This is a genomic window from Streptomyces sp. WI03-4A (genome assembly GCF_033792105.1).
In the GTDB taxonomy this organism is placed as follows: domain Bacteria; phylum Actinomycetota; class Actinomycetes; order Streptomycetales; family Streptomycetaceae; genus Streptomyces; species Streptomyces collinus_A.
This window is the reverse complement of the sequence record NZ_JARAUO010000005.1, coordinates 57,101-114,184: the sequence shown is the minus strand read 5'-3', so window position 1 is coordinate 114,184 and position 57,084 is coordinate 57,101. Positions and strand designations below refer to the sequence as shown.

48 protein-coding genes (2 of these 48 only partly in view) are annotated in these 57,084 nt (G+C 72.7%); 20 read left to right on the top strand and 28 right to left on the bottom strand.

Features of this window, described 5'->3' with window-relative positions; all coding sequences use genetic code 11:
- Both tal and tkt read right to left on the bottom strand, forming a co-directional pair.
- Positions 1-809, bottom strand: partial view of a transaldolase gene (gene tal, locus PV343_RS08235; RefSeq protein WP_319146133.1) — the 5' portion only. 334 nt of this gene lie to the left of the window's left edge; the window shows 809 of its 1,143 coding nt (coding positions 1-809); it begins with the start codon at positions 807-809; its stop codon lies off the left edge, out of view.
- Positions 810-828: 19 nt separating this feature from the next.
- Positions 829-2,904: a transketolase gene (tkt, locus tag PV343_RS08230; RefSeq protein ID WP_319146132.1), complete on the bottom strand. Its 2,076-nt coding sequence runs from the start codon at positions 2,902-2,904 to the stop codon at positions 829-831.
- A 147-nt stretch (positions 2,905-3,051) separates the two neighbouring features.
- Between tkt and PV343_RS08225 the strand changes: the two genes are divergently transcribed.
- The gene (locus PV343_RS08225) at positions 3,052-3,954 is read left to right on the top strand and encodes a helix-turn-helix domain-containing protein (protein WP_319146131.1); all 903 of its coding nucleotides are present in this window, start codon (positions 3,052-3,054) and stop codon (positions 3,952-3,954) included.
- A 202-nt stretch (positions 3,955-4,156) separates the two neighbouring features.
- Here the strand turns inward: PV343_RS08225 and PV343_RS08220 are convergent, their stop codons facing one another.
- Together PV343_RS08220 and PV343_RS08215 are read right to left on the bottom strand one after the other, a co-directional pair.
- Positions 4,157-5,557, bottom strand: a complete 1,401-nt coding sequence (locus PV343_RS08220) for a glycoside hydrolase family 16 protein (protein ID WP_319146130.1) — start codon at positions 5,555-5,557, stop codon at positions 4,157-4,159.
- A 346-nt stretch (positions 5,558-5,903) separates the two neighbouring features.
- Positions 5,904-6,713 (bottom strand): DUF817 domain-containing protein, encoded by an 810-nt coding sequence (locus PV343_RS08215; RefSeq protein ID WP_319146129.1) that lies wholly within the window; start codon positions 6,711-6,713, stop codon positions 5,904-5,906.
- 147 nt (positions 6,714-6,860) lie between these two features.
- Here PV343_RS08215 and PV343_RS08210 point away from each other — a divergent pair, with 147 nt between their 5' ends.
- On the top strand, positions 6,861-8,198 hold the full coding sequence (locus tag PV343_RS08210) for a 6-phospho-beta-glucosidase (RefSeq protein ID WP_319146128.1): 1,338 nt from the start codon (positions 6,861-6,863) through the stop codon (positions 8,196-8,198).
- A 350-nt stretch (positions 8,199-8,548) separates the two neighbouring features.
- On the opposite strand, the gene PV343_RS08205 is transcribed toward PV343_RS08210, so the two are convergent.
- Both PV343_RS08205 and PV343_RS08200 read right to left on the bottom strand, forming a co-directional pair.
- Entirely contained in the window at positions 8,549-10,237 is a 1,689-nt protein-coding gene (locus PV343_RS08205; RefSeq protein WP_319146127.1) for a carbohydrate binding domain-containing protein, read from the bottom strand.
- Between the two features lie 207 nt (positions 10,238-10,444).
- The gene (locus PV343_RS08200) at positions 10,445-11,572 is read right to left on the bottom strand and encodes an ATP-grasp domain-containing protein (RefSeq protein WP_319146126.1); all 1,128 of its coding nucleotides are present in this window, start codon (positions 11,570-11,572) and stop codon (positions 10,445-10,447) included.
- 335 nt (positions 11,573-11,907) lie between these two features.
- On the opposite strand from PV343_RS08200, the gene PV343_RS08195 reads away from it, so the two are divergent.
- Complete coding sequence (locus PV343_RS08195; protein WP_319146125.1) at positions 11,908-12,813, top strand: metallophosphoesterase family protein; 906 nt, start codon at positions 11,908-11,910, stop codon at positions 12,811-12,813.
- Positions 12,761-13,459 carry a 4'-phosphopantetheinyl transferase family protein gene (locus PV343_RS08190; protein ID WP_319146123.1) on the top strand — a complete coding sequence of 233 codons (699 nt, stop codon included), beginning with the start codon at positions 12,761-12,763 and terminating at the stop codon, positions 13,457-13,459. Before PV343_RS08195 ends, PV343_RS08190 begins: the two co-directional genes overlap by 53 nt.
- A 24-nt stretch (positions 13,460-13,483) precedes the next feature.
- Here the strand turns inward: PV343_RS08190 and PV343_RS08185 are convergent, their stop codons facing one another.
- From PV343_RS08185 to PV343_RS08175, 3 genes are all read right to left on the bottom strand, one after another.
- Positions 13,484-13,711: a hypothetical protein gene (locus PV343_RS08185; RefSeq protein WP_319146122.1), complete on the bottom strand. Its 228-nt coding sequence runs from the start codon at positions 13,709-13,711 to the stop codon at positions 13,484-13,486.
- A 350-nt stretch (positions 13,712-14,061) separates the two neighbouring features.
- A complete protein-coding gene (locus PV343_RS08180; protein ID WP_319146282.1) occupies positions 14,062-14,619 on the bottom strand; it encodes a toxin-antitoxin system, toxin component in 558 nt (185 codons plus the stop codon).
- 32 nt (positions 14,620-14,651) lie between these two features.
- Entirely contained in the window at positions 14,652-15,308 is a 657-nt protein-coding gene (locus PV343_RS08175; protein WP_319146121.1) for a helix-turn-helix domain-containing protein, read from the bottom strand.
- Between the two features lie 241 nt (positions 15,309-15,549).
- Between PV343_RS08175 and PV343_RS08170 the strand changes: the two genes are divergently transcribed.
- From PV343_RS08170 to PV343_RS08130, 9 genes are all read left to right on the top strand, one after another.
- Entirely contained in the window at positions 15,550-16,221 is a 672-nt protein-coding gene (locus PV343_RS08170) for a hypothetical protein (RefSeq protein WP_319146120.1), read from the top strand.
- 121 nt (positions 16,222-16,342) lie between these two features.
- Positions 16,343-17,341 (top strand): LacI family DNA-binding transcriptional regulator, encoded by a 999-nt coding sequence (locus PV343_RS08165; protein ID WP_319146119.1) that lies wholly within the window; start codon positions 16,343-16,345, stop codon positions 17,339-17,341.
- A 128-nt stretch (positions 17,342-17,469) separates the two neighbouring features.
- Complete coding sequence (locus PV343_RS08160) at positions 17,470-18,816, top strand: ABC transporter substrate-binding protein (protein ID WP_319146118.1); 1,347 nt, start codon at positions 17,470-17,472, stop codon at positions 18,814-18,816.
- Between the two features lie 5 nt (positions 18,817-18,821).
- Complete coding sequence (locus PV343_RS08155; RefSeq protein ID WP_319146116.1) at positions 18,822-19,778, top strand: sugar ABC transporter permease; 957 nt, start codon at positions 18,822-18,824, stop codon at positions 19,776-19,778.
- Positions 19,775-20,650, top strand: coding sequence for a carbohydrate ABC transporter permease (locus PV343_RS08150; protein ID WP_319146115.1), 876 nt, complete (start codon positions 19,775-19,777; stop codon positions 20,648-20,650). Before PV343_RS08155 ends, PV343_RS08150 begins: the two co-directional genes overlap by 4 nt.
- Before the next feature lie 33 nt (positions 20,651-20,683).
- Positions 20,684-22,291 (top strand): glycoside hydrolase family 13 protein, encoded by a 1,608-nt coding sequence (locus PV343_RS08145; RefSeq protein WP_319146114.1) that lies wholly within the window; start codon positions 20,684-20,686, stop codon positions 22,289-22,291.
- A 118-nt stretch (positions 22,292-22,409) separates the two neighbouring features.
- Positions 22,410-24,554, top strand: a complete 2,145-nt coding sequence (locus PV343_RS08140; protein WP_415923467.1) for a discoidin domain-containing protein — start codon at positions 22,410-22,412, stop codon at positions 24,552-24,554.
- Between the two features lie 223 nt (positions 24,555-24,777).
- Positions 24,778-26,826, top strand: a complete 2,049-nt coding sequence (locus PV343_RS08135) for a phosphocholine-specific phospholipase C (protein ID WP_319146112.1) — start codon at positions 24,778-24,780, stop codon at positions 26,824-26,826.
- Between the two features lie 66 nt (positions 26,827-26,892).
- Complete coding sequence (locus tag PV343_RS08130; protein ID WP_319146111.1) at positions 26,893-27,762, top strand: phospholipid scramblase-related protein; 870 nt, start codon at positions 26,893-26,895, stop codon at positions 27,760-27,762.
- An 84-nt stretch (positions 27,763-27,846) separates the two neighbouring features.
- Here PV343_RS08130 and PV343_RS08125 read toward each other — a convergent pair whose 3' ends face one another.
- Together PV343_RS08125 and PV343_RS08120 are read right to left on the bottom strand one after the other, a co-directional pair.
- The gene (locus tag PV343_RS08125; protein WP_319146110.1) at positions 27,847-28,914 is read right to left on the bottom strand and encodes a hypothetical protein; all 1,068 of its coding nucleotides are present in this window, start codon (positions 28,912-28,914) and stop codon (positions 27,847-27,849) included.
- Positions 28,911-29,714, bottom strand: coding sequence for a phosphatase PAP2 family protein (locus PV343_RS08120; RefSeq protein WP_319146109.1), 804 nt, complete (start codon positions 29,712-29,714; stop codon positions 28,911-28,913). The genes PV343_RS08125 and PV343_RS08120 overlap by 4 nt, the downstream gene beginning before the upstream one ends.
- A gap of 292 nt (positions 29,715-30,006) precedes the next feature.
- Here PV343_RS08120 and PV343_RS08115 point away from each other — a divergent pair, with 292 nt between their 5' ends.
- Complete coding sequence (locus PV343_RS08115; protein ID WP_319146108.1) at positions 30,007-30,621, top strand: TetR/AcrR family transcriptional regulator; 615 nt, start codon at positions 30,007-30,009, stop codon at positions 30,619-30,621.
- A 138-nt stretch (positions 30,622-30,759) separates the two neighbouring features.
- On the opposite strand, the gene PV343_RS08110 is transcribed toward PV343_RS08115, so the two are convergent.
- The 3 genes from PV343_RS08110 to PV343_RS08100 all read right to left on the bottom strand — a co-directional run bounded on the left by PV343_RS08110 (position 30,760) and on the right by PV343_RS08100 (position 34,632).
- On the bottom strand, positions 30,760-31,842 hold the full coding sequence (locus PV343_RS08110) for a DUF2510 domain-containing protein (protein ID WP_319146107.1): 1,083 nt from the start codon (positions 31,840-31,842) through the stop codon (positions 30,760-30,762).
- Positions 31,843-31,939: 97 nt separating this feature from the next.
- Positions 31,940-33,157, bottom strand: a complete 1,218-nt coding sequence (locus PV343_RS08105) for an anhydro-N-acetylmuramic acid kinase (protein ID WP_319146106.1) — start codon at positions 33,155-33,157, stop codon at positions 31,940-31,942.
- The gene (locus PV343_RS08100) at positions 33,148-34,632 is read right to left on the bottom strand and encodes an MFS transporter (protein ID WP_319146105.1); all 1,485 of its coding nucleotides are present in this window, start codon (positions 34,630-34,632) and stop codon (positions 33,148-33,150) included. The genes PV343_RS08105 and PV343_RS08100 overlap by 10 nt, the downstream gene beginning before the upstream one ends.
- 321 nt (positions 34,633-34,953) lie before the next feature.
- Here PV343_RS08100 and PV343_RS08095 point away from each other — a divergent pair, with 321 nt between their 5' ends.
- Positions 34,954-37,638, top strand: coding sequence for an ATP-binding protein (locus PV343_RS08095; protein WP_319146104.1), 2,685 nt, complete (start codon positions 34,954-34,956; stop codon positions 37,636-37,638).
- A 161-nt stretch (positions 37,639-37,799) separates the two neighbouring features.
- Here the strand turns inward: PV343_RS08095 and pcaD are convergent, their stop codons facing one another.
- The 7 genes from pcaD to PV343_RS08060 are packed head-to-tail and all read right to left on the bottom strand — an operon-like array spanning position 37,800 to position 43,196.
- On the bottom strand, positions 37,800-38,921 hold the full coding sequence (gene pcaD, locus PV343_RS08090; protein WP_319146103.1) for a 3-oxoadipate enol-lactonase: 1,122 nt from the start codon (positions 38,919-38,921) through the stop codon (positions 37,800-37,802).
- The gene (pcaB, locus tag PV343_RS08085) at positions 38,918-40,276 is read right to left on the bottom strand and encodes a 3-carboxy-cis,cis-muconate cycloisomerase (protein WP_319146102.1); all 1,359 of its coding nucleotides are present in this window, start codon (positions 40,274-40,276) and stop codon (positions 38,918-38,920) included. The genes pcaD and pcaB overlap by 4 nt, the downstream gene beginning before the upstream one ends.
- The gene (gene pcaG, locus PV343_RS08080; RefSeq protein ID WP_319146101.1) at positions 40,273-40,875 is read right to left on the bottom strand and encodes a protocatechuate 3,4-dioxygenase subunit alpha; all 603 of its coding nucleotides are present in this window, start codon (positions 40,873-40,875) and stop codon (positions 40,273-40,275) included. Before pcaG ends, pcaB begins: the two co-directional genes overlap by 4 nt.
- 8 nt (positions 40,876-40,883) lie before the next feature.
- Entirely contained in the window at positions 40,884-41,657 is a 774-nt protein-coding gene (pcaH, locus tag PV343_RS08075; RefSeq protein WP_319146100.1) for a protocatechuate 3,4-dioxygenase subunit beta, read from the bottom strand.
- Between the two features lie 17 nt (positions 41,658-41,674).
- The gene (locus tag PV343_RS08070; RefSeq protein WP_319146292.1) at positions 41,675-41,800 is read right to left on the bottom strand and encodes a hypothetical protein; all 126 of its coding nucleotides are present in this window, start codon (positions 41,798-41,800) and stop codon (positions 41,675-41,677) included.
- The gene (locus PV343_RS08065; protein ID WP_319146099.1) at positions 41,797-42,441 is read right to left on the bottom strand and encodes a CoA transferase subunit B; all 645 of its coding nucleotides are present in this window, start codon (positions 42,439-42,441) and stop codon (positions 41,797-41,799) included. Before PV343_RS08065 ends, PV343_RS08070 begins: the two co-directional genes overlap by 4 nt.
- A complete protein-coding gene (locus tag PV343_RS08060) occupies positions 42,441-43,196 on the bottom strand; it encodes a CoA transferase subunit A (RefSeq protein WP_319146098.1) in 756 nt (251 codons plus the stop codon). The genes PV343_RS08065 and PV343_RS08060 overlap by 1 nt, the downstream gene beginning before the upstream one ends.
- Positions 43,197-43,376: 180 nt before the next feature.
- Here PV343_RS08060 and PV343_RS08055 point away from each other — a divergent pair, with 180 nt between their 5' ends.
- Positions 43,377-43,847, top strand: a complete 471-nt coding sequence (locus PV343_RS08055; RefSeq protein ID WP_319146097.1) for a MarR family winged helix-turn-helix transcriptional regulator — start codon at positions 43,377-43,379, stop codon at positions 43,845-43,847.
- Between the two features lie 34 nt (positions 43,848-43,881).
- Here PV343_RS08055 and PV343_RS08050 read toward each other — a convergent pair whose 3' ends face one another.
- Positions 43,882-44,880, bottom strand: coding sequence for a DUF3048 domain-containing protein (locus PV343_RS08050; RefSeq protein ID WP_319146096.1), 999 nt, complete (start codon positions 44,878-44,880; stop codon positions 43,882-43,884).
- A 271-nt stretch (positions 44,881-45,151) separates the two neighbouring features.
- On the opposite strand from PV343_RS08050, the gene PV343_RS08045 reads away from it, so the two are divergent.
- The gene (locus PV343_RS08045; RefSeq protein WP_319146095.1) at positions 45,152-46,342 is read left to right on the top strand and encodes a zinc-dependent alcohol dehydrogenase; all 1,191 of its coding nucleotides are present in this window, start codon (positions 45,152-45,154) and stop codon (positions 46,340-46,342) included.
- A gap of 66 nt (positions 46,343-46,408) precedes the next feature.
- On the opposite strand, the gene PV343_RS08040 is transcribed toward PV343_RS08045, so the two are convergent.
- On the bottom strand, positions 46,409-47,473 hold the full coding sequence (locus tag PV343_RS08040) for an ATP-dependent DNA ligase (RefSeq protein WP_319146094.1): 1,065 nt from the start codon (positions 47,471-47,473) through the stop codon (positions 46,409-46,411).
- A gap of 74 nt (positions 47,474-47,547) precedes the next feature.
- Here PV343_RS08040 and ligD point away from each other — a divergent pair, with 74 nt between their 5' ends.
- Positions 47,548-48,567 carry a non-homologous end-joining DNA ligase gene (ligD, locus tag PV343_RS08035; protein ID WP_319146093.1) on the top strand — a complete coding sequence of 340 codons (1,020 nt, stop codon included), beginning with the start codon at positions 47,548-47,550 and terminating at the stop codon, positions 48,565-48,567.
- A gap of 3 nt (positions 48,568-48,570) precedes the next feature.
- Here ligD and PV343_RS08030 read toward each other — a convergent pair whose 3' ends face one another.
- Positions 48,571-50,688 (bottom strand): HEAT repeat domain-containing protein, encoded by a 2,118-nt coding sequence (locus tag PV343_RS08030; RefSeq protein ID WP_319146092.1) that lies wholly within the window; start codon positions 50,686-50,688, stop codon positions 48,571-48,573.
- A 212-nt stretch (positions 50,689-50,900) separates the two neighbouring features.
- On the opposite strand from PV343_RS08030, the gene PV343_RS08025 reads away from it, so the two are divergent.
- A complete protein-coding gene (locus PV343_RS08025) occupies positions 50,901-51,941 on the top strand; it encodes a LacI family DNA-binding transcriptional regulator (protein WP_319146091.1) in 1,041 nt (346 codons plus the stop codon).
- A 58-nt stretch (positions 51,942-51,999) separates the two neighbouring features.
- Here PV343_RS08025 and PV343_RS08020 read toward each other — a convergent pair whose 3' ends face one another.
- Entirely contained in the window at positions 52,000-52,791 is a 792-nt protein-coding gene (locus PV343_RS08020; RefSeq protein ID WP_319146089.1) for a VOC family protein, read from the bottom strand.
- 456 nt (positions 52,792-53,247) lie between these two features.
- Here PV343_RS08020 and PV343_RS08015 point away from each other — a divergent pair, with 456 nt between their 5' ends.
- Positions 53,248-53,493, top strand: a complete 246-nt coding sequence (locus tag PV343_RS08015; protein WP_319146088.1) for a WhiB family transcriptional regulator — start codon at positions 53,248-53,250, stop codon at positions 53,491-53,493.
- A 42-nt stretch (positions 53,494-53,535) separates the two neighbouring features.
- Here the strand turns inward: PV343_RS08015 and PV343_RS08010 are convergent, their stop codons facing one another.
- The 3 genes from PV343_RS08010 to PV343_RS08000 form a co-directional block, all read right to left on the bottom strand.
- Entirely contained in the window at positions 53,536-54,510 is a 975-nt protein-coding gene (locus tag PV343_RS08010) for an acyl-ACP desaturase (RefSeq protein ID WP_319146087.1), read from the bottom strand.
- Between the two features lie 277 nt (positions 54,511-54,787).
- Entirely contained in the window at positions 54,788-55,564 is a 777-nt protein-coding gene (ddaH, locus tag PV343_RS08005) for a dimethylargininase (RefSeq protein WP_319146086.1), read from the bottom strand.
- Between the two features lie 136 nt (positions 55,565-55,700).
- Positions 55,701-57,084, bottom strand: the 3' portion of a protein-coding gene (locus PV343_RS08000; protein WP_319146085.1) for an ABC-F family ATP-binding cassette domain-containing protein. The gene runs 242 nt beyond the window's last position; only the last 1,384 of its 1,626 coding nucleotides appear in the window; its start codon lies off the right edge, out of view; it ends in the stop codon at positions 55,701-55,703.

Here is a 57,084-nt window from a genome sequence, read left to right as displayed (position 1 = left end):
CGGTGCGCGCCCTCCTTCTCCAGCGCGTTCCAGCGGCCGGAGGAGAAGACCTCCTCGTACGCCTCGTAGGCGAGCCGCGCGTTGGCGAGGGCCGCCCGGCCCTTGAGCGCCAGGGCCTCGTCGGTGCCGAGGGCCGTCAGCCGCTTGTCGATCTCGGAGTCCACGCGGGAGACGAAGAACGACGCCACCGAGTGGATCGTGGACAGGTCGAGGCCGCGCTCGCGGGCCTTCTCCAGGCCGGCCAGGTAGGCGTCCATGACCGCGCGGTAGCGCTCCAGGGAGAAGATCAGCGTCACGTTGACGCTGATGCCGAGGCCGATGACCTCGGTGATCGCCGGCAGGCCGGCCCGGGTGGCCGGGATCTTGACCATCACGTTGGGGCGGTCGACCAGCCAGGCGAGCTGCTTGGCCTCGGCGACGGTCGCCTTCTCGTCGTGGGCGAGGCGCGGGTCGACCTCGATGGAGACCCGGCCGTCGCGGCCGTCCGAGGCGGTGTAGACGGTATGCAGTACATCGGCGGCGGCCCGCACGTCGGCGGTCGTCATCATCCGCACGGCCTCCTCGACCGTGACACCGCGCACCGCGAGGTCGGTCAGCTGCTCCTCGTAGCCCTCGCCCGAGCCGATGGCCGCCTGGAAGATCGACGGGTTGGTGGTGACGCCCACGACACCGCCGTTCGCCACCAGCTCCGCCAGGCCGCCCGAGGCGATCCGGGTGCGCGACAGGTCGTCCAGCCAGACCGACACCCCCTCATCGGCGAGGCGCTTGAGGGCTCCCGGGGTCCCGATTGCTTCGGTCACAGTGATCATCTTTCCTATCGCGTCGGTATCAGGCGTGCGCGGCGGCCAGCGAGGCGCGGGCAGCGGCGGCGACGTTCTCGGGGGTGAAGCCGAACTCGGCGAACAGTGTGGTCGCATCGGCGGAGGCACCGAAGTGTTCGAGGGAGACAATCCGACCTGCGTCCCCGACGAACCGGTGCCAGGTCAGGCCGATCCCGGCCTCGACGGCGACCCGCGCCCGCACCGCCGGCGGCAGGACGCCGTCGCGGTAGGCCCGCGGCTGCTCCTCGAACCACTCCACGGACGGCATGGACACCACCCGCGTGCCGATCCCCTCGGCCTCCAGCAGTTCCCGCGCGGCGACGGCGAGCTGCACCTCGGAACCGGTCGCGATGACGATCACCTCCGGGGTCTCGGTCGACGACTCGCGCAGGACATAGCCGCCCTTGGCCGCGTCCTCGTGGGGCGCGTACGTCGGCACGCCCTGGCGGGACAGCGCGAGTCCGTGCGGGGCCGGGTCGGTGGCGTGCCTCTTCAGGATCTCGGCCCAGGCGACCGCGGTCTCGTTGGCGTCCGCCGGGCGGACGACGTTCAGGCCCGGAATCGCACGCAGCGAGGCCAGGTGCTCGACCGGCTGGTGGGTGGGGCCGTCCTCGCCGAGACCGATGGAGTCGTGCGTCCACACGTACGTCACCGGCAGCTGCATCAGCGCCGACATCCTTACGGCGTTGCGCATGTAGTCGGAGAACACCAGGAAGGTGCCGCCGTAGATCCGGGTGTTGCCGTGCAGGGCGATGCCGTTCATCTCCGCGGCCATGGAGAACTCGCGGATGCCGAAATGGACCGTACGGCCGTACGGGTCGGCCTCGGGCAGCGGGTTGCCCGCGGGCAGGAAGGAGCTGCCCTTGTCGATGGTGGTGTTGTTGGAGCCGGCCAGGTCGGCGGAGCCGCCCCACAGCTCGGGGATCACCGGGCCGAGGGCCTGCAGCACCTTGCCGGAGGCGGCACGGGTGGCGACGGACCTGCCCTCCTCGAACACCGGCACGGCTTCCTGCCAGCCCTCGGGCAGCTCGCCCTTGCTGATCCGGTCGAAGAGCGCGGCCCGCCCGGGCTGGTCGGCACGCCACTCGGCGATCCGCTTGTCCCAGGCCGCGTGCGCCTCGGCGCCCCGGTCCAGGGCCCGGCGGGTGTGGGCGAGCACCTCCTCGGAGACCTCGAAGGCCTGCTCCGGATCGAAGCCGAGGAGCCGCTTGGTGGCCGCGATCTCGTCCTCGCCGAGCGCCGAGCCGTGGGAGGCCTCGGTGTTCCGCGCGTTCGGGGCGGGCCAGGCGATGATCGTGCGCAGGGCGATGATCGACGGCCGACCGGTCTCGGCCCGCGCCTCGCCGAGCGCCGCGTACAGCGCGGGCACGTCGATGTCGCCGTCGGCGGTGGGCTCGACGCGCTGGGTGTGCCAGCCGTAGGCCTCGTACCGCTTCAGCACGTCCTCGGAGAAGGCGGTCGCGGTGTCGCCCTCGATGGAGATGTGGTTGTCGTCGTAGAGGAAGACCAGGTTGCCGAGCTTCTGGTGGCCGGCGAGGGAGGAGGCCTCGGCGGAGACGCCCTCCTCCAGGTCGCCGTCGGAGACGATCGCCCAGACGGTGTGGTCGAAGGGGGATTCGCCCTGGGGGGCGTCCGGGTCGAACAGGCCGCGCTCGTAGCGGGCGGCCATGGCCATGCCCACCGCGTTCGCCACACCCTGGCCCAGCGGGCCCGTGGTGGTCTCCACGCCGGCGGTGTGCCCGAACTCAGGGTGACCGGGCGTCTTCGAACCGTGCGTACGGAACGCCTTCAGGTCGTCGAGGCCGAGCTCGTACCCGGACAGGAAGAGCTGGGTGTAGAGCGTCAGCGAGGTGTGGCCGGGGGACAGCACGAAGCGGTCACGGCCGGCCCACTCCGGGTCGGCCGGATCGTGCCACATCACCTTCTGAAAGATCGTGTACGCGGCAGGGGCCAGGCTCATCGCCGTGCCCGGGTGGCCGTTGCCGACCTTCTGCACGGCATCTGCCGCGAGAAGCCTGGCGGTGTCCACGGCACGCCGGTCGAGATCGGTCCACTCGAAGCGGTCGGATGTCTGCGTGCTCATCTTCAAGAAGTCCTCGTTCAATGCAGGATTGCTGGCCGGACGCGTTCAAAAGTAAAAGTCTGACTTTTAAGAAGGAAGGGCGGGGTGTGTCACCCTGTGGTGAATCTGGGACAGTGATCGCGCGACAGGAGCGGCACGAAAGCGAACATGGCGGACACACCACCCCAAGGCGGCGGCCCCACCGGCGGCGACGCGATCAGAACCTTCCCCTTCCCGGTCGAACTGGCCGTCGGCGGCGTCGGCATGCAGGTCGGCCCCATGGGAGACGACCACACCTGGCACGCCGACGCCCCGCTGCACCGTGTCCACCGCATCGACTTCCACGTCGTCATGCTCTTCACCGACGGCCCCGTACGGCACATGATCGACTTCGCCGAGTACGAGGCCACCGCCGGCGACCTGCTCTGGATCCGCCCCGGACAGGTCCACCGGTTCTCCCGGACCAGCGAGTACCGCGGAACCGTGCTCACCATGCAACCCGGCTTCCTGCCCCGCGCCACCGTCGAGGCCACCGGCCTCTACCGCTACGACCAGCCGCCCCTGCTGCGCCCCCGCCCCGAACAACTCGCCGCGCTCCGGGCCGCCCTGGACCAGCTCCGCCGCGAGTACGAGGACACCGCCACGCTCCCGGCCACCCTGCACACCGCGGTGCTCCGGCACACCCTGACCGCGTTCCTGCTGCGCCTCGCCCATCTCGCGGCTAGCTCGGCACAGGCGTCACGGCAGCAGGCGGACACCACCTTCACCCTCTTCCGGGACGCGGTCGAGCAGGACTTCGCCACCAACCACAGCGTCAGCGCCTACGCCGACGCGCTCGGTTACTCCCGCCGCACCCTCGTCCGCGCCGTCCGTGCCGCGACCGGGGAGACGCCGAAGGGATTCATCGACAAGCGGGTGATCCTGGAGGCCAAACGCCTCCTCGCCCACACGGACCTCCCGATCGGCCGCGTCGGCGCCGCCGTCGGCTTCCCCGACGCGGCGAACTTCTCCAAGTTCTTCCATCTGCACACCGGGGTCAACCCGGTGACGTTCCGGGCTGAGCTGCGGTAGCGGTGGCGGCGGCGGTGTTCCGGGCGGAGCCGCGGTGGCGGTGGCGGTGGTCGGGTGGGGCGAGCGGCGTCAGCCGGGCGTCGGCCCGAGCGAAGTCAGCCGGTGGCGGACCCGCGGCTGCCCGGAACGCACGCGCCCCGGAACGCGTCCGCCCCGGTGCGCGCCGCTGGGGCGGCGCACACCGGGGCGGGAGATCGCCTGGTCAGTGACCGAAGTCGAACCAGTTCACGTTCACGAAGTCGGCCGGCTGGCCGCTGGTGAACGTCAGATACACGTCGTGCGTGCCGGTCACCGAGCCGATGTTCGCCGGGACCGTGCGCCACGACTGCCAGCCCCCGGTGCTGGACAGCGCGAAGCTGCCGACGGGGGCGTTGGAACGGCTGTCCAGGCGTACCTCGACCAGACCGCTCACCCCGGACGCGGCCCCGCTCGCCACCCGCGCGTAGAACTGGGTGGCGGCCGAGGAGCCGAACTTGACGCCCTTGTAGAGCGCCCAGTCACCGTTGGCGAGATAGCCGATGTCCTGACCGCCGCCGGTGTCCGTGGTGGTCTCCGTGCTCACACCGGACTGGCTGTCGTAGGACTCCGCCTGGACGGGGGAGTAGGCGTCCCGGCTGCCGGAGGGCGGGGGAGTGGTGCCGCCGCCACCGCCGGACGACTGGAGCACCTGCACGTAGTCCACGACCATCGGGTGGTTCGGCTCGGTGCCGCTGTCCGGACCGCCGCCGAAGGCCCCCGGGAATCCGCCGCCCATCGCCACGTTCAGGATGACGAAGTAGCCGTGATTGGTGGCGTTCGCCCACGTCGTCGCGTCGACCTGATTGGCCTTCACCGTGTGGAAGTTGACGCCGTCGAGGTAGAAGCGGATCTCCTCGGGGCTGGTCGAGCGGTCCCACTCCATGGCGTAGGTGTGGAAGCCGGCCTGGCAGGTGGTGCCGGTACACGCGGTGGAGTTGCCGATGCCGGACGTCTCGTTGCAGGGACCGCCCGGGTTGCTGCCGCAGTGCATCGTGGCCCAGTCGGTGTTCAGGCCCTGCACGTTCTCCATGATGTCCAGCTCGCCGACGCTCGGCCAGTTCTGGTAGTTGCCGCGGAAGGGGGCGCCCAGCGTCCAGAAGGCCGGCCAGTAGCCCTTGGCGGCGGCCCCGGTCACGTTCGGCATCTGGATCCGGGATTCGACGCGCAGCTTGCCGCCGGCCGGCGGCTGGAAGTCGGTCCGGGTGGTCTCGATACGGCCCGAGGTCCAGTGCCCGGACGCGTCGCGGCGCGGGGTGATGAGCAGGTTGCCGTTGCCGTCCAGCGCGACGTTGTCGGTGCTCGAGGTCATCGACTCGACCTCCCCGGTACCCCAGTTGGCGGCACCGCCCGGATACGAAGTACCCGTGTCGTACTGCCAGTTCGAGGTGTTGACACCGGAACCGGCCGAGCCGTTGAAGTCGTCGAGGAAGAGCTGCGTCCAGCCGGAGGGAGGCGTGGGGGCGGAAGCGCTGGCGGGGAGGGTGGCGGCCGTCGCGGCCGCCGCGGCCAGACCCAGCGTGGCGACGACGGCGACGAGCGCGCGCCGGAAAGCCCGGGGTCTGGGTATTCCGGAGGATTCACTCATGGGGGAAGGACCTCTCGGGTACGGGGAGTGCGGATGGGGAGCGCTCCCACGATGCGTTGAGAGCGCTCTCAGACTGCCGCCAATGTGCTCCCCGGCCTTGCGGCCGTCAAGACTTGAAGCAAGGAAAGTCCTTACCCGGCACGGGAGTTCATGCCTCGAAGCGGCCCGTATCGGTCCAGACCAGACTGGGGTGACGAGCGAGGGGTGACGGGTGTCGGGGCTCTGAAGGAGGGAGCGGGGTCGACTGGCTGGTGTCGACCGTATGCGGGCTTCCGTATGCGGGTGATCGCATACGGGAGACCGGTCGTGGTGGACCGGGGGACCCTGCGTGCGAGCCGTCGGTCCGTCAGGGGTGGGCCGTCGGCTCGGTGGCGGTGGCGGTGCGCGTCCTGCCGAGGGCGGCCAGGACGAAGGTGACGCTGATGAGCAGGGACCAGGCGCCGAACTTGGACACGTCGACGGGCTGCCAGCCGTGGAGCTGGTACGGGTAGCGCCAGGCGCCCACTGCGGTGGCCAGGTTCTCCGCCAGCCACAGGAAGAATCCGATCAGGGTGAACGACAGCGCGAGCGGCATCCGTCGCCGCACCCCGCGCACGGTGAACCGCACGGAGGTGCCCGCGGTGACGGCCACGAGGAGGGCCGCCAGGGGCCAGCGGGCGTCGGGCAGCCAGTAATGGCTGAAGAAGTTGATGTAGATGCCGGCGGCGACCACCGCGGTCGCGCGCGGCCGGTAGCCGACCACTTCCAGGTCGAACAGGTGCCAGGCCCGGCAGACGTAGCTGCCTACGGCCGCGTAGAGGAAGCCGCCGTACAGGGGGACGCCCGCGAACTTCAGCACCGCCGGCTCCGGATAGCTCCACGAGCCCTGTGCCACCTTCACCAGTTCGAAGGCCAGGCCGATGACATGGCAGGCGGCGATGACGGCGACGTCCCGGCCGCTCTCCCAGCCGCGCCGCCAGAACAGCAGCGTCAGCAGCACACCGTAGGCGACGAGCAGGTCGTAGCGGGCCACGGGCAGGGGCGGCAGCAGCGTCGACGCCGCCACCCCCGACAGCAGCGCGATGGCGAAGGCGCAGGCGCGGGTCTGGGTCCAGGTGAAGTCGAGCAGCTGGCCCACCGGGGAGGCCGGAGGTCCGGCCGGACTTGTACTGAGCATGGTGATCAGGAGGACGGCCGGCGGGGCCGTCCGGTTGCCGGGGCGCGCAGGTCATGGGAAGGAACACGGGTCCTGCCTGGCGCGGCCAGTAGGGTTCCTGACGGTCCGGTCGGGGCAGATGGCGGTGCGTGCGGGAGAGGTGCGGGTGTGAGGCTGACGATTCTGGGCGGTGGCGGGTTCCGGGTTCCGCTCGTGTACGGGGCGCTGCTGGCGGACCGTGCTGAGGGCCGGGTCACGGAGGTCGTGCTGCACGATCTGGACGCCGGTCGACTGCATACGGTCGCCCGTGTACTGGCCGAGCAGGCTTCGGCCGTCGGCGACGCTCCCCGGGTGACCACCACGACCGACCTCGACGAGGCACTGCGCGGCGCCGACTTCGTCTTCTCCGCCATCCGTGTCGGCGGCCTCGAGGGCCGGGCGAACGACGAACGGGTGGCCCTGGCGGAGGGCGTCCTCGGCCAGGAGACGGTCGGCGCGGGCGGTGTCGCCTACGGGCTGCGGACGGTCCCGGTCGCCGTCGACATCGCCCGGCGGGTGGCCCGGCTGGCACCCGACGCGTGGGTCATCAACTTCACCAACCCGGCCGGACTGGTCACCGAGGCCATGTCCCGCCACCTCGGCGACCGCGTCATCGGCATCTGCGACTCGCCGGTCGGCCTCGGCCGCCGTATCGCCCGGGTCCTCGGCGCCGACCCGAAGGAGGCGTGGATCGACTATGTCGGCCTCAACCACCTCGGCTGGGTGCGCGGTCTGCGGGTCGCGGGCCGGGACGAGCTGCCGCGCCTGCTCGCCGACCCCGGCCTGCTGGTCTCCTTCGAGGAGGGCAGGCTCTTCGGCGCCGACTGGCTGCGGTCGCTGGGCGCCGTCCCCAACGAGTATCTGCACTACTACTACTTCAACCGGGAGACCGTACGGGCCTACCAGGAGGCCGAGAAGACCCGTGGTGCCTTTCTGCGCGACCAGCAGGCGCGGTTCTACGAGGAGGCCGGGCGCGCGGACGTGTCCGCCATCGGCGCGTGGGACCGCACCCGCAACGAGCGCGAGGCGACGTACATGGCGGAGAACCGGGAGACGTCCGGTGCCGGTGAGCGCGAGGCCGACGACCTCTCCGGCGGCTACGAGAAGGTGGCCCTCGCCCTCATGCGGGCCATCGCCCGCGACGAGCGCACGACCCTCATCCTGAACGTGCGCAACCAGGGCACCCTGTCGGTCCTCGACCCGGACGCCGTCATCGAGGTGCCCTGCCTGGTCGACGCCAACGGCGCCCACCCGGTCGCGGTGGCCCCGCTGCCCGGGCACGCCACCGGTCTGGTCTGCTCGGTCAAGGCCGTCGAACGCGAGGTGCTCGCGGCCGCAGCGTCCGGTTCGCGTACGACGGCCGTCAAGGCGTTCGCCCTGCACCCGCTGGTGGACTCGGTAGATGTGGCGCGGCGGCTGGTCGACGGGTACACGGCCGTTCATCCCGGCCTCGCGTACCTGAAGTAGCGGCGGGAGAGCGGTCCCTGGCACCTGGAGCGGGGACGGCGGCGAGCGCCGTTCTTCGGGGCGGCCGGCCGCTCCCCGTGACTGCGGCCGGCCGACCCGATCCCCCGTTCCCCGGGTGGTGCTTCCCCCGTACCCCCGGGTGTTCCCCCGTGCTTCCCCCGTGCTCCCCGTCCCCCGTGCTTCCCCCGTTCCTGACATGTAGAGCGGCCCGGTCCGGCCCTGATACACCCTGGGCGGAAAAAAATCCCCCCGGCCCGTCGGCCGGGGGGATCTTCGTCATTCCTGTGACTGTGACTGCGACTGCGACTGTGACTGTGTCTGTGCTTGTGTCTGGTGCGTCCGTGTCGTGGTCAGCCGGTGAACCCGGCGGTGATGGAGGTGAACTGCCAGTTGTTCTGGCTGATGCCGGAGCAGTTCGAGACGACCCCGCCGCCCGCGCAGGGACGGTCGCGGTTGACCGACCAGAAGGCGAGCCGGGCGATGTGGTGCGCGTTGGACCAGTCGCGGATCTGGGTCCAGATCGCCGGGGTGGTCGTCTCCTGCTGGTCGGACAGGCCGTTCATGCCGGAGATGCCGATGTGGGAGTAGGCGGTCGCGTCGTCCCAGCCGAACGTCGACTTCAGCTTGGCCTTCAGCCCCTCGGCGGCGTTGACCGTGTTGCCGTACATGTCCGAGCCGCCGCCGAAGTCGAACGGCATGATCGTGAAGACGTCGATGTCGGCGCCGAGCGACTTCGCCTGCTCGATGAGCCGGTTGCCGTAGTAGGTCGGGCCGGTGGTCGAGGTGCCGAAGGTGACGATGGTCTTCAGCCCCGGGTTGTTGGTCTTCACCGTCTTCAGCGCGGTCAGGATCTTCGCCTGCACGGCCTCGTTCTCGAACTCGTCCGTGTTCTCGATGTCCATGTCGATGGCCTTGAGCGAGTAGGCGTTGATCACCTTCTGCAGCGCTCCGGCCAGCGCGCTTGCGGAGGAGCAGTTGGCGCCCAGCTTGCTGCCCTGCCAGCCGCCGAACGACGGGACGATGTCACCGCCGGCGGACCGGATCTGGTTGACGGCGGTCTGGTCGACCCCGCCCGTCAGCGCCCGGCTGCCGTCCCAGGCGGGGTTGCAGCCGCCCGAGTCGAGCATGAACGCCATCGTGAACCACTTGACGCCGGTCGCGCTCATCACCGTGGACGGGCTCGGCGGGTCGCCCCAGCCCTCGTACAGGTAGGGCGCCGCCTGCTTGAAGGAGGTTCCGCCGCCGCTGCCCGCGTTGGTCGTGACGGTGACGGAGTTGGAGGCCGCCGAGGTGTTCCCGGCCGCGTCCCGCGCCTTCACGCTGAAGGTGTACGAGGTGCTCGGCGACAGTCCGCTGACCGTGGCGGACGTACCGGCGACGGTGAGGACCTGATTCGATCCGCTGTAGACGTCGTACGCCGTCACGCCGACGTTGTCCGAGGAGGCGTTCCACTGCAGGGACACGCTCGACGACGTCTTCCCGGTCGAGGTGAGTCCGCCGGGCGCGGTCGGCGCCTGGGTGTCCCCGCCGCCTCCGCCGCCACCCGGGCCGTCCAGGCTGATGTCGTCGGCATTGTAGGTGCCCTGCGCGTACCAGCCGTGCACGTAGATGGTGGCGCTGGTCTGCGAGGCGCCGGTGGTGAAGGAGACGCTGAGCCGGCTGTACGCCGACGGGGACGTGGTCCAGGTGGAGGCGCCGCCGTCGACGCCGAGGTAGACGTACGAGCCGCGGACCCAGCCCTGCAGCGTGTACGACGTGTTCGGCTGGACGGCGACCGTCTGGCTGCACTGCGCGTTGTCGCTGGAGGTGACGGCGCCCTGCAGGGCCTTGGAGCCGCCGTGCACGGGGGAGGAGACGACCGAGCCTAGGTTGCCGGAACAGGTCCAGGGGGACAGGCCGCCGGACTCGAAGCCGGGGTTGGTCAGGATGTTGGCCGCTTGAGCGGTGCCGGGAAGGGCGAGGGCTCCGCCGAAGGCGAGAGCGACGGTGCCGAGCACGGCGAGCAGCCGACGTCTGGTGCGTCTGAGTGGGTTGCGCACGCGATCTCCCTGTGGGGATGGGGGTGTTCGGGAGTGCAGGGGAGTGTGGGGGGTGCGCCAACCAAGTTGGTTTGGACCAATCCGGCTGTCAAGGAGCAGGACAGGATTGGTCCATACCGGTGGGGGTGGGGAGTCGGCAGCCGACGGCCAGAGGGTGACGGCATACGGCCGACGGCATGCGGCCGACGGTCGACTGTAGACAGACGCCTACAGGGGCAGCGCCTCCGGCGAGGTCTGCTGAACGGTGGGGGCGGGGGCGGGGACCGCCGGCAGCAGGATCTGGGGCTGAGTCGTCCGCTGCGGGGGAAGCGAGACCGCGCGGAGCGGCCGTGGTCCGGACACGATGGTGTAGTCCTGTCCCAGGAACGGCGGCTCGATCATGCCGGGGTCCTCGCCGAGCGCCAACTGCACCGCCGCCCACGGGGCGTTCACGCCGCACAGGGAGAGCTGGTGCAGGCCGCCGGCCGGCCTGGTGTTGACGTCGAGGAGCACCGGGCGGTCGCCGTGCATCCGGAACTGGACGTTGGACAGATAGTGCAGCCCGAAGCCCTCCGCCACCAGCCGGGCCGGCTCCAGCCACTTCTTGTGCAGCGTGAAGCCCCGGCGGCGGCCGTTCTTCGTACGGCCCAGGGCGAGCCGGACGCGGTTGTCCGGGCCGGTCAGGCAGTCGACGGACACCTCGGGCTGACCCAGCCGCGGCATCACCAGCCAGTTCACGGGTTCCGCCGCCCGCTCCAGCGCCTCGACCACCAGGTCCAGCTGGACGTGCGGACCGGGGAAGCCGCCGAGGTGCGCCAGCGAGAAGGGCTCACGCGTGATCACCCGGAAGCCGACACCGCCGGCGCCGGACGCCGGCTTGAAGCACGCGACCTCTCCCGCCGCCTCCAACTCCTCCACGGCGGAGACCAGTTCACTCGCCGTCCGCACGCGCCACCACGGCGGGACCGGCACCCCGACCGAGCGGACCGCCTCGTACGCCGTCGCCTTGTCCTCGAACACCGCGATCGCCTCGCGTGTAGGCGCCAGCAGTGCCGTGCCCACGGCCTCGAACTCGGCCCGGTGCGCCACGATCGCGGCCTGGTGCAGCCGGGGTACGAACACGTCGATGCCGCGCCGCGCGCACTGGTCCAGGGCGTACTCGACGTAGCCGGCCGGGGACAGGCCCTCCGGCTCCAGGTCGGCGGTGTCGGCGGCGGCCAGCACGGGGGAGTCGGCGTCACCGTGGGTCGCGTGGACCTCCACCGCCCGGTCGCTGGGATTCCTCCGCAGCTGATCCATGAAGAACACGTTCTCCGCGTACGTGCGGTTGAGCCAGACGCGTACGCGAGAAGGCATGCAGGCCGCCTTTCGGGGATTTCGGGCAGGGCGGAGCGGCCCGTGCCCGGGCAGGAGGGAGGAAGGGACGCCGAACGGCCCTGGGAAAAGGGGGAGGGAGGGCGCCGATGTCGGGGCGATCATACGGCTTTCAAACGCCTGCGCGTGCAACGTGAGTGTTACGGATTCACCGGGGCCCCACAGGCCCCCTCGGCCCCCCTTCGGCTCGGCCGTCCACCCCCTTCGGCTCGACCGTCCGCCACGTCCGTCCGCCCCGCCCGGCCCGGTCGCCCTTGTCCCGGGCCGGGGAATGTGTTGTCGTGGTGCTGACGGATCATCGGAATAAGGGGTGCGGGGTGGGGTCGACGGCCGGGGCCGGACAGCTGCTGGCCATCAGTGACCTGCACGTCTCCTATCCGGAGAACCGCGCGCTCGTCGAGGAGATGCGCCCGCACACGGACGACGACTGGCTGATCGTCGCCGGGGACGTGGCGGAGACCGTCGAGGACATCAGCCGGACCCTCGCCATCCTCGCGGGCCGCTTCCGCAAGGTGCTGTGGGCGCCCGGCAACCACGAGCTGTGGACCCACCCGAAGGACCCGGTCACCCTGCGCGGCGTCGCCCGCTACCAGCACCTGGTCGCCCTGTGCCAGGAACTCGGTGTCACCTCGCCGGAGGACCCGTACCCGGTGTGGGAGGGACCCGGCGGCCCGGTCGCCGTCGCTCCGCTGTTCCTGCTGTACGACTACTCGTTCCTGCCGCCCGGCTGCGCCACCAAGGAGGAGGGCCTGGCCTACGCGGAGGGCACCGGCATCGTCTGCAACGACGAGTACCTGCTCCACCCCGACCCGTACCGCACGCGCGAGGAGTGGTGCCGGGACCGCGTCGCCCGGACCGAGCGCAGGCTCGCCGCGCTGCCCGACGGCCTGCCCGTGGTCCTCGCCAACCACTACCCGCTCGACCGGCACCCGACGGACGTGCTCTGGCACCCGGAGTTCGCCATGTGGTGCGGCACGGCCCTCACCGCCGACTGGCACCGCCGGTTCCGCGTCGAGACGATGGTCTACGGCCATCTGCACATCCCGCGGACCACCTGGCACGAGGGTGTCCGCTTCGAAGAGGTGTCCGTGGGATACCCCCGCGAATGGCGCAAGCGCTCCGCACCCCCGGGGCAGCCGCGCCGCATTCTGCCGATGGAGGTCGGGCCCGGTGATCGAGGAGCTGCTCCCGGAGTCGGTGGTGGCCGTGGAGGCGTTCGGTGACGAGAAGTCGGAGAACGCCACGCTGTACCCCGAGGAGGAGCGGATCGTGGCCCGCGCGGTGGACAAGCGCCGCCGGGAGTTCACGGCGGTACGGGTCTGCGCCCGGCTCGCCATGGAGAAGCTCGGCGTGCCGGCCCAGGCCGTGCCGACCGGCGAGCGCGGCGCCCCGGCCTGGCCCCAGGGCCTGAGCGGCAGCATGACCCACTGCGAGGGCTACCGGGCCGCTGCCCTGGTCCGCGCCGGGGACCTCGCCTCCCTCGGGATCGACGCCGAAGTCCACGCGCCGCTGCCCGACCAGGTGTTCGAGAGCATCGCGCTGCCCGCCGAACAGCGGCGGCACCGCGCGCTGAGCGCGTCCCGGCCCGGCGTCCACTGGGACCGGCTGCTGTTCAGCGCCAAGGAGTCCGTGTACAAGGCGTGGTTCCCGCTGGCCCACGCCTGGCTCGACTTCTCCGAGGCGGACATCGAGCTGGTCACCCACGCCGGGTCGGGCAGCCACGCCGGGTCGGTCACCCGAGGCGGCTTCCGGGCCCGGCTCCTGGTCCCCGGGCCGCTGGTGGGCGGCGTACGGCTGAGCGCGTTCGACGGCGCCTGGCTCGTCGCCGACGGCCTGGTGCTGACGGCGGTGACCGTCCCGCACCGCTGAGCGGGACGGCCCCGTGCCGCGGGCTCACTCCCGCGGGCACCAGTGGCCGACGAGCCGGAGGAACTCCTCCTCGTTGCCCGTCAGTCCCGCCCGCGCCAGCGCCCCGTCCGCCTCGGCGAGCACGACGGGTGGCACCACCACGGGCCCGCCGCCGTCCGGTGGCCCGTCGAAGGCGGCGCGTACGGTGTGCAGCAGCCGCAGGTAGGCCTGTACGGCGGTGCGTTCACGGTCGGTCAGTACGGCGGTGGGCATCGGTCGGCTCTCCCCGGTTCGGCGTCACGGTCACGCGCCCTGCGGCGCCGTGCGCCGAGTCGTGGCGCACGTGTCCAGCTTGCCGCCCCCCACTGACAACGCCGTTGCGCACTGCCACGGTTCGCCCGCTCAGCGGAGGGAAAATCCCACCGGGGCCGCGGAATGCCCTGGCCGGGGCCTCCCCGCCGTCGGCCCTCCTGCCGGGCGCCCTGCTTCTGGTCGGTGACCGGCTCCCCGCCGACGCCTCGCCTTCCGCCGACGCCTCGCTCCTCGCCGACACCTGGCTCCGCGTCGGCGCCCGCTCCGCTTCGGCGTCCCGTTCCGTCCCTCGTCGGCGCCCGCCGGCCCGCTCAGCCCTGGGGCCCCGGGTAGCCCAGGGACGCCTCGATGCGGCCCGCCACGTCGTCCCGCCGGACCGGCCCGCGCAGGCCCGAACCGGTCATGCGGGTACGGCACTTGCTGGCGAGGAGCAGCCCGAAGGTCTCGGCCTCGCGTTCCTCGGCCTGGTCGAAGCGGGTGCGGGCGGCCACCCGGAGGACCGTGGCCTGGAGCGCGGCCTGGTCGGGGTCGTCGCCCAGCAGCCGGGTCGCCACTCCGGCACCGGCACCGGCACCGAGGCCGTCGACGTGATGGCCGCTGTGGTCGGCCTGCATGTGCCACAGCTCGTGGCCGAGGATCACCAACTGGTGGTCGGGGGCGGTGCGTTCCTCGACCACGACGAGGTCGCGGTCGGTCATGTCCAGCCACAGGCCGCTGGCCGTGCCGGGCGGGAAGGCGGCCGTACGGAAGTGCACGGGGCGGCCGCGGCGGCGGCTCATCGCCTCGCACAGCGCGCGGTACACCTCGTGCGGCGGGGCCTGCGCGGGCAGGGCGAGCCCCCCGACCAGCTCGGCGCACAGCCGGCGCATGTCCTTGCCGATGCCCACGGTCCTCCCCCCGCTCACGACTCGGGCCGCTTGACGCTCTCCAGGAGCATGTCGAGCCACTCGGCGACCTTGTCCCGGTGCTGGTCGGTGGGCAGTTGCGCGGCCCGCCAGGCGATTCCGCGCACCCCGTGGTCCTGGAGCAGCCGTTCCAGCGGGTCCTGCGCCGACTCGGCCGCGGCCCGCTCCCGGTCGGCGAGCTTCTGCAGCAGGTCCTGCTCGGTGCGCTGCAGCGCACCCGCCAGCGCCTCGGGGTCCTCGGCGGTGAGGAAGCCGGCGTGCACGCGGAAGAACCGCTGCAGGGCGTCACAGTGCTCCATGGTCGGCCGGCGGTCGCCGTTGATGAGCGCGCCGGCCTGCTGCCGGGACATGCCGGCGCCGTCGGCGATCTCCTGCTGGGTGTACTTGCGGCCGCCCGGTTTCAGCCGGGTGCGGCGCAGCAGGTCGAGGCGCTGCAGGAAGCGGGCCTGGACGTCCGGCTCGCCCGCGGGGCGGCCGGCCAGCAGGGCCTTGACCACCGGCTCCGGGACGCCGCAGGCGACGGAGAGCCGGCCGACGTCGAAGACCTCGGACTGCGGCACGCCGAGCCGGTCGGCGAGCGCGCTGACGCGGGCGACGACGGCCGGAAGCTGAGCGGTTTCCGTGGCGCCCGGATCCTCGTAGCCATCCGTCACCGACAGAACTCCTACGTCTCTCGAGGGATTCAGGGGGCGTCCGTGCATCTTCACAAGCGGTTGCGTGAACTTCCCGGAGAGTAGCGGGTGCTTCGAACTCACATCCAGGTCTCGCCACAACTGTGGCGAATTTCAGCCGTCAACCGGCATGAAATGCCACGATAGTTGACATGGCTCTCGTCGGGGCAGCAGGATCGCATCGCCACGTGAAGGGCGCAGAGGCAAGAGGGGTGACCTCCCGATGGCACATCAGGCAGGAGGGCGGTGGCCGGCACCACGGTCCGTCCCCGAGAGCCGCGAGGACCAGGCGTATCTCCAGGACTGCGCCACGCTGCTCGACGCCGTCGCCTTCCCGTCCCTGGTCGTCGACCACCGCTGGAACGTGGTGATGGGCAACGGCGCCTTCGAGGCCCTCTTCCGCGGGGTGCGCCCGCATCCGACGGCCCTGCCCGGGGACAACTTCCTGCGCTTCGTGCTGTTCCACCCGGACGCCGGTGACATCCTCGGTGAGCACGAGGCGGGCTGGTGCCTGCCGATGCTCGCCCACTTCAGGACGGCGCTCGAGCGGTACGGCCACGACCACGAACTCCAGGCCGTGCGCCGGGACATCGCCCAGGACCCGATCATGGAGGCCGCCTACCGGCAGGGGCTGCCGCACTGGATCCGTGCCGTCGGTGAGGCCGGGACGCGGCTCGACGGCGCCGTGCGCCTCCTGCTCCACCCGGACCCGCGCCGGGGCCCGACCGAGTGCCGGATCGTCGACGAGACGCCCCCGACGCTGGCCGGGATCGGGCTGACCCGGCTGACGATGGTCCTGCGCGACCCCCGCCGTTCCGCCGCCCGCACCACGCGGCCGCGGCGGCCGCATGGTGCGGGCGCGCACCTGTCGGTCGTCCCGGCCGCCGAGGACTGACCCGGCTCCGTCGGCGTTCAGGTCGCCGACGGGGCCGGGCCGGACACCCCCTTCACCGGCCCGGGTGGCCCCTGCCTCCATTACGCAAACGACTTGCATAACTTGCGATACGCTTGCGCTCATGACGCGACGACTTGCGGAAGTGGCGAAGAAGGTCGGGGTCAGCGAGGCCACGGTCAGCCGGGTGCTCAACGGCAAGCCCGGGGTCTCCGATGCCACCCGACAGGCGGTGCTGACCGCCCTCGACGTTCTCGGCTACGAGCGCCCCACCCAGCTGCGCGGCGAGCGCGCCCGGCTCGTCGGCCTGGTCCTGCCGGAGCTGCAGAACCCCATCTTCCCGGCGTTCGCCGAGGTCATCGGGGGTGCGCTCGCCCAGCTCGGGCTCACCCCGGTGCTGTGCACCCAGACCAAGGGCGGGGTCTCGGAGGCGGACTACGTCGAGCTGCTGCTCCAGCAGCAGGTCTCCGGTGTCGTCTTCGCCGGCGGTCTGTACGCCCAGGCCGACGCGCCGCACGACCACTACCGGCTGCTCGCCGACCGCAACATCCCGGTGGTGCTGGTCAACGCGGCCATCGAACACCTCGGCTTCCCGGCCGTGTCCTGCGACGACGCCGTCGCCGTCGAGCAGGCGTGGCGGCATCTCGCCTCCCTCGGTCACGAGCGCATCGGCCTGGTCCTCGGCCCCGGCGACCACATCCCCTCGGCGCGCAAGCTGGCCGCCGCGCGCGCCATCGCGGCCGACCTGCCGGACGAGTTCGTGGCGCGGGCCATCTTCTCCATCGAGGGCGGCCACGCGGCCGCCTCCCGGCTGATCGACCGGGGCGTCACCGGCATCATCTGCGCCAGCGACCCGCTCGCCCTGGGTGCCGTCCGCGCGGCCCGCCGCAAGGGTTTCGACGTCCCCGGGCGGATCTCCGTCGTCGGCTACGACGACTCGGCGTTCATGAACTGCACCGAACCCCCGCTGACCACCGTCCGCCAGCCCATCGAGGCCATGGGCCGCGCGGCGGTCGAGCTGCTGAACGTCCAGATCGGGGGCACCGCGGTGCCCGCCGAGGAGCTGCTGTTCGAGCCCGAGCTGGTGGTACGGGGTTCCACCGGGCAAGCCCCCCGCGACTGACATCAGGAAGATCCGCGTGGTTGCCAAATAATTTCAGATTCTGCGCGACATCTTGCGGCACGGTGTCGGCGGTGCTTGAGTGTGCGACGCCCACAGCTCCTGCCTTGAGTGCCATGAGGGGTCCACCGATGAGACACACCGGGTTCCGCCGTACCGTCGTCGCGATCGGCGTCTGTTCCTCGCTCGCCCTCGCCGCGTCCGCCTGCGGGTCGGGCGACGACGACACGGCCAGCGGCAAGACACGCATCACGGTCAACTGCGAGCCGCCCAAGAGCGCCAAGGTCGACCGCAGGTTCTTCGACGACGACACCGCCGCCTTCGAGAAGCAGAACCCGGACATCGACGTCGCCGCCCACGACGCGTTCCCCTGCCAGGACCCGAAGACCTTCGGCGCCAAGCTCGCCGGCGGGCAGATGGAGGACGTCTTCTACACGTACTTCACCGACGCACGGCACGTCGTCGACATCAACCAGGCGGCCGACCTCACGCCGTACCTCAAGGACCTCAAGAGCTACGACACCATCCAGAAGCAGCTGCGCGACATCTACACGGTGGACGGGAAGGTATACGGCATACCGCGGACCGGATACTCCATGGGGTTGATCTACAACCGCAAGCTGTTCCAGAAGGCCGGACTCGACCCCGACAAGCCACCGGCGACCTGGGAGGAGGTCCGCGCCGACGCCGAGAAGATCGCCGCGCTCGGCAACGGAACCGTCGGCTACGCCGACTACAGCGCCCAGAACCAGGGCGGCTGGCACTTCACCGCCGAGCTGTACTCCCAGGGCGGCGACGTCGTCGGCGCCGACGGCAAGGCCAGCGTCGACACCCCTGAGGGCCACGCCGTCCTGCAGAACCTGCACGACATGCGGTGGACCGACGACTCCATGGGCAGCAAGCAGCTCCTCATCATCAACGACGTCCAGCAGATGATGGGTTCGGGCAAACTCGGGATGTACCTCTCCGCGCCCGACAACATCCCGATCCTGGTCAAGGAGAAGGGCGGCGACTACAAGGACCTCGCCCTCGCCCCCATGCCCGGCGGCAAGGGCACCCTCATCGGCGGCGACGGCTACATGTTCAACAAGAAGGACACGCCCGCCCAGATCCGCGCCGGCCTGAAGTGGCTCGACCACATGTTCCTCACCCCCGGCAAGGGCTTCCTCGGCGACTACGCACGCGCCAAGAAGAACGACGCGCCCGTCGGCCTGCCCGAGCCGCGCCTGTTCACCGGTGCCGCCGACGCCAAGGACCAGCAGGTCAAGAAGGCCAACGCCAACGTCCCGGTGGAGAACTACCAGGCGTTCCTCGACGGCAACCAGCAGCTCCAGATGAAGATCGAGCCGCCCGACGCCCAGCAGATCTACTCCGTCCTCGACAGCGTCGTCTCCGCCGTCCTCACCAAGAAGGACGCAGACATCGACCAGCTCCTCAAGGAGGCGTCCGCCAAGATCGACAGCATTCCCCGGAGCTGACCACCATGACGAAGACGGCCGAGCGGCGTCCGATCGCGGACGCCGCCGTCCACCAGGTCCCGGCGCCGCCCCCGGTAGGGGGCCGGAGGCGGCGCCGCCTCCTCGACCAGGCCCGCGCCTACGCCTTCCTCCTCGGCGGACTGCTCTGCTTCGCCCTGTTCTCCTGGTACCCGGCGATCCGCGCGGTCGTCATCGCCTTCCAGAAGTACACGCCGGGCTCGAAGCCGCAGTGGGTCGGCACCGCCAACTTCACCCGCGTCCTGCACGACCCCGAGTTCGGCGCGGCCTGGCGCAACACGCTCACCTTCACCGTGCTCGCCCTGCTCATCGGGTTCGCGGTCCCCTTCCTGCTCGCCCTCGTCCTCAACGAACTCCGGCACGCCAAAGCCTTCTTCCGGGTGGTGGTCTACCTGCCGGTGATGATCCCGCCGGTGGTCAGCGCCCTGCTGTGGAAGTGGTTCTACGACCCCGGGGCCGGCCTCGCCAACGAGACCCTGCGCTTCCTGCACCTGCCGACGTCGAACTGGTCCAACGGCACCGACACCGCGCTGATCTCCCTGGTCGTCGTGGCCACCTGGGCGAACATGGGCGGCACCGTCCTGATCTACCTGGCCGCCCTGCAGTCCATCCCGGGCGAGCTGTACGAGGCCGCCGAACTGGACGGCGCGAACCTGCTCCAGCGGGTCCGGCACGTCACGGTCCCGCAGACCCGGTTCGTGATCCTGATGTTGATGCTCCTTCAGATCATCGCCACCATGCAGGTGTTCACCGAACCGTTCGTCATCACCGGCGGCGGACCCGAGAGCGCCACGGTGACCGTGCTCTACCTCATCTACAAGTACGCCTTCCTCTACAACGACTTCGGCGGCGCCTGCGCGCTCAGCGTGATGCTCCTCGTCCTGCTCGGCGTCTTCTCCGCCCTCTACCTGCGGCTCACCCGCACCGAGGGGGACACCGCATGAGCACCCGCACCCTGATCTCGCCGGCCACCCTCGCCCGGCCGCGCGGCAGGGCGATCTACTGGACGGTGTTCGCGGCCGTCGTCGTCCTCTTCGCGCTCGCCTTCCTCTTCCCCGTCTACTGGATGGTGACCGGGGCGATGAAGTCCCCGGACGAGGTCGCCAGGACCCCTCCGGCGCTGGTCCCGCACGACTGGCACCTGGGCGGCTACACCGACGCCTGGGACCTGATGCAGCTGCCGCGGCACCTGGGCAACACCCTGGTGCAGGCGGCCGGCGCCTGGGCGTTCCAGCTCGTGTTCTGCACGGCCGCCGCCTACGCGCTGTCCAAGCTGCGCCCCGCCTTCGGGAAGGTGATCCTCGGCGGCATCCTCGCCACCCTCATGGTCCCGGCTCAGGCCATGGTCGTACCGAAGTACCTGACCGTCGCCGACCTGCCGCTGATCCACACCAGCCTGCTGAACGACCCCCTCGCCATCTGGCTGCCGGCCGTCGCCAACGCCTTCAACCTCTACCTGCTCAAACGGTTCTTCGACCAGTTGCCGCGCGAGGTGATGGAGGCCGCCGAGATCGACGGCGCCGGCAAGCTGCGCACCCTGTGGTCGGTCGTGCTGCCCATGTCCCGGCCCGTCCTCGGCGTGGTGTCGATCTTCGCGCTGGTCGCGGTGTGGCAGGACTTCCTGTGGCCGCTGATGGTCTTCTCCGACACCGACAAGCAGCCGATCAGCGTGGCCCTGGTCCAGCTCTCGCAGAACATCCAGCTCACCGTGCTCATCGCCGCGATGGTGATCGCCAGCATCCCGATGGTGGCGCTGTTCCTCGTCTTCCAGCGGCACATCATCGCCGGGATCAGCGCGGGCAGCACCAAGGGCTGACGCCGCCGCCCCGTCTACAGAAAGGCAAGCTCAGTGGGACAGCCCACCCCTGCCCAAAAAGACCGCGACTGGTGGCGTTCCGCCGTCATCTACCAGGTCTACGTCCGCAGCTTCGCGGACGGCGACGGCGACGGCACCGGCGACCTCGCCGGCGTCCGCGCCCGGCTGCCGTACCTCGCCGAACTCGGCGTGGACGCCCTGTGGTTCAACCCCTGGTACCTGTCACCGATGAAGGACGGCGGGTACGACGTCGCCGACTACCGGGCCGTCGACCCGGCCTTCGGCACCCTCGCCGAGGCGGAGAAGCTCATCGCCGAGGCACGTGAGCTGGGCATCCGGACCATCGTCGACATCGTGCCCAACCACGTCTCCGACCAGCACCCCTGGTTCCGGGCGGCGCTCGCCGCCGGGCCCGGCAGCCCCGAGCGCGAGCTGTTCCACTTCCGGCCGGGCCGCGGCGAGCACGGCGAACTGCCGCCCAACGACTGGCCGTCGCAGTTCGCCGGCGCCACCGAGCCGGTGTGGACCCGCCTGCCCGACGGCGACTGGTACCTGCACCTGTTCACCCCCGAGCAGCCGGACCTCAACTGGGCCCACCCGGCGGTGCGCCAGGAACACGAGGACATCCTGCGCTTCTGGTTCGAGCGGGGCGTCGCCGGCGTCCGCATCGACTCCGCAGCACTGCTCGCCAAGGACCCGGCCCTGCCCGACCTCGCCTCGCGGCCCGAGCCGCACCCGTTCGTCGACCGGGACGAACTGCACGACGTCTACCGCTCCTGGCGGCGGGTGGCCGACGAGTACGGCGGCGTCTTCGTCGGCGAGGTCTGGCTCCCGGACGCCGAGCGCTTCGCCCGCTACCTGCGCCCGGACGAGCTCCACACCGCCTTCAACTTCTCCTTCCTGTCCTGCCCCTGGGAGCCCGGCCGGCTGCGCACGGCCATCGACACCACGCTCGCCGAGCACGCTCCCGTCGGCGCACCCGCCACCTGGGTGCTGTGCAACCACGACATCACCCGCACGGTCACCCGCTACGGCCGCGAGGACACCGGTTTCGACTTCGCCACCAAGGCCTTCGGCACCCCGACCGATCTTCTGCTCGGCACCCGGCGGGCCCGCGCGGCCGCGCTGCTGTCGCTGGCGCTGCCCGGCGCGGTGTACCTGTACCAGGGCGAGGAACTGGGGCTGCCGGAGGCCGAGATCCCGGTCGACCGCATACAGGATCCGATGTACTTCCGCTCGCGCGGCGCCGACCCCGGCCGGGACGGCTGCCGGGTGCCGCTGCCCTGGGCCGCCGGTATGCCGCATGCGGGATTCGGCGCGCAGCAGGAGCCGTGGCTGCCGCAGCCCGCCGACTGGCCTTCGTACGCGGTCGACCGTCAGCAGCGGGACCCCGGCTCCATGCTCGCCCTCTACCGCGCGGCCATCGCCGCCCGTCCGGTCTTCGGCGACGGACCGCTGGCCTGGCTGCCCGCCCCCGACGGTGTCCTCGCCTTCGCCCGCGGCGGGGGAGCGGTGTGCGTGGTCAACCTCGCGCCCGAGCCGGTCGACCTCCCGCCGCACTCCCGGCTCCTGCTCGGCAGCGGCCCGCTGGACGACGCGGGCCGGCTGCCCCCGGACACGGCGGTCTGGCTGCAGGCCTGAGCCGCCGGGCGAGCCGGACCGGGCCCAGCCGGTCCGGCGCGCCGCAGCGCTGCCCCACGAACCCCCACCGTGAAGGGATCGGCACATGCACGCCACCATCCATAGGAATGTCAGGCGCATGCCAAGCATGGGGGCGGTCGTCGCCCTCGCCGCCGGCATGCTCGTCTCGCTCGCCCCCACGGCGCACGCCGCAGCGGGCGCCACCCTCCCCTTCACCTCGGTGGAGGCCGAGTCCGCGACCACCACCGGCACGAGGATCGGACCCGACTACACGCAGGGCACCCTCGCCTCCGAGGCGTCCGGGCGGCAGGCCGTACGGCTCGGCTCCGGGCAGCGGGTGGAGTTCACCGTCCCGCGCGCCGCCAACGCCGTGAACCTCTCCTACAGCGTCCCCGACGGCCAGTCCGGCTCCCTGAACGTGTACGTCAACGGCACCAGGACCGCCAGGACGCTCCCGGTGACCTCCAAGTACTCCTACGTCGACACCGGCTGGATCGCCGGAGCCAGGACCCACCACTTCTTCGACGACGCCCGCCTCCTGCTGGGCCGGAACGTGCAGGCGGGCGACAGGGTCGCCTTCGAGTCCACCGGAACCCAGGTCACCGTGGACGTCGCCGACTTCGAACAGGTCGCGGGGGCCGCCGCCCAGCCCGCCGGCTCGGTGTCCGTCGTCGCCGAGGGCGCCGACCCCAGCGGCAACGGCGACTCCACCCAGGCCTTCCGCGACGCCATCGTGGCGGCCCGGGGCGGAGTGGTGTGGATCCCGCCGGGCGACTACAAGTTGACCTCCTCGCTCAGCGGTGTGCGCGACGTGACGCTCCAGGGCGCGGGCAGCTGGTACTCGGTCGTGCACACCTCGCGCTTCATCGACCAGACCGGCTCCAGCGGCGGCGTGCACATCAAGGACTTCGCGGTCATCGGCGAGGTCACCGAGCGCGTCGACTCCAGCCCGGACAACTTCGTCAACGGCTCGCTCGGACCGAACAGTTCGGTGTCCGGCATGTGGATCCAGCACCTCAAGTGCGGCTTCTGGCTGACGGGGAACAACGACAACCTCGTGGTCGAGAACAACCGCGTCCTCGACACCACCGCCGACGGCCTGAACCTCAACGGCAGCGCCAAGGGCGTCCGGGTGCGCAACAACTTCCTGCGCAACCAGGGCGACGACGCCCTCGCCATGTGGTCGCTGTACGCGCCGGACACCGACTCCAGCTTCGAGAACAACACGGTCTCGCAGCCCAACCTCGCCAACGGCATCGCGATCTACGGCGGCACCGACCTCACGGTGCGGGGCAACCTGATCTCCGACACCAACGCCCTCGGCAGCGGTATCGCGATCTCCAACCAGAAGTTCGCCGACCCCTTCTCCCCGCTCGCCGGCACCATCACCGTCGACGGCAACACCCTCGTGCGCACCGGCGCGGTGAACCCCAACTGGAACCACCCGATGGGCGCGCTGCGCGTCGACTCCTACGACAGCGCGATCAACGCCACCGTCAGCATCACCAACACGACGATCACGGACAGCCCCTACAGCGCCTTCGAGTTCGTCTCCGGCGGCGGCCAGGGGTATCCGGTCCGCAACGTCACCGTGAACGGCGCGACCGTGCGGGGCACCGGCACGGTCGTCGTCCAGGCGGAGGCCCAGGGCGCCGCCACCTTCCGCGACGTCACCGCGAGCTCCGTCGGCGCGGCCGGCGTCTACAACTGCCCCTACCCGGCGAACTCCGGACCCTTCACCCTCACCGACGGCGGCGGCAACGCCGGCTGGTCCAGCACCTGGTCCGACTGCTCCACCTGGCCCCGGCCCGGCCAGGGCACCCCGGACCCCGACCCCGGCCGCAACCTCGCCAAGGGCCGCCCGGCCACCGCGACCGGCTCCCAGGACGTCTACACCCCCGGCAAGGCGGTGGACGGCGACGCGGGCAGCTACTGGGAGTCGGCCAACAACGCCTTCCCGCAGTCCTGGACGGTCGACCTCGGCTCGTCCCACGCCGTGCGCCGCCTGGTGCTGAAGCTGCCCCCGTCCCCGGCCTGGGGCGCCCGCACCCAGACGATCACGGTGCTCGGCAGCACCGACGGCTCGGCCTACTCCACGGTCGCCGGTTCCCAGGGCTACCGTTTCGATCCGGCCACCGGCAACACCGCCACCGTCTCCCTGCCCGGCGGCACGAACCTGCGGTACCTGCGGCTGAGCGTCAGCGCCAACACCGGATGGCCGGCGGCCCAGTTCAGCGAGGTGGAGGCGTACCTGGGGAGCTGAGCCGCGGGTACGACAGGAGTCCCTCACCGGCGCGGCGTTCCGGCCGGCGGCAGGGGGCAGAGGTCACACTGGCCTCAGCCCCCTGCCGTACCGGCGACTTTCACATGGGCGCCATCGCACCCTTCCCTGACGTTTGCTGCTCTTGGAACACTCGCTGCGCGCAGTTCCCGTCATCCGGCGGCACCGCGTACGTCAGGAACGCAGGACGAGAGGACCCACACCCATGCCCGAAGTCAACCGGCGGCGCTTTCTCCAGCTCGCGGGCGCCACGTCGGCGTTCACCGCGCTGTCCAGCAGCATCGAGCGCGCGGCCGCCCTGCCCGCGCACCACCGCACGGGTTCGGTCGAGGACGTCGAGCACATCGTCGTCCTGATGCAGGAGAACCGCTCGTTCGACCACTACTTCGGTTCGATGCGGGGCGTGCGCGGCTTCGGCGACCCGCGGCCGGTGACGCAGAACGGCAGGTCCGTCTGGAAGCAGTCCGACGGCACGAAGGACATCCTGCCCTTCCACCCGGACGCCGACGACCTGGGCCTGGCCTTCATCCAGGACCTGCCGCACGGCTGGAACGACGGGCACGCCGCGTTCAACGGCGGCAAGTACGACAAGTGGGTGCCGGCCAAGTCCGCCACGACGATGGCCTACCTGACCCGGCAGGACATACCGTTCCACTACGCGCTCGCCGACGCCTTCACCGTGTGCGACGCCTACCACTGCTCCTTCATCGGCTCCACCGACCCCAACCGCTACTACATGTGGACGGGCTACACCGGAAACGACGGCAAGGGCGGCGGCCCGGTCCTCGGCAACGACGAGGCGGGCTACAGCTGGACGACGTACCCCGAGCGGCTGGAGCGGGCCGGGGTCTCCTGGAAGATCTACCAGGACGTCGGCGACGGCCTCGACGCGAACGGCGGCTGGGGCTGGATCAGCGACGCCTACCGCGGCAACTACGGCGACAACTCCCTGCTGTACTTCGACCAGTACCGCAACGCCAAGCCCGGCGACCCGCTGTACGACAAGGCCCGCACCGGCACCGACGCGCGCAAGGGCGAGGGCTTCTTCGACCGGCTCAGGGCCGACGTGCAGGGCGGCACGCTGCCCCAGGTCTCCTGGATCGCCGCCCCCGAGGCCTTCACCGAGCACCCCAACTGGCCCGCCAACTACGGCGCCTGGTACATCTCGCAGGTGCTGGACGCGCTCACCTCGAACCCCGAGGTGTGGGCGAAGACCGCGCTGTTCGTCACCTACGACGAGAACGACGGGTTCTTCGACCACGTGATCCCGCCCTTCCCGCCGGCCTCCGCCGCCCAGGGCAAGTCCACCGTGGACCCCTCCCTCGACCTGTTCAAGGGAAGCGCGAGCCACCCCGCGGGCCCCTACGGGCTCGGCCAGCGGGTGCCGATGCTCGTCGTGTCCCCCTGGAGCAAGGGCGGTTACGTCTGCTCCGAGACCCTGGACCACACCTCGATCATCCGCTTCGTCGAGCGCCGCTTCGGCGTCCAGGAGCCGAACATCTCGCCCTGGCGCCGGGCGGTCTGCGGCGACCTGACGACGGCGTTCGACTTCTCCCGCAAGGACACCGCACCGGTCACGCTGCCGTCCACGTCCGGCTACCGGCCGCCGGACCGCGACCGCCACCCGGACTACGTGCCCACCCCGCCCGCCAACCCCTCGCTGCCCAAGCAGGAGCGCGGCAGCCGGCCCACCCGCCCGCTGCGGTACGCCCCGGCCGTCGACGGCTCGGCGGACACCGCGGCCGGGAAGTTCACGCTCACCTTCGCCTCGGGGCCGCAGGCGGGCGCGGCCTTCCTCATCACCTCGAACAACCGCACCGACGGCCCCTGGGCCTACACCACCGAGGCCGGCAAAACCCTCTCCGACACCTGGAACTCGGCCTACTCCGGCGGCTCCTACGACCTCACCGTGCACGGCCCCAACGGCTTCCTGCGCGTCTTCAAGGGCCGCAACAAGGTCAGGGGACCCGAGGTCACCGCCCGGCACGCCGGTGAGGGCCTGGAGCTCACGTTCACCAACAAGGGCTCCGGAACGGTGACGTTGAAGGTCGCGAGCGGCTACGGCGGCAGCCCGGTCACAGTCACCGTGCGGTCCGGGGCCACCGTCAGGCAGACCTTCGGCCTCGCGGCCAGCAAGCGCTGGTACGACCTGACCGTCACCACGGACGCCGACCCGGCCTTCCTGCGCGGCTTCGCCGGCCACGTGGAGAACGGGCTCCCCGGAGTCAGCGACCCGGCCATCGTCACGGGGTGAACGGGCGATGAACACCGCTCCGTACGGACTGGTCAGGTACGGGTCACATCAAGGTAGTGTGCCCCGGTGACCACGCAATCGAACACTCCTGCAGGCTGGTACCCGGATCCGCACGGGGCGGCCCAGACGCTCCGCTACTGGGACGGCGCCCAGTGGACGGAGCACACCAACCCGGCGCAGCAGGGCGCCGGGCAGGTGCCGCAGCAGCAGGCCGCACCCCAGCAGGCCGCACCCCAGCAGGCCGCCGCCCACATCCCGCAGCAGCAGGGCGCCGACCCCAGGGTGCAGCGCCAGGTGCAGCGGCAGGCGGGCGTCGCGGCCGGCGGGGCCGGTGGCGGCACCCTCTTCACCGAGCCGGTCCTGGTCGTGAACCAGAAGGCCAAGCTCATCGAGCTGACCAACGAGTACAAGGTCATGGACCAGAACGGCCGCGAGCTCGGCGCGGTGACCGAGGTCGGCCAGAGCGCGCTGAAGAAGATCCTGCGCTTCGTCTCCAGCCTCGACCAGTTCATGACCCACAGGCTGGAGATCCGCGACGCCCACGGGCAGCCGCAGCTCGTGCTGACCCGGCCCGCCAAGTTCTTCAAGTCCCGGGTCATCGTGACCCGGCCGGACGGCTCGCCGGTCGGTGAGATCGTCCAGCAGAACATGATCGGGAAGATCAACTTCGCGATGAACGCGGACGGCCGGCAGGTCGGCGCGATCAAGGCGGAGAACTGGCGGGCCTGGAACTTCGCGATCGTGGACCACGCGGACAACGAGGTCGCCCGGATCACCAAGACCTGGGAAGGTCTTGCCAAGACGCTGTTCACCACGGCGGACAACTACGTCCTGCAGATCCACTACCAGCTGCCCGAGCCGCTGCTGAGCCTGGTGGTGGCGACGGCCCTGACCGTCGACACCGCGCTCAAGCAGGACTCCCGCGGCTGGGGCTGACCGGCCCGGCACCCGGACGGCACGACGGCGACGGCGGCCGGCACGCGCACGTGCGCGTGCCGGCCGCCGTCGCCGTGTCCGGGGTCAGCGCGAGGTGAGGTGCCCGGGCTGCTCCGGCTGCCGCGGTGTCAGCGCCGGTTCGGCGGTGGCCGTGCGCGGCTCCAGCGCCAGCACGGCGGCCACCGGATGGGCGTCGTCGGGTACCGCCGCGGCGAGGACGCCGTCCCGCGCGGCCACCGGGTGGGCGTCGTCGGATGCGGTCGCGGCGAGGACGCCGTTCCCCGCGGACACGGCCGGGGTGCCGCCCTGGGCCCGGCCGTCGCGCGCCGGTCGCGGGGCGGTGCGGGTGAGCAGGACCACGCCCCAGGCGGCCAGGCACGCGCCGGCCAGGGCCAGCAGGATGCCGCCGGTCCCGCCCCGCAGGCCCTGTCCGAGCAGCGAGAGTCCGATCACCGCCGCGGCCACCGGGTTGGTCAGCGTGACCACCGCCAGCGGGGCCCCGAGGCCGCCGCGGTAGGCGGTCTGCGACAGCAGCAGCCCGCCGGTGGCGAACCCGGCGACGAGCAGGGCGACCAGGGCCACCTCGACGCCGGGCATCGTGCCCGTGCGGTCCGTGGCCGCCACCGTCACCGTCTGGGTGAGCGCGGAGGCGACTCCCGAGGCGAAGCCGGAGGCGGTCGCGTGCCGCAGCCCCGGGCGGGCACCGGGCCGCGACAGCACCCCGATCAGCGCCGCGGTCGTACCGGCGACCGCCAGCGCCTCGGTCAGGCTCAGCGTCCGCTCGGGCGCCGGCCCGGACGCGGTCACCAGCAGCGCCGCGAGCCCCAGCAGGGTGAGCGCCGTGCCGCGCCACTCCGGCCCGCTGACCCGGCGGCCCGCCGCCCGCGCCCCGAGCGGCACGGCCGCGACCAGGGTGAGCGCGCCCAGCGGCTGGACGACGGTGAGCGGTCCGTACTCGAGGGCGACGACGTGCAGCAGCGCGGCGGCCGCGTTCAGGCCGACCGCCGACCACCAGGCGCCGGTGCCGAGCAGCCGCAGCAGGCCCGTCCCGGCGGCCCGGGAGGCCAGGCGCTCCTGGGCGACGGCGGCGAGGGCGTAGGCGACGGCCGAGACCAGGGACAGGCCGACGGCGACCAGGGCGGCGGCGCTCACCGGGCCGCTCCCGCCAGGACGGCTTCCCGCGGCGCGAGCCGTCCGGAGCCGTGTCCGGCCGCCGTGCCCGACGCGCGGGCCGGCGGGTGGACCACCGCGAGCGCGACGCCGAGCAGGACGGTCGCCGCGATGGCGTCCAGCCAGTAGTGGTTCGCCGTGCCGACGATCACCAGCAGGGTGACGAGCGGGTGCAGCAGCCACAGCCACCGCAGGCGCGAACGGGTGGCGGCGATCAGGCCGATCGCCACCATCAGGGCCCAGCCGAAGTGCAGTGAGGGCATCGCCGCGAACTGGTTGGAGAGGTGGTCGCCGGCCGGCGGGCCGTAGACGGAGGGGCCGTAGAGCCGGCCGGTGTCCACCAGGCCGGTGCCGGTGACCATCCGCGGCGGGGCCAGCGGGAAGGTGAACGGCAGCACCAGCGCGGCGGCGGTCACCGCGGCCAGCACCCGGCGGGCCCACACGTAGTGCGCGGGCCGCCGCAGGTACATCCAGACCAGGAAGGCCAGGGTGGCCGGGAAGTGCACGGCCGCGTAGTAGGTGTTCGCCAGGTGGACGAGGGTGTCGCCGTGCAGCAGTGCGGACTGCACGGCGGTCTCGTCGGGCAGGTGCGCGGCCCGTTCCAGGCCCCACACGCGGTGGGCGTCCCGGAAGGCGTCCGCGGTGTGGCCGACGGCCAGCCGCCGCCCGAGTTTGTAGACGAGGAACAGCCCCGCGACGAGCAGGAACTCACGGAGGAGCGGCGGGCGCGCTGTCGTCGGCGCGTCCGGCTCCGGTTCTGCAGGCTCGGTTCGGGCGTTCATCCCCCGGCCCCTTCGCTGACGGTCGTGCGGGTGGTGGTGCGTGGTGGAGCGGTGATGCGTGGTGGTGCTGGTCGGTGGTTCGCGGGGCGGTGTCCGGGTCCCGGGGGGCCCAAGTCATCGATACGTCCGCGTACCGATACGACAGTGTACCGATACGCCAGTGTACCGATACGCTGGAGTACCGGTACACTTGCGTATCGATTGGATTGCGACACACTGGAGACAGCGTTCCGGGCCGACCTTCGACGGATCTTTCTTCCGTGGGCCGGGCACGAGTGAGGAGAGTCAGCGCATGACGTCGCAGGCAGCGGACGGACCCGAGACGGTCGCCGCTTCGCGCCGCTCCAAGATCACGCCTGAGCGTGAGCGGGAGTTCTTCGACGCCGTGCTGGAGCAGATCCGCGAGTGCGGCTACGACTCCGTGACCATGGAGGGCGTCGCCGCGACCACCCGGTGCAGCAAGTCCACGCTCTACCGGCAGTGGAGGACCAAGCCCCAGTTCGTCGCGGCCGCGCTGCGCGCCAACCGCAAGGTGCGCTTCGCCGGCATCGACACCGGCTCACTCGCCGAGGACCTGCGGCAGGCCGCGCGGGCCGCGGGCGACTGGTCCAAGAAGGACGCCCGGCTCATGCAGGCGCTGGGGCACGCGGTGACGGCCGACCAGGAACTGGCGCAGGCGCTGCGCGAGGCGCTGGTGCTGCCCGAGATCGCCGCGCTGCAGGCGATCCTGGAGCGGGGCGTGGAGCGCGGCGAGGTGGCCGCCGGGCATCCCGCGCTGGAGCACATCCCCGCCATGATGTTCGGCGTCCTGCGGGTGCGGCCGGTCCTGACCGGCCACTACGCCGACGCCGACTACCTCGTCCGGTTCGTGGAGGCCACCGTGCTGCCCGCACTGGGCCTGACCTGAAGACCCAGGCCGCCGTTCACGGGATGACTGAACGGTGACCTGACCGCGCCGCACCGTGGGGACGGGGGCGGCGCACACCCCCCGGCCGGGTGGGGCTCCACTTGAGCGGAGAGGAGCCCCGCCCGGCCGGCACTCGTCTCAGACGTTCTGGCCGTCGCCGCCGCCCGACGAGACCTTGACGCCCTTCAGGATGTCGTCGAGGACGGACACCTTCTGGCCGACGTCCAGGCCGAAGCGGATCACGACGAGCTGCCTGGCGTCGTTGGGCGAGGGGAAGGCGACCGACTCGACGTAACCGTCGGCGCCCTTGCTGGTGACCGCCTTCCAGCGCACCAGGTAGCCCTTCTGGCCGGCCACCGTAACCGCCTTCGAGGCCAGCACCTCGTGCGAGGTGATGCCGCCGTAGCTGCTGCCGCCGTAGGACTCCTTGGCGTTGGCCGCGATGTCCGCCTCGGCCACCGCCTCGGCCGTGTCGCCCTTCGTGCCGAGCACGACGGCGGGCGCGCTGTAGGCGCCGCCCGCGGTGCACGTCTGGGCGCTGTTGCCCGGGCACTTGTAGGAGTCGTCGGAGGACACCTGCGCGCCGGCGCGCATCGCCTGACCGGTCCAGCCGTCCGGCACGGGCAGGCTGATCCCGTTCGCCGGATCGGGCACCGTGCCGCCCCCCTTGATCTTGGGCGCGGCGGACTGCCCGGGCGACGGCGACCCGCCCGGCCCGCCGGACCCGTCCGAACCGCCCGAGCCGTCGGAACCACCGGGGCCGCCCGAGCCGCCGTCGGGTCCGCCCGGGCCGCCGTTCCGGCCGCCGGACCCCTGCTGGGAGGAGCCCGCGCGGTCGCCGTCACCGTGCCCGCCGTCGCCGGAGAGGACGGCCACACCGACGCCGATGCAGGCCAGGACCGCCACCGCCGCCGCCACGGCTATGCCGGTGCGCAGACCGCGCCGGGGCGCGGCCGGGGGATAGGCCGGATACGCCCCGTAGCCCTGGTAGGCCTGCTGATGGCCCGCGTGGACCTGGTGGCCCGGCTGGGCCGGGTACGCCGGGGGAGCCGGCGGTGCGCCGGCGGCCGTGGGCTGCGGCGGGGGACCCCACGTGGCGGCCGTCCCGGCGGGGCGGGTCCGGTCCGTCCAGGCATTGCCGTCCCACCAGCGCTCGGTGGGCGGACCGTCATTCTTCTGCCCGGGATCGGGGTACCACCCGGGAGGAGTCACCTGCGTCATGCCCCCACCGTATGAGGCGTCGGTGAAAGCGGTATGAGAAGGTGCGGAGCGGGCCGTCGCGAACCTCTCTTAACGGGCATTCCGGCGCGGATTTCTGTCACCGGTCTCTGCTCATGGGGCGCTGACGGCCCCGTTCCTCCTCTCCTCCCTCCGCTCGGTCCGCCTCCGTCGTCACCACCAGCCTTCGCGGTGCGGCGCCCGTTCCCCGGGGTGCGGGCAGGCCGTCCCGGCCCGGGGTCACCGAGCCGAGCACGCTCGGCCGGCGGGCGCCCGTGGCCCGGGGGTCGGTGCCGGGCAGGCCGTGGGCGGTGAGGAAGCCGAGCACCGCGAAGGCGTACGCCTCCTTCGCGGCGGCGGGCAGGCCCAGTTCGTCCGAGGTGCGCAGCCCGGTCGGTGCCAGCAGCCGCCGCAGCTCGGACATGAGCACCGGGTTGCGGGTGCCGCCGCCGGAGGCGACCACCTCCGTGGCACCGGCCGACCGCACCGCGTCCGCGACCGTCCGCGCCGTGAGCACCGTGAGGGTCGCCAGCACGTCCTGCGCCGGCAAGCCGTCCACCCCGGCCGCCCGCAGGTACCCGGGGTGGAACAGCTCCTTGCCGGTCGTCTTGGGCGGCCGCAGCGCGTAGTACGGCTCGGCGAGCAGCCGGTCGAGCAGCGGCCGGTGCGGCCGGCCCCGCGCGGCCAGCTCCCCGCCCGCGTCGTAGGCCAGCCGTCCGCCGCTGTACTCCCGGGCCGCCGCGTCGAGCAGCGCACAGCCCGGGCCGGTGTCGAAGGCGGTGCCGTCCGGGGCGGTCAGATTGGCGATGCCGCCGATGTTCAGCGCGACCGGCGTGCCCGGCCTGCCCCGCAGCCACAGCAGGTCCACGAGGCTCACCAGGGGTGCGCCCTGGCCGCCGGCCGCGACGTCCCGGGCGCGGAAGTCGGACACCACCGGCAGCCCGGTCGCCTCGGCGATCCACGCGGGCTGCCCCAGCTGGAGCGTGCCGTGCACCCGGCCGCCGTCGGCCCAGTGGTAGACGGTCTGCCCGTGCGAGGCCACCAACTCGGCACTCCCCGCGCACAGTTCCCGGTTCGCTCGACGCGCGGCGGCGGCGAACGCCTGCCCGATCCGGGTGTCGAGGCGGCACACCTCGGCGAGCGGGACGGAGGCCGGCGGCAGCGCCACCCCGAGCGCCTCGCGCAGCCCGTCGTCGTACGGCGCGCTCACCATGCCCAGCGGCCGCAGCACCAGCGTGTCCCCGTCCAGCCGCAGATCCGCGGCCGCCGCGTCGACCGCGTCGTACGACGTCCCCGACATCAGCCCGATCACCCGCACCGCTCGGACCTCCCTTTCCGTACTGCCTCTTCCGTTGCGACCTCTTGACCGCTTCTCTCTTCACCGGGCTCCCCGGCGCGGGTTCGTGTCCTCCGCGGCCGCCACGCCAGCACCAGCGCGCTGAGCGCGCAGGCCGCCGCCGCGTAGTAGGCGGGCACGTCCGCGTTCCCGGTCCGCCGCACGGCCTCGGTGATGATCAGCCCGGCGCACCCCGAGAACACCGCGTTGGACAGGGAGTAGGCGAGTCCCAGCCCGGTCCAGCGCACCCGCGCCGGGAACATCTCGGCGAGCAGCGCGGGCCCGGGGCCCGCCATCAGCCCGACCATCGCGCCCGCGGCGGCCGTGGCTGCGCCCTTCGCCGCGGCGGAGGTCCCGTCGTCCTGAAGGAGACGGAGCAGCGGGACCGCCGAAGCGGTCACCAGCAGTGCCCCCGTCAGCATCACCGGCCGCCGTCCGACCCGGTCGCTGAGCAGGCCCGCCGGGAGGATCGCCGCCGCGAAGCCGAGGTTGGCCGGCACGGTCGCGAGCAGCGCCTGCCGGACGTCCGCGTGCAGCGTGACCTGCAGGTACGAGGGGAGGACGACCAGGAACGTGTATCCGGCCGCCGACCACCCCAGCACCCGCCCGACGGCCGTCGGCACCAGCCGCGCGACGACCCTCGTGCTGCCTGGCGGGCCGCCGTCCCGGCCGTCCGCGACCAAGGCGACGGCCCCCGCGTCACCCGGCGGACCGCCGGTCAAGCCGTCCCGTACCCGGGTGTCATCTCCGGCGCCGCCCGGCGGGCCGCCGGTCACGCCGTGGCCGGCACGCGCAGCGCCCCCCGCGCCGCCTCGCAGACCGCCGGCCTCGCCCTCCCCGACCCGGGGCGTCTCGTCGAGTCCCACTCGCAGCCACAGCGCCACCAGACCCAGCGGCAGCGCCAGCAGGAACGGCAATCGCCAGCCCCAGTCGCTCAGTTGGGCCGGTGTGAGCAAGGTGACCGTCGCCGTCGCGACTCCCGCTCCGGCCAGCAGGCCCAGCGCGACCGTGAACGACTGCCAGGCGCCGTACAGTCCGCGCCGCCCGGGTGGCGCGGACTCCGTCATCAGCGTGACCGCGCCGCCGAACTCGCCGCCCGCCGACAGCCCCTGCAACGCTCGCAGGAGTGTCAGCAGCCAGGGCGCCGCCGCACCCGCCGTGGCGTAGGTGGGCAGCATGCCGATCAGCGCGGTCGACGCCGTCATCAGCGTGATCACACAGATCAGCACCGGCCGCCGCCCGGCCCGGTCGCCGAGCGAGCCGAACAGGGCCGCCCCGAGGGGCCGGAAGAAGAACGCCAGCGCGAAGGCGGCGTACGTCCGCACCAGCGCCTCCGCCGCGCCGCCGCCCGCCGGGGTGAAGAACCGGTCGGCCAGCACGGTGGCCAGGAAGCCGTAGACGCCGAACTCGTACCACTCGACGAGATTGCCCACCGAGCCCGCCGCCACCGCGCGCACGGCACGCGCCCGTGCGCGTGCCGGTGCACGCGAGCCGGCATCGCCGCGCGCACCCCGGTCCTCGGCGTACTCCGCGTACTCCGTGTGCTCCCCGTACTCCGTGTGCTTCCCGTACCTCGCGTGCTCGGAAATCGGCGTGGCTCCAGCCTTGTTGACGGTGCGTCGGTCGCATACCGGCTGGTCGGGCGGCGAGGGCGTCGCCCTGCCGCTTCCTCTTTCACCCGGCGGGGCAACACCTGTCCCGACCAGCCACCACACATCCCACCGGACGGCTAGGCTCGGGGTCTGTACGTCATTCGGGCGACCTGGGGAGGTAACGGGATGACGGAGGGACGGCCGTCGGCGGCCGGCTCGGCTTCCCTGTGGGAGCGGGACGCCGAGATCGCCACCGTCACCGCGGCGCTCGACGGCCTGTGCGCCGACCGGACGTCCGCCGGGAACCTGCTGGTCTTCCGGGGCGAGGCCGGCCTCGGCAAGACCGCGCTGCTGGCCGAGACCCGCCGCATCGCCGAGCGCCGGGGCTGCGCCGTGTGGTCCGCGCGCGGCGGCGAGACCCTGAGGTCCGTCCCGTTCAACGTCGTACGCCAGTTGCTGCAGCCCGCGCTCATGTCGCTGCTGCCGGAGGAGGCCCGCGAGTACCTCGGCGACTGGTACGACATCGCCGGACCCGCCCTCGGCATAGTGGACCCGGGAGAGGGCAGCGTCGACCCGCAGTACGTGTGCGACGGACTGGTCGCGGCCGTGCGCCGGCTCGCCCGCCGTGAATGGCCGCTGGTCCTGCTCGTCGACGACGCGCACTGGGCCGACCAGGAGACCCTGCGCTGGCTCGCCGCGTTCGCCGAACGCCTCGACGACCTGCCCGTGCTGGTCGTGGTCGCCCGGCGCCCCGGCGAGGTGAACGGCGAGAGCGCCCGCCTCCTGGAGGCGGTGGCCGCCGCGGCCGGCCGCCCCGTCAACAACCTCAGCGCCCTCACCCCGGACGCCACCGCCGGACTCACCCGCGCCACCGTCGGCCGGCAGGCCGACGACCCGTTCTGCCGCGAGGTCTGGGCCGTCACCGGCGGCAACCCGTACGACACCGTCGAACTCCTCGCCAAGGTGCAGGACAGCGAGGTCCAGCCGGTCGAGGCCCGGGCAGCCGAACTGCGCGCCCTGAACCGCTCCGCGCGCGGCGGCGGGCTCGTCGACCGGCTCAAGGGCCTCGGCATCGAGGCCACCCGGTTCGCCTGGGCGGCCGCGATCCTCGGCACCGGCATCTCCGTCGACATGGTCGCCCGGCTCGCCAGCATGCCCGCCTCCACCGCCGAGCGCTGCGCCGAACTGCTGTGCACCGCCCGTATCCTCACCGAACCCGGCCCCACGGTCGCCGGCGAGACGGACGTCGGCGACCTGGAGTTCGTCCACCCGCTGATCGCCTCCGCCGTCTACGACTCGATCCCGCCCGGCGTCTGCACCGCCATGCACGGCATCGCCGCCCAGATCGTCACCGAGAGCGGGCGCGGCGCCGCCGAGGCGTCCCGGCACCTGCTGAAGGTGCACCCGGACGACGACGAGGAACTCGTGGAGCAGCTGCGCGAGGCCGCCCGCGAACACCTCGCCGTCGGCGCGCCGGACGCGGCCCGCCGCTGCCTGGAGCGCGCCCTGCGCGAGCCGCCCCGGCCCGAGGTGCACGCCCGGGTGCTCTACGAACTCGGCCGGGCCACCCTGCTGACCGCGCCCGCCGTCACCGTCGAGCACCTGCAGAACGCGCTCGCCATGTCCGGCCTCGGCGCCGACGAACGCGTCGACGCCGTGGTCCGGCTCTCCCAGGCGCTGATCCACAACGACCAGCTGGAGGAGGCGGTCCGCACCGTCGAGGCCGAGGCCGCCCGGCACGCGGCGGGCCCGGTCAAGCTGCGGCTGCAGGCCGTGCAGTTCATGTGGGAGGGCATCCACGGCGAGACCGTCTCCCCGGAACGCTCCCGCCGCCTGGCCGAACTCGCCGCCACCTGCACCGGCCGGGACAACTCCGAACGCGCCCTGCTGATCCTGCGCGGCTTCGACGCGATGACCCACGGCGAGAACGCCGAGGAGATCCTCCAGCTGTGCGACCGTGCCCTCGTCAACGGGCGGCTCGCGCCCGGCCTCGGCTGGACCGACGGCGAGTGGGGCATCGAACTGCTGATGATGCTCGGCAGCTCCTACACCTACGCCGACCGGCTCGACCGCGCCGAGAGCCTCTTCGCCGAGGCCCTGCGCGCCTACACCGGTGCCGGCTGGCGCGGCGGCCATCTCTCCCTGGCCAACGCCTTCCTCGGCCTCGCCTACCGCAGGCAGGGCCGGCTCAAGGACGCCGAGTCCACCCTGCGCGAGGCACTGGCCCTGGCCGAGCGGGTCGGCCGCGGACTGCCCCTGTACTGGTCGGCGACCTGCGGCCTCGTCGACACCCTGCTGGCGCGCGGCCAGACCAGCGAGGCCTGGTCGATAGCCGAACAGTACGGCTTCGCCCCGCCCTACCCGTCCACCATCGTGCTGCCCGACATCCGCTCCGTGCGTGGGCGGCTGCTGATCGCGGTCGGCCGGACCGAGGAGGGCGTCAACGAACTGGAGGCCGCCGAGAAGACCGCCGTCTCCCGCGGCGGCCACAACCCGGTCCTCGCGCCCTGGTCCGTCGACCTGGCCAAGGCCCTCGCCGTCCAGGACCCCGCCCGGGCGGCCCGGCTCGCCGCCGACGCCCGCCGGCAGGCCGAGCGGTTCGGCACCGACACCGCCATCGGCGAGGCCCTGCGCTGCGCGGCCGCCCTGGAGACCGGCCAGCGGGCGGTCGGCCTGGCCGCCCAGGCCGTCGCCTACCTGGAGGCCTCGCCCTGCCAGTACGAGCACGCGGCCGCCCGCGTCGAGTACGGAATCGTCACACGCTCGACGACCGAGCTCAACCGCGGCCTGGCGCTGGCCCGTTCGTGCGGCGCCGACGGACTCGCGGCACAGGCCCGGGAGGTGCTGGAGACGGGCCGGGGACTGCACTAGGGCCTGCTGCGACAGTGGCGCCTGTGGGCGACGACGCCACTGTCACAACAGGCCCTGGCCCGGAGGACCGTCGCGCACCCGAGGCCCTGTGTCGCACATGGTGCGCGGCGGCCGCCCGCCCGGCGTCCACGGCTACCGGCCGTGGTCCACGGCGTGCACGGCTACCGTTCGTCCTCCTCGGCGAGCACCCGCTGGGCCGTCGCGAACGCAGAGTTGGCCGCGGGCACCCCGCAGTACACGGCGGTCTGCAGCAGCACCGCGCCGATCTCCTCCGGGCTCAGCCCGTTGCGCCGCGCCGCTCTGACGTGCAGGGCGAGCTCCTCGTAGTGGCCGTGGGCGACCAGCGCGGTCAGCGTGATCATGCTCCGCTCGCGGCGCGAGAGCGTCGGGTCGGTCCAGATCTCGCCCCAGGCGTAGCGGGAGATGAAGTCCTGGAAGCGCGCGGTGAACGGGGTCTGCCGGGTCTGCGCCCGGTCCACGTGGGCGTCGCCCAGCACCTCCCGGCGCACCGCCATCCCGCTCGCCGGCGGCCCGTCCAGCTGGGTGCGCAGTGCGGTGAGCACGGCTCGCGGGCACTGCGCGGGCGCCAGGTGCGAGGCGCCGGGCAGCTCCACGAGCGCCGCGCCCGGCACCGCGTCCGCGATCTCCCGCAGGTGCGCGGGCGGCGTCGCGGGGTCCTGGCGTCCCGCGATCAGCAGGGTCGGTACGGTGATGCCGGCGAGCCGGTCCCGCAGGTCGAAGGCGGCCAGCGCGTCGCAGCAGGCGGCGTACGCCTCCGGGTCGGCGTCCCGGTGGTCGCGGAGCAGCCGCGGCACGGTGAAGCCGGGCGTGAACCAGCGTGCCTCGGCGCTCTCCAGCAGCCACTCCATGCCCTCCCGGCGCACCCGTGCGGCCCGTTCCCGCCAGGGCGCCGCACCGCCGAAGTGGGCGGAGGCGCACACCACGGCCAGCGAGGTGAGCCGCTCGGGACGGTGCGCGGCCAGGTGCAGGCCGACGGCGCCGCCCAGGGACACGCCCGCGTAGGCGAACCGCTCGATGCCGAGCGCGTCGGCGAGCGCCAGCACGTGCGCGGCGAGGTCGCCGACGGTGGCGCCCGGCCCGATCAGCCCGGCGGCGGACCCGCCGTGCCCCGGCAGATCCCAGCGCACCACCCGGTGTCCCGTGGACAGTTCGGGGGCGACCCCGTCCCACAGCGCGAGGGAGGTGCCGAGCGAGGGACCGAGCAGCAGCGGAGGAGCGGAGGCCGGGCCCTCTTCCAGGTGGTTGAGGAGTGTCGCGGTCAAGTTCGCTCCAGGGCGCGGTCGGTGAGGGCAGCGGCGAATCCGGTGCAGCGGGCGGGGTCCGTCAGCTCGGCCAGATCGACGTCCTGCAACGCGGGCTGCTCGGCGAGGAGTTCGCCCAGCGACCGGTCCTCGTCGTGGGCCCGGCGGGCGAGTTCGGTGAGGAGGTCCCTGGCCCGGGCGCGGCCGAGGCGGGGAGCGAGGGCGGCGGACAGGCGCTCGGAGACGATCAGTCCCCGGGTGAGGTCCAGATCGCGCCGCATGGCCGCCCGGTCCACCCGCAGCCCCTCGGCGAGTTCGGCCGCGTCGCGGGCCGCTCCGCCGACCAGCCGGAGCAGGTCGCGCAGCGGCTCCCACTCGGCGTGCCAGGCCCCGGCCGGCCGTTCGTCCCCGGCGGCGAGACAGCCGTAGAGGACGGCCGCGAGCTGCGGAGCGCGCCGGGCGGCGGCCGCGAGGAGGGTGGAGCGCACCGGGTTCGCCTTGTGCGGCATGGCCGACGAGCCGCCGGCGCTGCCCTCGGCGACCTCGCCGATCTCGGTGCGCGACAGGGTCAGCACGTCCTCGGCGACCTTGCCCAGCGCACCCGCCGTGAACGCGAGGCAGCCGGCCAGGTCGGCGACCGGCGTCCGCAGGGTGTGCCAGGGCAACGGCGGTGCGGCCAGGCCGACTTCCCGGGCGTACGTCTCGACCAGCGCGACCGGGCCGGGGGCGCCGTGCTCCCGGAACGCCGCCAAGGTGCCTGCGGCGCCGCCGAGTTGGGCGGGCAGGGCCTGGCGCACCCGGGTGATCCGGTCGCGCGCGTCGAGGACCAGGGCGCGCCATCCGGCGGCTTTGAGTCCGAACGTCGTCGGCACCGCGTGCTGGGTGAGGGTGCGCCCCGGCATCGGGGTGTCCCGGTGGGCGGCGGCGAGGCGGGCCAGGGCGCGTTCGGTGCGGGCGAGGTCGGCCAGGACCGGGTCCAGGGTGCGCGAGGCGACCAGCATGACGGCCGTGTCCATGATGTCCTGGCTGGTCGCCCCCCGGTGCACCTGGGGTCCGTACGGTTCGCCCACCGCCTCGGTGAGGTCGGCGACGAGCGGGATGACGGGGTTGCCGCCGGCGCGGGCGCGTCCCGCGAGGGAGCGGACGTCGAAACGGGCCGGATCGGCCGCGCGGGTCACCGCCTCGGCCGCCCCGGCCGGGGCCAGGCCCAGTGCGGCCTGGGCGCGGGTCAGGGCGGCTTCGGCGTCGAGCAGGGCCGTGAGGAAGGCGGCGTCGCCGGTCGCGTGCGCGGCCGGGGCACCGGCCCAGCCGGGGCCGAGCAGGCCGTCGCCGTCGCCGTCCGGGGGTGCCGCGTGCCCGGCGGACGGGGCGGTCACCGGTACTCCAGGAAGACCGTCTCGGCCTCGCCCTGGAGGCGGATGTCGAAACGGTGGGTGCCGCCGCCCTCCTCGTGGGCGATCAGCGTGTCGCGCCGGTCGCCCACCTGGGCGAGCAGCGGGTCGGCGGCGAGGGCCGCCTCGTCGCCCGGCAGGTAGATGCGGGTGAACAGGTGGACGAGTAGGCCGCGCGCGAAGACGCACACGCTCAGGTACGGGGCACCGCCCCCGCGCGCTCCCGGCCGCAGGGTGCGCGCGTACCAGTGGCCGTCCGCGTCCGTCTGGATCCGCCCCCAGCCGGTGAACTCCACGCCGTTGCGGCCCAGGTGGCCGCCGGTCGCCGGGTCCCGGCGCATGGAGCCGTCCACCCGCGCGACGGTGCCGTCCGGGCGCGGCCCCCACAGCTCGACGAGGGCGTCCGGGAGCGGCCGGCCCTCGCCGTCGAGGACGTGGCCGTGCACGGTGATCGTGTCCGGGTGGCCCAGGGGTGCGATGTCCTCGCCGCCGCGGAACGGCAGCGCGTACCCGTGGAAGGGGCCGACGGTGTGGGAGGGGGTGGGCGGCAGGTGCTGCGTGCCGTTCGTGTCGGTGGTCGTCATGGCCGGTGTCAGCGTCCTTCCTCGATCCAGGTGGCGGCCGGGCCGTCCAGCACGATGTCCCAGTGGTAGCCGAGGGAGAACTCCGGCACCGACAGGTGGTGGTCGTAGGCGGCGACCAGCCGCTGCCGGGCCGCGTCGTCGGTCACGGACTGCAGGATCGGGTCGTACGGGAAGAGCGGGTCGTTCGGAAAGTACATCTGCGTCACCAGCCGCTGGGTGAACGCCGTACCGAAGACCGAGAAGTGGATGTGGGCCGGGCGCCAGGCGTTGACGTGGTTGCGCCAGGGGTAGGGGCCGGGCTGGATGGTGGTGAAGCGGTAGCGGCCCTCGTCGTCGGTGAGGGTGCGGCCCGCCCCGGTGAAGTTCGGGTCCAGCGGGGCGTCGTGCTGTTCGCGCCGGTGGGCGTAGCGGCCGGCCGAGTTGGCCTGCCAGATCTCGACGAGCTGGCCGCGGACCGGGCGTCCGGAGCGGTCCAGGAGCCGTCCGGAGACGGTGATCCGCTCGCCGACCGGTTCGCCGGTGTGCTGCCGGGTGAGGTCGTTGTCGGTCTCGGTGAGGTCGCGCTCGCCGAAGGCGGGGGAGTGCAGCTCGAGAAGTTCGGGGTCCTCGGCGGTGTCGATGGCGACCGGGGGCCGCTTCGGGTGGCGCAGCACGGAGGAGCGGTAGGGCGCGTAGTCGCGGCGCGGGTGGTGCTCGGCCGGCGCGCCGTCGGCTACCCGCTTCCCGTACGCCGCGTGCGCGGCCGCGATCTCCCGGTCGATGTCCTGCTGGGTGAGGGCCATGGGGGGTTCCTGACTGTTCATGGGCGTTCCAGGACGAGGGTGAGGCCCTGGCCCACGCCGACGCGGAGGGTGGCCACGCCGGTGCCGGGGCCGCGGCGGGCGAACGGGGTGCGGACGGCGTCGACGATGTACACGGGGTTCACGGCACGTCCTTCCCGACGGTCAGTTCGGCGTCGGTCCTGACGACGACGTCCTCCACGGTCACGCCCGGCGCGGTCTCCACCAGCAGGAGTCCTTGGTCGGTGACGTCCAGCACGGCCAGATCCGTGATGATCCGGTTCACGCACGCCTTGCCGGTGAGCGGCAGCGTGCACCGCTCAAGGATCTTCGGGGAGCCGTCCTTGGCGGTGTGCGTCATGACGACGACGACCGTGCGGGCGCCGTGCACCAGGTCCATGGCGCCGCCGATGCCCGTGACGAGCTTGCCGGGGACCGCCCAGTTGGCGAGGTCGCCGCCCGCGGACACCTGCATCGCGCCGAGGACGGCGACGTCGATGTGCCCGCCGCGGATCATCGCGAAGGACAGCGCCGAGTCGAAGAAGGAGGCGCCCGGCAGGACCGTCACGGTCTCCTTGCCGGCGTTGATCAGGTCCGGGTCGACCTCGTCGTCGAGGGGGTACGGGCCGGTGCCCAGGATGCCGTTCTCCGACTCCAGGACCACCTCGACGCCCGGCGGCAGGTGGTTCGGGATCAGCGTGGGCAGGCCGATGCCCAGGTTGACGTACTGGCCGTCCTCGAGTTCGCGGGCCGCGCGGGCGGCCATCTCCTCACGTGTCCGGGCCATCAGGACCTCACCGTCCGCCGCTCGACCTTCTTGTCCGCCGCCTGCTCGGGAGTCAGCGCCACCACGCGCCGCACGAAGACGCCCGGCAGGTGCACCGCGTCGGGGTCGATCGCGCCGGGCTCGACCAGTTCCTCCACCTCGGCGACGGTGACGTGTCCGGCCATGGCGGCCAGGGGGTTGAAGTTCCGGGTGGCCTTGTTGAAGACAAGGTTGCCGTGCCGGTCGCCCCGGGCGGCGCGGACCAGCGCGAAGTCGGTGCGGATGCCGCGCTCCAGCACGTACCGCGTGCCGTCGAACTCGCGCACCTCCTTGGGCGGCGAGGCGAGCGCGACCCCGCCGGAGCCGTCGTACCGCCACGGCAGCCCGCCCTCGGCGACCTGTGTGCCCACCCCCGCCGGGGTGTAGAAGGCGGGGATGCCGGCGCCGCCCGCGCGCAGCCGCTCGGCCAGCGTGCCCTGCGGGATCAGCTCCACCTCCAGCTCGCCGGCCAGGTACTGCCGGGCGAACTCCTTGTTGGCGCCGATGTAGGAGCCGGTCACCCGGGCGATCCGGCCCGCGGCCAGCAGCACCGCGAGCCCGGACCCCATCGCCCCGCAGTTGTTGGAGACCACGCTCAGGCCGCTCGTGCCGCGCTCGTACAGCGCCCGGATCAGCACGTTCGGCACACCGCTCAGCCCGAAGCCGCCGACCGCGAGGGACGCGCCGTCCGGCACATCGGCCACCGCCTGCGCGGCCGTGGCGACCACCTTGTCCATCCGTGAAACCTCATCTCGCAATTAATCAGCGCACTGAGTATTTCGTGAGGTGCCGCTCACGCTGCCATCGAAGTTCGCGCACCGTCAAGGCCTGGTGTCATCCAGGTTCGGTGCCGCAGACATCGTGCTTTTGGTACGGGTATCGTTCAGTGCACCGATGAATCGACCAGGGGAGCGCACATGGCCGCCGTGGACCTCGCCACCCACCCCGGGCACCTGGCCCGGCGGCTCCAGCAGGCCCACTACCTGCTGTGGAACACCATGGTCTCGGAGGAGATCACCTCACCCCAGTTCGCCGTGCTGAACGCGCTCGTCGCCGAGCCGGGCCTGGACCAGCGGACCGTGGGGGAGCGGGTGGGACTGGACCGGTCGACCATCGCCGAGGTCGTCAGCCGGCTCGGCCGGCGCGGGCTGCTGGACAAGGTGCGCGATCCGCAGGACGGCCGCCGCTTCCTGCTCCGCCTCACCGACGAGGGGCAGCGCACCCACCGCAGGCTGACCGTGCGCACCGCCCGGATGAACCAGGTCTTCCTCGCCCCGCTCTCCGCCGGCGAGCAGGCGCTCTTCTTCGACCTGATCCGCCGGGTCGCCGACGCCGCGGAGGACCTGCGCAACCCCGCCGAGCCCGCGGCGGCCCTACCGGAGGGCTGAGAGGGAGCCACGAGGAGGCCGCGCGCGTGCCGTGTCAGGAGGGTGCCGCGGCGAACACCACCCACACCTGGCCGTCGGCGAAGTCCATCGGGCCGCCGTCCGCCGCCGTGAACGTCGTGCCGTCCGTCGCGCCCGGCCGGGACCAGGTGGCGTCGAAGGAGCGCCCGTCCCGCAGGACCACGGCCTTCCCGGAGCCGACGGTCTCGGTGTACGGCGTGTGGTTGCCGAGCACGTCGTGATAGCGGGACGAGCGGATCCTCACGTACTGCACGACGACCGTCGGCGGCGCCGGCCGCCGCCCGCCGGTGGTGACCGTGGGCGTGCCGTCCATCGAGACCTGCCAGCCGCCCTGCCGCGCCGACCAGGTGAAGGTGAACCGGGCCGCGGGGTAGCGCACGGTCCGCGACGACGCGGGCCTGCCCCCGGAGGGCGCGGGACCGTACCGGAAGCCCGTGGTCAGCGCACCCCTGCCGGGAGCGGAGCGCAGGAGCCGGTCGGGGCGCAGGTACAGGTTGTGCGGCGCGGCCCGGCCGGTGCCCCGGTAGTACGCGGCGCCCGCCTCGTCGGGCGACTCGGCCCGCAGCGGGGCCCGGTGGATCAGCGGCAGCAGCTTGCGCTGGGCCCCCGAGAAGGCCAGCGTCGGTTCGTCGAACTGGCGCAACAGTTCGAGGTCGGACTCGCGGGCGCTGCGCACGGGACCGACCGACTGCGGCAGCCGGGTGGCGTACACCGCCATCAGCCGGCTCAGACCGCCCTCCACCTGTTCCGCGTAGACGACGTCCGCCGCCTCCAGCCCCGTCTGCGGGCGAGCCGCCGGTACGTTGTCGATCTTCACCGCGAGCGGCGAGCCGGACGCCCGCGAGCCGGACGGCGACGGCGTCGGCGACTGCGCGGGGGCCGCGCTGCGGTGCGGCGCGCGGCCGTCGTCGGACGGGCCGTGCCGGGAGCAGCCCGTCGCCGGGGAAAGCGTCACCAGGGCGGCGGCCAGCACCGCCACCGGGCCGATTCTTCGGGGACGCGCCCCGTGTCCCATGCCCACCGTTGTCACCCCGTTCGTATCCGTCGATTGTGTGCTCGTCGGGTCGTCGTAGGCCATACCTCGTCGGCCTTACCCGTTCGGCGCCGATCGCGCGCGCCCGGTGGGCCGAACGGGCTGCGCCGCGAGGCCGGCGAGGTCCCGGGTGGGGCGGCCGTCGGGGCGGGGCGGTGGTTCACCGCGGCGCGCACGGGTACCCGGGCGCCACCGCAAACCGGGCGCGTCTGGGCGAATCGGCGCGCCACAGTGACCAAGGGAGCGCGACCCCATGAAGGCAGTCACCTGGCAGGGCAGGCGGGACGTGCGGGTGGAGGACGTGCCCGACCCGCGCATCGAGGAGCCCACCGACGCCGTCATCCGCATCACGTCCAGCGGGCTGTGCGGCTCCGATCTGCACCTGTACGAGGTGCTCACCCCGTTCATGACCCCGGGTGACATCCTCGGCCACGAACCCATGGGCATCGTCGAGGAGGTCGGACCCGGCGTCCCCGACCTGGCGGTGGGCGACCGCGTGGTGGTGCCGTTCCAGATCGCCTGCGGGAACTGCTGGATGTGTCTGACCGGGCTGCCCACCCAGTGCGAGACCACCCAGGTCACCGGCGAGGGCATGGGCGCCCCGCTGTTCGGCTACACCCGGCTGTACGGCGCGGTGCCCGGCGCGCAGGCCGAGTACCTGCGCGTCCCGCAGGCGCAGTTCGGGCCGATCAAGGTGCCCGAGGGCCCGGCCGACGACCGCTTCGTCTACCTCTCCGACGTCCTGCCCACCGCCTGGCAGGCCGTCGTGTACGCCTCCGTCCCGCCCGGCGGCAGCCTCGCCGTCCTCGGCCTCGGGCCCATCGGGGACATGGCCTGCCGCATCGCGCTGGCCCGGGGCGCCGAGCAGGTGTTCGGCGTCGACCTGGTGCCCGAGCGGCTCGCCCGGGCGAACCGGCGCGGAGTGCGCACCTACGACCTCAGGGCCTTCGACGACGAGAAGGAACTGGTCCGGGCGATCCACGACGAGACCAACGGCCGGGGCCCGGACGCCGTGATCGACGCCGTCGGCACCGAGGCGCACGGCAGCCACGCCGCCAAACTCGCCCAGACGGCCTCCGCCATGCTGCCGCGCAAGATCAGCGGACCCCTCGCCGAACGCTTCAGCGTCGACCGGCTCGGCGCCCTGCACATGGCCATCGACCTGGTACGGCGCGGCGGCACCATCTCGCTCAGCGGCGTGTACGGCGGCATGGCCGACCCGCTGCCCATGCTCACCCTCTTCGACAAGCAGATCCAGCTGCGCATGGGCCAGGCGAACGTGCGCCGGTGGAGCGACGAGATCCTGCCCTACCTCACCGACGAGGACCCGCTCGGCGTCGACGACTTCGCCACGCACCGGCTGCCGCTCTCCGAGGCGCCGCACGCGTACGAGATGTTCCAGCGCAAGCAGGAGGGCGCGATCAAGATCCTCATGCAGCCCTGAGCCGCGGGGGGCCGGTACGGTCCCGCCGAGCGCCCGGGACCTCCCGGGCGCCCGGCGAGAACCCGCCTACGCGCCCAGGATCTCGCCGAGGTCGTAGCGCACCGGCTCCTCCAGCTGGGCGTACGTGCAGCTCTCCGCCGTCCGGTCCGGGCGCCAGCGGCGGAAGCGCGCCGTGTGCCGGAAGCGGGCGCCGTTCTCCATGTGGTCGTAGGCCACCTCGGCGACCCGCTCCGGCCGCAACGGCACCCACGACAGGTCCTTCTTGCCCGACCAGCGGCTCGGCGCCCCCGGCAGCCGGGCCGTCTCATGGGCCGCCTCCTCCCCCCAGGCCGCCCACGGGTGCCCGCCCACGTCCTCCATCCGCAGCGGCTCCAGCTCCTCGACCAGCTCCGCGCGCCGCTTCATCGGGAACGCCGCGGACACCCCCACGTGCTGCAGGCCGCCCCGGCCGTCGTACAGGCCGAGCAGCAGCGAACCGACCACCGGACCGCTCTTGTGGAACCGGTAGCCCGCCACCACGACGTCCGCCGTCCGCTCATGCTTGATCTTGAACATGGCCCGCTCGTCCTGCAGATAGCGCAACGTCAGCGGCTTGGCGACCACCCCGTCGAGCCCGGCACCCTCGTACTGCTCGAACCACCGCTGCGCCAGCTCCGCGTCCGTCGTCGCCGGTGCCACGTGCACCGGTGCGCCCGCCCCCGACAACTCCCGCTCCAGCACGGCCCGCCGCTCGGTGAGCGGTGCCTCCACCAGTGAGCGGTCGTCAAGCGCCAGCACGTCGAACGCGACGAACGACGCCGGGGTCCGCTCGGCCAGCGTCCGCACCCGGGAGGCCGCCGGATGGATCCGCTCGGTCAGCGCGTCGAAGTCCAGCCGCCCCTCGCGGGCGATCACGATCTCCCCGTCCAGCACGCACCGCCCCGGCACCCGCTCCTTCAGCGCCGCGACCAGCTCGGGGAAGTACCTGGTCAACGGCTTGCCGGTACGGCTGCCCAGCTCCACCTCGTCGCCGTCGCGGAACACCACGGCCCGGAACCCGTCCCACTTGGCCTCGTAGTGCATCCCGGGCGGGATCTTCGCCACCGACTTGGCGAGCATGGGCTTCACGGGCGGCATCACCGGCAGATCCATGGCTCCGATTCTGCGCGCATACCCCCGCCGCCGCCCGGTGTGCGCACGGGGCAGGCTGCGCCTACCGTGGCCGCATGGGTGACGCGGTGGAACTGGAAGTGGCGGGCCGGACCGTACGCCTGTCCAGCCCGGACAAGGTCTTCTTCCCCGAGCGCGGATTCACCAAGCTGGACCTCGCCCGGTACTACGCCGCCGTCGGCCCCGGCATCCTGCGCGCCCTGCGCGACCGCCCCACCACCCTCGAACGCTACCCGGACGGCGTCGGCGGCGAGTGGTTCTACCAGAAGCGCGCCCCCAAGGGCATGCCCGACTGGATCCCGACCGCCCACATCACCTTCCCCAGCGGCCGCAGCGCGGACGAGATGTGCCCCACGGAGGAGGCCGCCGTCGTGTGGGCCGCCCAGTACGGCACGCTCACCTTCCACCCCTGGCCGGTGCGCCGCACCGCGGTCGACCACCCGGACGAACTGCGCATCGACCTCGACCCGCAGCCCGGCACCGACTACGCCGACGCCGTCCGCGCCGCCCACGAACTGCGCGAGGTGCTGCACGAGTACGGCGGCCTGCGCGGCTGGCCGAAGACCTCCGGCGGCCGGGGCCTGCACGTCTTCGTGCCCATCGAACCGCGCTGGACCTTCACCCAGGTGCGGCGCGCCGCGATCGCGGTCGGCCGGGAGATGGAACGCCGGATGCCCGAGCAGGTCACCATCAAGTGGTGGAAGGAGGAACGCGGCGCACGCATCTTCATCGACTACAACCAGACCGCCCGCGACCGCACCATCGCCTCCGCCTACTCCGTACGGCCCCGCCCGCACGCCCCCGTCTCCGCGCCCCTGCGCTGGGAGGAGGTCGGCGAGGCCGGTCCCCGCGACTTCGACCTCGCCACCATGCCGGCCCGCTTCGCCGAACTCGGTGACGTGCACGCCGACATGGACGACCACGCCTACTCCCTGGAGGCGCTCCTGGAGCTGGCCGGCCGCGACGAACACGATCACGGCCTGGGCGACCTGCCCTACCCCCCGGAATACCCGAAGATGCCGGGCGAACCGAAACGCGTCCAGCCGAGCCGCGCCCGCCGGGAAGGCACGGGCTGAGGCCTATCCGCCGGCCCCCGCCACGATCCGCCGGCAGTCCGTGAGCAGGGCGACGTCCGCGGCGACGTCGTAGCGCATGTTGCCTCGGGAGCCGTTGTTGTTGTGGCGGCGGGGGGAGGCCAGTTCCGCGCGTATCAGGGGCAGGGCCGGAGCGGCGGCGGGGCCCATGTCGGCCAGGCAGGCGGCCATGGTGGGGCGTTCCGCCGGGGTGGCCGGCCACTGGTCGAGGAGCACGGGCAGAACGCTCTGAGGATCTTCGGTGATCCGCCAGAGGGCGACGGCCGAGCGGGCGGGGCTGTGGTCGGCCGCGATCAGCCCGCGCAGCCGGGGCGCGAGCGGAGCGCCCGCCGTACCGAGCGCCTCGGTCAGGCGTATCGCGGCGGACCACTGCCACCACGTCGGCGCCGACAGGGCGTCGTCGACCACCGGCAGCACCGCCTCCGCGTCGCCCGTCAGCGACCACAGGGCCTCGGCGACATGGATCCGGTGCCGGTCCGCGAGGGCGCCGTCGCGCCACAGCCGGCGCACGAGCGGGGTCGCCTCGGCCGCCCGGGAGCCGTACCGGGACAGGGCCAGCAGCACCTCCTCCGTCGTGCACAGGTGTGCGGCGTTGCCCAGAACGTCGAGGAGCAGGGGCACCGACTCCTCGTGGCGGAGGGCGGCCAGGGCCCGGACGAGGTGGTCCAGGTCGGCGCCCGGTGCGCGGGGGTCCAGCTCGGCCAGCCGGCCGTGCAGGACCGGGGCGAGCGGAGCCGCCCCCTCGGGGCCGAGTGCCTCGATCCACCGGGACAGACGCTCGGGTATCTCCACCACTTCCAGGATGTGGGTGAGCGCCGGCACGATCCGGTCGTCGCCCTGCAGGGCCAGCACCTCGAAGGCCATGCCGACGGCCAGTTCCCGGAACGGTGTGCCGGTCTCCAGCGGACGGCTGTCCCAGCTCTCCAGGTAGGCCGCCACCGCCTCGGACACCCGGTGTGCGGCGGGCGCCAGGTACCGCAGCTCGGACAGCACCTCCTTCTGCAGGCGCAGGTCGTCGTCGGCGAGCAGCCGGGCCAGCGCCAGCAGCGGCTCGTCGTCGGGGGCCCGCCAACCGGTGAGCAGCCGCCCCGCCACGCCGACGGCCTGCCTGCGCTGACGGGGGCTCGGGCTGCCCAACTGGCCCACCAGAAGGGGGAAGCGCACGTCGACGCGGTCGCCCAGGGCCATGTGCAGCTCGTCGACCAGCTCCGCCGTGTCGTCGAGGCCGAGGCTGCGGCGGTGCTCCGCCTCCAGCTCGCGCACCTGCGAGATGAGGGTGTCGGTGCGCGGCCGCTCCGGCGCGTCCGGCGGCGGCCCCAGTTCGTCCGTCTCCCGGGCCAGCCGCAACACGTCCAGCGCGACGGCGGCCGCGTCCGGGGGGAGTTCACCGGGCGCGCAGCGCGCCAGCCGGGCCAGAGCCGTCATCCGCAGCCGGGGATCGGGGGTCCCGGACACCAGCTCCCGCAGCACCCGGGCCGCCTCGGCGCCCAGGCCGGCCGGATGCCGCAGGGCCAGGGTGCCCAGGGCACGCGCCAGCGCTCTCGCTGCCCCGGGGTCGGTCTCGGCCGGCAGACGGTCGCACAGGGCGCCGAACACCAGCGCCGGGTCCGGGTGCAACCGGGCGAGGGCACCCGGTACGGCGGCACGCACCCCCGGATCCGGGTCGCCGAGCAGCCCGAGGAAGGTCCCCGCGCGGTCGCGGACCATGTCGCGCGCCACGAAGAAGTGCCTCAGCCACTCCTCGTGCCGGTCCTCGTCGAACTCCCCGGCGAACCCGTCCTCGTCGGCGTCCCCCTCGTCCCCCTCGGGCCCCTCGTCCTCCTCCGAGGCGTGCGCGATGCTGCACAGCAGGCCGATCACGGCGCCCCGGTCGCCGACCGACGGATGCGCGATCAGCTCGAACAGGAACGGGACGCACGCCACCGTGCTGTCGTAGACGTCCCCCTGGTGGTGCACCGCGCCGTACATGCCGTCCAGCGCGATCTCCCGGCGCTCCGGATCGTCCGACGCCAGCCCCCACAGCAACTCCGGCACATCGGTCGCCGACTTCGTGTACGCGTGCCCCATCGACGCCCAGTCGACGTCGTCGATCCCCCTGAACACCCTGCCTCCCCGTGGTCCGTGGCGCCCGTTCCGCCACTGGTCACAGAATGCAGCACGGCACTGACAACGGGCCGGGGCTGTGGACGACCGGCCTGTGGACAACGGTCCCGTGGACGACGGCCCCCGCGCGTGGCGCAACCCTTTTTCCGGGCCGTACGCACGTACGGCGGCGCGGTTATCCTGATCGCCCGCCGCCGATGAGGAGTCCCGAAGTGACCGAGGCAGTGTCGCGTCCCACGCTGGAGGCCGTGGCCGCGCGGGCCGGGGTGTCCCGGGCCACCGTGTCACGGGTCGTCAACGGCGGGGACGGGGTGAGGGAGCCGCTGGCCGAACGGGTCCGGCAGGCGGTCGAGGAGCTCGGCTACGTGCCGAACCAGGCCGCGCGCAGCCTGGTCACCAAGCGGCACGACGCCGTCGCCGTCGTCATCGCCGAACCCGAGGCGCGGGTCTTCGCCGACCCCTTCTTCGCCCTGCAACTGCGCGGGATCAGCAAGGAGCTGACGGCCCACGACAACCAGCTCGTGCTGCTGCTCACCGAGGGCCGCGCCGACCACGCCCGCGTGGCCCGCTACCTCGCCGGAGGCCATGTCGACGGCGCGCTCGTCTTCTCCCTCCACCTCGACGACCCGCTGCCCGGCCTGATCCGGAAGGCGGGTGTGCCCACCGTGTTCGGCGGGCGTCCCGACTGGAGCGACGGCGGTCCGGGACCGGTGTACGTCGACAGCGACAACCGGGGCGGTGCCCGCGAGGCCGTGCGTCACCTGGTGGGTCTCGGCCGGACCCGGATCGCGCACATCACCGGGGCGCTGGACCAGACCTCGGCGGTGGACCGGCTCGACGGGTACCGGGACGTCATGGGGGACGCCGATCCGCGGCTCGTGGTGGAGAGCGACTTCACCCCGAGTGGCGGCGAACGCGCCATGCGTGAACTGCTCGACCGCTGCCCGGACGTGGACGCGGTGTTCGCCGCCAACGACCTGACCGCGCTCGGTGCCCTGCGCGTGCTGCGCGAGCACGGCCGTCGGGTACCGGACGACGTGGCCGTGATCGGCTTCGACGACGTGCTGCCCGTCGCCGAACAGGCCGAGCCGCCGCTGACCACGGTCCGTCAGGACATAGAGGAGATGGGCCGGCTGATGGCCCGCCTGCTGCTGCGCGGCCGCGTCGGCGATACGCCCGGCGCGGCTCCCGCGGAGGCGTCCGGCGACGGCGTGGTTCTGCCGACCACGCTGATACGGCGCGCGTCCGCCTGACGACCTGGGCCGCGGCGTCCGGCGGCGCGGCCTCTCGGCGCCTCGGCTTCCCGCCGGCTCAGCCCTGCGGGGTCTCGCTCCTGATCACCGCGAAGCGGGCGCCGTACGGGTCGGCGAGCCTGGCCATGCGGCCGACGCCCGCCACCGTCGTCGCCGGCACGCGCACCGTGCCGCCCAGCCGCTGCGCCTCCTCGACGACGGCGTCGGTGTCCTCGACCGCGAAGTACGGCAGCCAGTAGGGGCCCGCCGCCGCTTCCGTCGGGTCGTCGGCCAGCGGGACCATCCCGCCGAACATCGCGTCGTCGCCGGCACCGCTCGGGTTGACACAGGTGTAGGTGCCGCCCGGGAACGGCACGCCCGAGGTCTCCAGGCCCAGGACGCGGTGGTAGAAGGCCGCGGCCGCAGCGATGTCCGCCGTGTACAGCTCGACCCAGCACAGCGCGCCCGGTTCGTCCGCCGCGTCCACGCCCCTGGTCCGCCCCGGCTGCCAGATGCCGAACCGCACGCCGGCCTGGTCGGCGAGGACCGCCATGTGCCCCTGGCCCATCACGTCGAGGGGCGGGAACAGCACCCGGCCGTGCGCCTGTTCGGCGGCCGTCGCGGTGGCCTGCGCGTCCTGGCTCTGGAAGTACACCGTCCAGGCCGGCGGCCCCTGGTCCGGGCCGGTCCGCATGCCGCCGGCGACCGTGCGGCCGTCCAGCCGGAAGAAGCCGTAGCCACCGGCGTCCGGCCCCGCCGACTCGAACCGCCAGCCGAAGAGACCGCCGTAGAAGGCGAGAGCGCCGTCGAGGTCGGGGGTGGCGACGTCGAGCCAGTTGGGCGCGCCGTCGACGAAACGGGTGGTGAGCATCATCGCCCTCCTTGAAAGGGGGCCCGGGAGCCGGGTCCGGTCCTTAGCACCGTCGAGTCTGGCACCGCCCACCGACACCGCGTGGCAGGTGCCACCGCGCGCCGCGTTCACCGGGTCCTGGTTTCGTGCCCGCCGGCCCCTGTTCCCGCGCCCACCCGGCCCCGTTCCGGGACACACGGCCCCGCTCCCGCGCCCCCGCCCACCCGTGAGGCTGCCGTGCGCACCGGCGAGGCTCCCGCGCTCACCCGCCGGCTCCCGCGCGCCCCGGGCAGCGCACCGTACGTGCCCCGCCGTGCCGCCCGTCCGCGGTTTTCCCGCCGACTCCCGGTCGTTCCCGCGCGCCGCCGTGCTCCGCCCGGCTCGGGGGGAGCATCATCAGGTCGGCCGGGGGGTTCGGGCGGTGCCGTTGATCCGGCGTTGATCGAACGTTTTTCCGCGCACGGCACGATCCTTGCCATGCAGCTCGAAACCATCACCCCGGCCGGCCTCGCCTGGCAGACGCAGGCCCTGTGCGCGCAGACCGGGGCCGACTTCTTCTTTCCCGAGCCCGGCAGCTCGGTGCGCGAGGCGAAGCGCATCTGCGGCATGTGCGAGATGCGCTCGGCCTGCCTCGACTACGCGCTCGACAACGACGAACGCTTCGGCGTCTGGGGCGGCCTCTCCGAGAAGGAACGGCTCGCCCTGCGCCGCACCTCGCGCTGACCCGCCCCGCTCACCACCGCGGGGCCGGGCCGGCTCCCGGGGTCAGCGCTCGCCGCGGGCGGCCATCCGGGCCCTGCGGGCGGCCAGCCGCTCGTCGAACTTGAGGGCCTCCGCGTCCAGGCCGCCCATGAACAGCCCCAGCTCCTCCTGCGCCTGACGGCCCTCGGGGCCCAGGCCGTCGATCTCCATGATCTTCAGGAAGCGCAGCACGGGCTGCAGGACGTCGTCGTGGTGGATGCGCAGGTTGTAGACCTCGCCGATCGCCATCTGCGCGGCGGCCCGCTCGAAGCCGGGGATGCCGTGGCCGGGCATGCGGAAGTCGACCACGACGTCACGGACCGCCTGCATGGTCAGGTCGGGGGCGAGCTCGAAGGCGGCCTTCAGCAGGTTGCGGTAGAAGACCATGTGCAGGTTCTCGTCGGTCGCGATGCGCGCCAGCATCCGGTCGCAGACCGGGTCGCCGGACTGGTGACCGGTGTTGCGGTGGGAGATGCGGGTGGCCAGCTCCTGGAAGGCGACGTAGGCGACCGAGTGCAGCATCGAGTGCCGGTTGTCGGACTCGAAGCCCTCGCTCATGTGGGACATGCGGAACTGCTCCAGCTTGTCCGGGTCGACCGCGCGCGAGGTGAGCAGGTAGTCGCGCATCACGATGCCGTGCCGGCCCTCCTCGGCCGTCCAGCGGTGCACCCAGGTGCCCCAGGCGCCGTCGCGGCCGAACAGCGAGGCGATCTCGTGGTGGTAGCTGGGCAGGTTGTCCTCGGTCAGCAGGTTGACCACGAGGGCGATCCGGCCGATCTCCGTGACCTTGGAGTGCTCCTTCTCCCACGCCTGCCCGTCCTCGAACAGGCCCGGGAAGTTGCGGCCGTCGCTCCACGGCACGTACTCGTGCGGCATCCAGTCCTTGGCGACCTTCAGATGCCGGTTCAGCTCGGTCTCGACCACTTCCTCCAGTGCGTACAGCAGCTTCGCGTCGGTCCAGACGGACGGGCTGCCGAGGTGAGGGGAGGTGATCGTCACGGGAACTCCAGGGGGACGCCGTACGGGGGGCAGTGAAGGAGAGGAAGGAGAAAGAGGGAACGAGCGACAAGGGGGACGGTCCGGCGAGCGGTGCCGGGAAACCTACGAGATCGTAGGCTACGAGATCGTAGGCTACGAAGCCGTAGGTTACGAAGCCGTAGGTTAAGACCGTCGTAAAGATTGCTGATCAACGGCCCCGGACATGTCGTTCCCGGGGATGCGGAACAGCCCCGAGACTCGCAGGTCCCAGGGCGGTCCGGGGGAGGGGATCAGCCGGTCAGGCGTAGAGCTCCCGCATCCGCACCGAGAGGCACGTCACACATCCTTCGAGCTTCTCGAACTCGCCGATGTCCACCGTGACCACCTCCAGGCCCAGACTGGTCAGCAGCTCCGCCGTCCGCGGGGCGCTCGCCGCCATCAGCACCCGGTGGCCGCCGAGCAGCACCACGTGCGCGCCGGACTCCTCCGGCACCGACAGGAACCGGGGGAACAGCGACGGCCGGTCGACGAGGGGGATGTGCCCGATGACCGTCCCGTCCGGCAGCGCGGTGACCGCCGACTTCAGGTGCAGCACCTTGCTCACCGGTACGGCCACCACCCGCGCGCCGAGCGGCTCGAAGGCGGCCCGCACCTGCTGCACCCCCGCCGCGTTGGTGCGCCCGCCCCGGCCGACGTAGACGGTGTCGCCGACCTTCAGCACGTCACCGCCGTCCAGAGTGCCGGGCTCCCACACCCAGTTCACCGAGCAGCCGAGCCGGGCCACCGCCTCCTCGACGCCGGCGGTCTCCGCGCGCCGGGACTCGGCGCCGGGCCGGGTGATGAGGGCCACGTTCCGGTACATCACGACGGTGTCCTCGACGAACACCGAGTCGGGGCAGTCGTCCTCCGGGTCGACCTCGATCGTCTCCCAGCCGTGCGCGCCGAGCGCCTCGACGTAGGCCTCCCACTGCTCGACGGCGAGGTCCGGGTCGACCTTCTCCCGCTCGATGTGCGTCACCAGGCCCTCGGCGAGGCGCGGGCTGGGACGGCGGACGAGGGCCTTCTTGCTGGGCACGAGGGACCTTTCGAATCGGCGGTGCGGTCCGGCGCCGGTCGAGCGGCGCCGGTCCGCCATCATGCAGCGCGCCCCGGCCGGGACAAAACCCCTTGTTGTCAGGCCGTGCCCCACCCGCAACACCCCCGCCGCTCGGCTAGGCCGGGCCGGCGAGCGCGTCGGGCGTGGTCTCCTTGAGTTCTCCTTCCTCCATCAGCAGCCACCGGGTGATGCCGATGGACTCCAGGAACGGCAGGTCGTGGCTGGCGACGAGCAGGGCGCCCTCGTACGACTCCAGGGCCGTGGTCAGCTGCCGGACGCTGGCCATGTCGAGGTTGTTGGTCGGTTCGTCCAGCAGGAGCAGCTGGGGCGCGGGCTCGGCGAGCATCAGGGCGGCCAGGGCCGCCCGGAAGCGCTCGCCGCCGGAGAGCGTCCCGGCCCTCTGGTCGGCCCGCGCGCCTCGGAACAGGAAGCGCGCGAGCCGCGCCCTGATCCGGTTGTTGGTCGCGCCGGGCGCGAACCGGGCCACGTTCTCGGCGACCGTCAGCTCGTCGTCGAGCACGTCCAGGCGCTGCGGCAGAAACCGCGAAGGGACGTGCGTCCGCGCCTCCCCGGACACCGCGGCCAGCTCCCCGGCCACGGTCCGCAGCAGGGTCGTCTTGCCGGAGCCGTTGCGTCCGACGAGTGCGATCCGCTCCGGGCCGCGCAGGTCGAGGACACCCTCGACGCGCGCCCCGTAGGCCAGCTGGAGCTTCTCCAGGGTGAGCACCTGCCGGCCGGGCGGTACGGCCGTGTACGGCAGGTCGACGCGGATCTCGTCGTCGTCCCGTACGGCGTCCGCCGCCTCGTCCAGCCGCTCCCTGGCGTCGGCGAGCCGCTCCTCGTGCATGATGCGGTGCTTGCCCGCGGACTCCTGGGCGGCGCGTTTGCGCGCCCCCATGACGATCTTGGGTTCGCGTTTCTGCTCGAACATCTTCTGCCCGTACCGCTTGCGGCGGGCCAGTTTGACGTGGGCGTCGGCTAGTTCGCGCTTCTGCTTGCGCACGTCCGCCTCGGCGACCCGGAGCGTCCGCTCGGCCGCCTCCTGTTCCACGGCGAGCGCCTCCTCGTAGGCCGAGAAGTTGCCGCCGTACCAGGTGACCTCGCCGGAGCGCAGCTCGGCGATCTGGTCCACCAGGTCCAGGAGTTCACGGTCGTGGCTGACCACGACGAGCACTCCGGACCAGGAGGCGACGGCCGCGTACAGGCGCCGGCGCGCGTACAGGTCGAGGTTGTTGGTGGGCTCGTCCAGCAGCAGGACGTCGGGCCGGCGCAGCAGGAGCGCGGCCAGGCGCAGCAGCACCGACTCGCCGCCGGAGACCTCGCCGACGGTGCGGTCCAGGCCGATGTGGCCGAGGCCGAGTTCGCCGAGGGTGACCAGGGCGCGCTCCTCGACGTCCCAGTCGTCGCCGATGGTCTCGAAGTGTTCCTCGGACGCGTCGCCCGCCTCGATGGCGTGCAGCGCGGCCCGCCGGGCGGCGATGCCGAGGGCCTCGTCGACG

What these genes read in the sequence shown, in the direction of transcription:
- PV343_RS08200 (WP_319146126.1), bottom strand. Translation starts at nt 11,572, where the DNA reads ATGCCTTCTCGCGTACGCGTCTGGCTCAACCGCACGTACGCGGAGAAC.
- PV343_RS08170 (WP_319146120.1), top strand. Translation starts at nt 15,550, where the DNA reads ATGGCACATCAGGCAGGAGGGCGGTGGCCGGCACCACGGTCCGTCCCC.
- PV343_RS08110 (WP_319146107.1), bottom strand. Translation starts at nt 31,842, where the DNA reads ATGACGCAGGTGACTCCTCCCGGGTGGTACCCCGATCCCGGGCAGAAG.
- pcaH (WP_319146100.1), bottom strand. Translation starts at nt 41,657, where the DNA reads ATGGCCCTCACCCAGCAGGACATCGACCGGGAGATCGCGGCCGCGCAC.
- ligD (WP_319146093.1), top strand. Translation starts at nt 47,548, where the DNA reads ATGGGTGACGCGGTGGAACTGGAAGTGGCGGGCCGGACCGTACGCCTG.
- PV343_RS08185 (WP_319146122.1), bottom strand. Translation starts at nt 13,711, where the DNA reads ATGCCCACCGCCGTACTGACCGACCGTGAACGCACCGCCGTACAGGCC.
- PV343_RS08160 (WP_319146118.1), top strand. Translation starts at nt 17,470, where the DNA reads ATGAGACACACCGGGTTCCGCCGTACCGTCGTCGCGATCGGCGTCTGT.
- PV343_RS08165 (WP_319146119.1), top strand. Translation starts at nt 16,343, where the DNA reads ATGACGCGACGACTTGCGGAAGTGGCGAAGAAGGTCGGGGTCAGCGAG.
- PV343_RS08155 (WP_319146116.1), top strand. Translation starts at nt 18,822, where the DNA reads ATGACGAAGACGGCCGAGCGGCGTCCGATCGCGGACGCCGCCGTCCAC.
- PV343_RS08215 (WP_319146129.1), bottom strand. Translation starts at nt 6,713, where the DNA reads ATGCTCAGTACAAGTCCGGCCGGACCTCCGGCCTCCCCGGTGGGCCAG.
- PV343_RS08050 (WP_319146096.1), bottom strand. Translation starts at nt 44,880, where the DNA reads ATGGGACACGGGGCGCGTCCCCGAAGAATCGGCCCGGTGGCGGTGCTG.
- PV343_RS08065 (WP_319146099.1), bottom strand. Translation starts at nt 42,441, where the DNA reads ATGGCCCGGACACGTGAGGAGATGGCCGCCCGCGCGGCCCGCGAACTC.
- PV343_RS08180 (WP_319146282.1), bottom strand. Translation starts at nt 14,619, where the DNA reads ATGCGCCGGCTGTGCGCCGAGCTGGTCGGGGGGCTCGCCCTGCCCGCG.
- PV343_RS08040 (WP_319146094.1), bottom strand. Translation starts at nt 47,473, where the DNA reads ATGGATCTGCCGGTGATGCCGCCCGTGAAGCCCATGCTCGCCAAGTCG.
- PV343_RS08150 (WP_319146115.1), top strand. Translation starts at nt 19,775, where the DNA reads ATGAGCACCCGCACCCTGATCTCGCCGGCCACCCTCGCCCGGCCGCGC.
- PV343_RS08225 (WP_319146131.1), top strand. Translation starts at nt 3,052, where the DNA reads ATGGCGGACACACCACCCCAAGGCGGCGGCCCCACCGGCGGCGACGCG.
- PV343_RS08220 (WP_319146130.1), bottom strand. Translation starts at nt 5,557, where the DNA reads ATGAGTGAATCCTCCGGAATACCCAGACCCCGGGCTTTCCGGCGCGCG.
- tkt (WP_319146132.1), bottom strand. Translation starts at nt 2,904, where the DNA reads ATGAGCACGCAGACATCCGACCGCTTCGAGTGGACCGATCTCGACCGG.
- PV343_RS08115 (WP_319146108.1), top strand. Translation starts at nt 30,007, where the DNA reads ATGACGTCGCAGGCAGCGGACGGACCCGAGACGGTCGCCGCTTCGCGC.
- PV343_RS08015 (WP_319146088.1), top strand. Translation starts at nt 53,248, where the DNA reads ATGCAGCTCGAAACCATCACCCCGGCCGGCCTCGCCTGGCAGACGCAG.
- PV343_RS08055 (WP_319146097.1), top strand. Translation starts at nt 43,377, where the DNA reads ATGGCCGCCGTGGACCTCGCCACCCACCCCGGGCACCTGGCCCGGCGG.
- PV343_RS08060 (WP_319146098.1), bottom strand. Translation starts at nt 43,196, where the DNA reads ATGGACAAGGTGGTCGCCACGGCCGCGCAGGCGGTGGCCGATGTGCCG.
- pcaG (WP_319146101.1), bottom strand. Translation starts at nt 40,875, where the DNA reads ATGACGACCACCGACACGAACGGCACGCAGCACCTGCCGCCCACCCCC.
- PV343_RS08140 (WP_415923467.1), top strand. Translation starts at nt 22,410, where the DNA reads ATGCCAAGCATGGGGGCGGTCGTCGCCCTCGCCGCCGGCATGCTCGTC.
- PV343_RS08120 (WP_319146109.1), bottom strand. Translation starts at nt 29,714, where the DNA reads ATGAACGCCCGAACCGAGCCTGCAGAACCGGAGCCGGACGCGCCGACG.
- PV343_RS08095 (WP_319146104.1), top strand. Translation starts at nt 34,954, where the DNA reads ATGACGGAGGGACGGCCGTCGGCGGCCGGCTCGGCTTCCCTGTGGGAG.
- PV343_RS08045 (WP_319146095.1), top strand. Translation starts at nt 45,152, where the DNA reads ATGAAGGCAGTCACCTGGCAGGGCAGGCGGGACGTGCGGGTGGAGGAC.
- PV343_RS08020 (WP_319146089.1), bottom strand. Translation starts at nt 52,791, where the DNA reads ATGCTCACCACCCGTTTCGTCGACGGCGCGCCCAACTGGCTCGACGTC.
- PV343_RS08135 (WP_319146112.1), top strand. Translation starts at nt 24,778, where the DNA reads ATGCCCGAAGTCAACCGGCGGCGCTTTCTCCAGCTCGCGGGCGCCACG.